39 protein-coding genes, 1 tRNA gene and 3 pseudogenes (1 of these 43 cut by a window edge) are annotated in these 57,671 nt (G+C 74.2%); 19 read left to right on the top strand and 24 right to left on the bottom strand.

Going from position 1 to position 57,671, the window contains the following annotated elements; genetic code table 11:
- From OIM89_RS20990 to OIM89_RS20980, 3 genes and pseudogenes are all read right to left on the bottom strand, one after another.
- Window positions 1–887, bottom strand: partial view of a GTPase gene (locus tag OIM89_RS20990; RefSeq protein ID WP_257204423.1) — the 5' end (the start) only. Its footprint begins 982 nt before the window's first position; 887 of the gene's 1,869 nt are visible here — the first part of the coding sequence; its start codon is at window positions 885–887; its stop codon lies beyond the left edge, outside the window.
- A gap of 7 nt (window positions 888–894) precedes the next feature.
- Complete coding sequence (locus tag OIM89_RS20985) at window positions 895–2,523, bottom strand: dynamin family protein (protein WP_151169475.1); 1,629 nt, start codon at window positions 2,521–2,523, stop codon at window positions 895–897.
- 442 nt (window positions 2,524–2,965) lie between these two features.
- A pseudogene (locus OIM89_RS20980) lies at window positions 2,966–3,454 on the bottom strand (RNA-guided endonuclease InsQ/TnpB family protein); the annotation flags it as partial.
- Between the two features lie 225 nt (window positions 3,455–3,679).
- Between OIM89_RS20980 and OIM89_RS20975 the strand changes: the two are divergent.
- A pseudogene (locus OIM89_RS20975) lies at window positions 3,680–4,117 on the top strand (Secreted glycosyl hydrolase); the annotation flags it as partial.
- Between the two features lie 65 nt (window positions 4,118–4,182).
- Here OIM89_RS20975 and OIM89_RS20970 read toward each other — a convergent pair.
- Window positions 4,183–4,815, bottom strand: coding sequence for a hypothetical protein (locus tag OIM89_RS20970; RefSeq protein WP_030699238.1), 633 nt, complete (start codon window positions 4,813–4,815; stop codon window positions 4,183–4,185).
- 307 nt (window positions 4,816–5,122) lie between these two features.
- Between OIM89_RS20970 and OIM89_RS20965 the strand changes: the two genes are divergently transcribed.
- The 6 genes and pseudogenes from OIM89_RS20965 to OIM89_RS20940 form a co-directional block, all read left to right on the top strand.
- Entirely contained in the window at window positions 5,123–6,337 is a 1,215-nt protein-coding gene (locus tag OIM89_RS20965) for a CapA family protein (RefSeq protein WP_264491518.1), read from the top strand.
- Between the two features lie 268 nt (window positions 6,338–6,605).
- A tRNA-Arg gene (locus tag OIM89_RS20960) sits at window positions 6,606–6,678 on the top strand.
- Between the two features lie 87 nt (window positions 6,679–6,765).
- On the top strand, window positions 6,766–8,571 hold the full coding sequence (locus OIM89_RS20955; RefSeq protein WP_264491517.1) for a TerD family protein: 1,806 nt from the start codon (window positions 6,766–6,768) through the stop codon (window positions 8,569–8,571).
- Window positions 8,572–8,684: 113 nt separating this feature from the next.
- Window positions 8,685–9,518, top strand: coding sequence for a TrmH family RNA methyltransferase (locus tag OIM89_RS20950; protein ID WP_030699235.1), 834 nt, complete (start codon window positions 8,685–8,687; stop codon window positions 9,516–9,518).
- 11 nt (window positions 9,519–9,529) lie between these two features.
- Entirely contained in the window at window positions 9,530–9,889 is a 360-nt protein-coding gene (locus OIM89_RS20945; protein WP_030699234.1) for a hypothetical protein, read from the top strand.
- A 76-nt stretch (window positions 9,890–9,965) separates the two neighbouring features.
- Window positions 9,966–10,160: pseudogene (locus OIM89_RS20940) on the top strand (hypothetical protein); the annotation flags it as partial.
- 37 nt (window positions 10,161–10,197) lie between these two features.
- Here the strand turns inward: OIM89_RS20940 and OIM89_RS20935 are convergent.
- The gene (locus OIM89_RS20935) at window positions 10,198–11,076 is read right to left on the bottom strand and encodes a helix-turn-helix domain-containing protein (RefSeq protein ID WP_195731011.1); all 879 of its coding nucleotides are present in this window, start codon (window positions 11,074–11,076) and stop codon (window positions 10,198–10,200) included.
- The gene (locus OIM89_RS20930) at window positions 11,073–11,963 is read right to left on the bottom strand and encodes a helix-turn-helix domain-containing protein (protein ID WP_030699231.1); all 891 of its coding nucleotides are present in this window, start codon (window positions 11,961–11,963) and stop codon (window positions 11,073–11,075) included. Before OIM89_RS20930 ends, OIM89_RS20935 begins: the two co-directional genes overlap by 4 nt.
- Before the next feature lie 331 nt (window positions 11,964–12,294).
- Here OIM89_RS20930 and OIM89_RS20925 point away from each other — a divergent pair, with 331 nt between their 5' ends.
- The 5 genes from OIM89_RS20925 (at window position 12,295) to OIM89_RS20905 (ending at window position 20,520) form a co-directional block, all read left to right on the top strand.
- Window positions 12,295–12,702, top strand: coding sequence for a peptidoglycan-binding domain-containing protein (locus tag OIM89_RS20925; protein ID WP_030699230.1), 408 nt, complete (start codon window positions 12,295–12,297; stop codon window positions 12,700–12,702).
- A 153-nt stretch (window positions 12,703–12,855) separates the two neighbouring features.
- The gene (locus OIM89_RS20920; protein WP_264491516.1) at window positions 12,856–14,409 is read left to right on the top strand and encodes an alpha/beta hydrolase; all 1,554 of its coding nucleotides are present in this window, start codon (window positions 12,856–12,858) and stop codon (window positions 14,407–14,409) included.
- Window positions 14,410–14,699: 290 nt separating this feature from the next.
- Entirely contained in the window at window positions 14,700–16,844 is a 2,145-nt protein-coding gene (locus OIM89_RS20915; RefSeq protein WP_030697291.1) for a tetratricopeptide repeat protein, read from the top strand.
- Window positions 16,845–16,847: 3 nt separating this feature from the next.
- Window positions 16,848–18,620, top strand: coding sequence for a hypothetical protein (locus OIM89_RS20910; RefSeq protein ID WP_047465157.1), 1,773 nt, complete (start codon window positions 16,848–16,850; stop codon window positions 18,618–18,620).
- A gap of 142 nt (window positions 18,621–18,762) precedes the next feature.
- A complete protein-coding gene (locus OIM89_RS20905; RefSeq protein WP_047465154.1) occupies window positions 18,763–20,520 on the top strand; it encodes an FUSC family protein in 1,758 nt (585 codons plus the stop codon).
- 25 nt (window positions 20,521–20,545) lie between these two features.
- Here OIM89_RS20905 and OIM89_RS20900 read toward each other — a convergent pair whose 3' ends face one another.
- On the bottom strand, window positions 20,546–21,205 hold the full coding sequence (locus tag OIM89_RS20900; RefSeq protein WP_030697288.1) for a GntR family transcriptional regulator: 660 nt from the start codon (window positions 21,203–21,205) through the stop codon (window positions 20,546–20,548).
- Between the two features lie 227 nt (window positions 21,206–21,432).
- Between OIM89_RS20900 and OIM89_RS20895 the strand changes: the two genes are divergently transcribed.
- A complete protein-coding gene (locus OIM89_RS20895; protein ID WP_037665284.1) occupies window positions 21,433–21,825 on the top strand; it encodes a peptidoglycan-binding domain-containing protein in 393 nt (130 codons plus the stop codon).
- Between the two features lie 95 nt (window positions 21,826–21,920).
- On the opposite strand, the gene OIM89_RS20890 is transcribed toward OIM89_RS20895, so the two are convergent.
- Together OIM89_RS20890 and OIM89_RS20885 are read right to left on the bottom strand one after the other, a co-directional pair.
- Window positions 21,921–22,799, bottom strand: coding sequence for an ABC transporter permease (locus OIM89_RS20890; protein WP_030697286.1), 879 nt, complete (start codon window positions 22,797–22,799; stop codon window positions 21,921–21,923).
- Complete coding sequence (locus OIM89_RS20885) at window positions 22,796–25,462, bottom strand: alpha/beta fold hydrolase (RefSeq protein ID WP_030697285.1); 2,667 nt, start codon at window positions 25,460–25,462, stop codon at window positions 22,796–22,798. The genes OIM89_RS20890 and OIM89_RS20885 overlap by 4 nt, the downstream gene beginning before the upstream one ends.
- A gap of 116 nt (window positions 25,463–25,578) precedes the next feature.
- Here OIM89_RS20885 and OIM89_RS20880 point away from each other — a divergent pair, with 116 nt between their 5' ends.
- Window positions 25,579–26,010 (top strand): GNAT family N-acetyltransferase, encoded by a 432-nt coding sequence (locus tag OIM89_RS20880; RefSeq protein WP_030697284.1) that lies wholly within the window; start codon window positions 25,579–25,581, stop codon window positions 26,008–26,010.
- A 23-nt stretch (window positions 26,011–26,033) separates the two neighbouring features.
- Here the strand turns inward: OIM89_RS20880 and OIM89_RS20875 are convergent, their stop codons facing one another.
- The 6 genes from OIM89_RS20875 to iolC all read right to left on the bottom strand — a co-directional run bounded on the left by OIM89_RS20875 (window position 26,034) and on the right by iolC (window position 32,888).
- On the bottom strand, window positions 26,034–26,636 hold the full coding sequence (locus OIM89_RS20875) for a nucleotidyltransferase family protein (RefSeq protein ID WP_047465145.1): 603 nt from the start codon (window positions 26,634–26,636) through the stop codon (window positions 26,034–26,036).
- 70 nt (window positions 26,637–26,706) lie between these two features.
- Entirely contained in the window at window positions 26,707–28,206 is a 1,500-nt protein-coding gene (locus OIM89_RS20870) for a CoA-acylating methylmalonate-semialdehyde dehydrogenase (protein ID WP_175457860.1), read from the bottom strand.
- 14 nt (window positions 28,207–28,220) lie between these two features.
- Window positions 28,221–30,107, bottom strand: coding sequence for a 3D-(3,5/4)-trihydroxycyclohexane-1,2-dione acylhydrolase (decyclizing) (gene iolD, locus OIM89_RS20865; protein WP_195731008.1), 1,887 nt, complete (start codon window positions 30,105–30,107; stop codon window positions 28,221–28,223).
- Window positions 30,104–30,955, bottom strand: coding sequence for a 5-deoxy-glucuronate isomerase (gene iolB, locus OIM89_RS20860; protein ID WP_195731504.1), 852 nt, complete (start codon window positions 30,953–30,955; stop codon window positions 30,104–30,106). The genes iolD and iolB overlap by 4 nt, the downstream gene beginning before the upstream one ends.
- A 5-nt stretch (window positions 30,956–30,960) precedes the next feature.
- Window positions 30,961–31,953 (bottom strand): hypothetical protein, encoded by a 993-nt coding sequence (locus OIM89_RS20855; protein WP_047465137.1) that lies wholly within the window; start codon window positions 31,951–31,953, stop codon window positions 30,961–30,963.
- Window positions 31,950–32,888, bottom strand: coding sequence for a 5-dehydro-2-deoxygluconokinase (gene iolC, locus OIM89_RS20850; RefSeq protein ID WP_195731007.1), 939 nt, complete (start codon window positions 32,886–32,888; stop codon window positions 31,950–31,952). Before iolC ends, OIM89_RS20855 begins: the two co-directional genes overlap by 4 nt.
- A gap of 268 nt (window positions 32,889–33,156) precedes the next feature.
- Between iolC and OIM89_RS20845 the strand changes: the two genes are divergently transcribed.
- Window positions 33,157–34,080 (top strand): sugar phosphate isomerase/epimerase family protein, encoded by a 924-nt coding sequence (locus tag OIM89_RS20845; RefSeq protein WP_030697277.1) that lies wholly within the window; start codon window positions 33,157–33,159, stop codon window positions 34,078–34,080.
- Between the two features lie 412 nt (window positions 34,081–34,492).
- Here the strand turns inward: OIM89_RS20845 and OIM89_RS20840 are convergent, their stop codons facing one another.
- Window positions 34,493–35,575 carry a zinc-dependent alcohol dehydrogenase family protein gene (locus tag OIM89_RS20840; RefSeq protein ID WP_047465134.1) on the bottom strand — a complete coding sequence of 361 codons (1,083 nt, stop codon included), beginning with the start codon at window positions 35,573–35,575 and terminating at the stop codon, window positions 34,493–34,495.
- 271 nt (window positions 35,576–35,846) lie between these two features.
- On the opposite strand from OIM89_RS20840, the gene OIM89_RS20835 reads away from it, so the two are divergent.
- Window positions 35,847–36,149 carry a heavy-metal-associated domain-containing protein gene (locus OIM89_RS20835; RefSeq protein ID WP_030697275.1) on the top strand — a complete coding sequence of 101 codons (303 nt, stop codon included), beginning with the start codon at window positions 35,847–35,849 and terminating at the stop codon, window positions 36,147–36,149.
- A gap of 185 nt (window positions 36,150–36,334) precedes the next feature.
- On the top strand, window positions 36,335–38,554 hold the full coding sequence (locus OIM89_RS20830) for a heavy metal translocating P-type ATPase (protein WP_411292346.1): 2,220 nt from the start codon (window positions 36,335–36,337) through the stop codon (window positions 38,552–38,554).
- Window positions 38,555–39,140: 586 nt separating this feature from the next.
- Here OIM89_RS20830 and OIM89_RS20825 read toward each other — a convergent pair.
- Window positions 39,141–40,430 carry a citrate synthase gene (locus OIM89_RS20825; RefSeq protein WP_003948145.1) on the bottom strand — a complete coding sequence of 430 codons (1,290 nt, stop codon included), beginning with the start codon at window positions 40,428–40,430 and terminating at the stop codon, window positions 39,141–39,143.
- Window positions 40,431–40,628: 198 nt separating this feature from the next.
- Complete coding sequence (locus OIM89_RS20820; RefSeq protein ID WP_030697273.1) at window positions 40,629–42,887, bottom strand: ATP-dependent RecD-like DNA helicase; 2,259 nt, start codon at window positions 42,885–42,887, stop codon at window positions 40,629–40,631.
- A gap of 419 nt (window positions 42,888–43,306) precedes the next feature.
- Here OIM89_RS20820 and OIM89_RS20815 point away from each other — a divergent pair, with 419 nt between their 5' ends.
- Window positions 43,307–45,163, top strand: a complete 1,857-nt coding sequence (locus OIM89_RS20815; protein WP_047465128.1) for a glycoside hydrolase family 3 protein — start codon at window positions 43,307–43,309, stop codon at window positions 45,161–45,163.
- 87 nt (window positions 45,164–45,250) lie between these two features.
- On the opposite strand, the gene OIM89_RS20810 is transcribed toward OIM89_RS20815, so the two are convergent.
- From OIM89_RS20810 to OIM89_RS20785, 6 genes are all read right to left on the bottom strand, one after another.
- Complete coding sequence (locus OIM89_RS20810) at window positions 45,251–46,693, bottom strand: S28 family serine protease (RefSeq protein WP_195731005.1); 1,443 nt, start codon at window positions 46,691–46,693, stop codon at window positions 45,251–45,253.
- A gap of 190 nt (window positions 46,694–46,883) precedes the next feature.
- On the bottom strand, window positions 46,884–50,642 hold the full coding sequence (locus OIM89_RS20805; RefSeq protein WP_030697270.1) for an ABC transporter ATP-binding protein: 3,759 nt from the start codon (window positions 50,640–50,642) through the stop codon (window positions 46,884–46,886).
- Between the two features lie 196 nt (window positions 50,643–50,838).
- Entirely contained in the window at window positions 50,839–51,228 is a 390-nt protein-coding gene (locus OIM89_RS20800; protein ID WP_151169443.1) for a VOC family protein, read from the bottom strand.
- A 96-nt stretch (window positions 51,229–51,324) separates the two neighbouring features.
- Complete coding sequence (locus OIM89_RS20795; protein ID WP_151170454.1) at window positions 51,325–53,022, bottom strand: thiamine pyrophosphate-binding protein; 1,698 nt, start codon at window positions 53,020–53,022, stop codon at window positions 51,325–51,327.
- A gap of 306 nt (window positions 53,023–53,328) precedes the next feature.
- Window positions 53,329–54,300, bottom strand: coding sequence for an agmatinase (gene speB / locus OIM89_RS20790; RefSeq protein ID WP_030697267.1), 972 nt, complete (start codon window positions 54,298–54,300; stop codon window positions 53,329–53,331).
- A 95-nt stretch (window positions 54,301–54,395) separates the two neighbouring features.
- Window positions 54,396–55,928: a sodium:solute symporter gene (locus OIM89_RS20785; protein ID WP_151169441.1), complete on the bottom strand. Its 1,533-nt coding sequence runs from the start codon at window positions 55,926–55,928 to the stop codon at window positions 54,396–54,398.
- Between the two features lie 144 nt (window positions 55,929–56,072).
- On the opposite strand from OIM89_RS20785, the gene OIM89_RS20780 reads away from it, so the two are divergent.
- Window positions 56,073–57,638 (top strand): PucR family transcriptional regulator, encoded by a 1,566-nt coding sequence (locus OIM89_RS20780; RefSeq protein WP_257204194.1) that lies wholly within the window; start codon window positions 56,073–56,075, stop codon window positions 57,636–57,638.
- The last annotated feature ends 33 nt before the right edge of the window (window positions 57,639–57,671 follow it).

The raw sequence follows: 57,671 nt of genomic DNA, 5'->3' as shown, positions 1-57,671 counted from the left end.
GGCTCGCCGTGCTCGCCGAGGGCGATGCCGTCCTCGTCGAGGAGGCGGCGCAGGTCGTCCAGGACCTGGTCGGCGGCGTCCTCGGGGAGCCGGTCGACCTGGTTGAGGACGACGAAGGTGACTTCGGCGTGCCCGGCCATCGGGCGCAGGTACCGCTCGTGGAGGAGGGCGTCGCCGTACTTCTCGGGGTCGACGACCCAGATCACGGCGTCCACGTGGGCGAGGACGCGGTCGACCTGGGCGCGGTGTTCGACGGCGGCCGAGTCGTGGTCGGGCAGGTCGATGAGGACCAGGCCGTCGAGAGGGCCGGGCCCGTCGGGGCCCTGGACGGGGCGGCGGCGCAGGCGGCCGGGGATCTCCAGGCGGTCGAGGAGTCCGGCGGCGCCGTCGGTCCAGCTGCACGCCAGGGCGGCGGAGGTGGTGGGGCGGCGGACGCCGGTGTCGGAGATGGTCACTCCGGCGAGGGTGTTGAAGAGCGTGGACTTGCCGCTTCCGGTGGCTCCGGCGAGGGCGACGACGGTGTGCCTGCGGGAGAGGCGGCGGCGGGCGGCCGCGTCGTCGAGAACCCGGCCGGCCTCGGCGAGGGTGGCGGCGTCGACGCGCGGCCGGGAGAGCCCGGTCAGTTCGCGCAGGGCGTCGAGGCGGGCCGTGAGGTCGTCGTCGGCGCCGTCCGGGCCGGAGGCGGGCGTGCCGGTGTGGGGTGCGGGGAGGAGGGGCACCACCGGCTGTCCGCCCGCGGTGGCGGAGGCGGCCGCGGCGCGGCGGGCGATGAGCCCGTCGTCCCAGGCCCCGGAGCCCGCGTCCGGCCCGGTCCCGGTGGTGCCCTCGCCCTCCCGCGCCTCCTCCGCTTCCCTGGTCTGCTGGGTGTGGTCGGTGGTGCTGGTCACCCTCGCGTCACCTCTCCTTCTGAAGGGCCGACAGGGCGGCGATGAGTTCGGCCTGCGGCTCGGGGTGGACCCCGAGGTTCTCGACGGCGGCCAGGCGCCGGTCGCGTTCGGCGTGCACGGCCCGGTCGAGGTACTCGTCGAGGAGGCGTCCGGCCCGGTCGCGCAGGCGGGTGGCGCCCTGGGCGCCGACGCGTTCGGCGAGTTCCTCGCCGGCCGCCCGGCCCCGGCGGCCGCCGAGCAGCACGGTGCCGAGGAGCCCGGCGACCGTCTCCGGTTCGGGGGCGGTGGCCCGTTCGTGGCCGCGCAGTTCGTCCTCGACGTACTCGTCCATGACGCGTCGCCAGCGCCGTACGGCCATGCCGAGGCGGTGCTCGGCGGCGGCGTGGTCGGGCGGGGCGGCGGCCAGCGGTTCGGCGCGGGCGGCGGGTTCGGCGCGCCACGCCTCGTCGACGGCGGCGTCTGCGGCGGTGACGGCGCACAGCACGAGGGAGACGAGGCCGTCGACGAGGGAGTCGAGGAGTTCGGTGCCGGTGCAGTCGAGGGGGAAGCTGCGCCAGCGGTTGACGGCGTCGCCGGTCAGGACCTCGCCGTCGTCGAGCCGGGCGCGCAGCCGGTCGTACTGGCCCGCGTACGCGTCCTCGACGGCGCCGGCGAGGCGCAGGGCGGCGGCGTACTGGGCGGCCACGGCGGAGGCGAGTTCGGGCATGCGGGCGCGGAGGGAGTCGAGGGCGCCTTCGGCGGTGCGGGAGACGGCGTGCCGGCGGGCGTCGGGGTCCTGGGCGCGGTGGGTGAGCCAGGCGCGGAGCGGGGCGACGGCGGTGGCGGGGAGGAGGCCGCCGCCGCCCGCGGATTCGGGGAGTTCGGGGACGGTGAAGCGGGGGACGTGGCCGAGTCCGGCCTTGGTGAGGAGGGCGGCGTAGTGCCGGGAGACCTCGGCGACGAGCTGGTGGGGGACCCGGTCGAGGACGCTGACGAGGGTGGCGTCGTGTTCCTTGGCGGTGCGCAGGAGGTGCCAGGGGACGGCGTCGGCGTAGCGGGCGGCGGTGGTGACCATGACCCAGATGTCGGCGGCGGTGATGAGTTCGGCGGCGAGCAGGCGGTTGCCGGTGACCAGGGAGTCGATGTCGGGGGCGTCGAGGAGGGCGAGGCCGCGGGGCAGGGTCGGGGCGGTCTCGACGCGCAGGACGGGGGTGTCCGTGCGGCCGGTGTCGTCGTCCTCGTCCAGGTCGGGGCCGGGGCGGCCGCCGTGGTGCCGGGTGGGGTGCGGGATGCGGGCGAGGCCGGGCAGGACGCGGCCGGTGCCGAACCAGTGGTGGTCGTCGGGGTGGCAGACGAGGACCGGGGTGCGGGTGGTGGGGCGCAGCACGCCCGCTTCGCTGACCTGCCGTCCGACCAGGGAGTTGACCAGGGTGGACTTGCCCGCGCCGGTGGAGCCGCCGATGACCGCGAGGAGGGGCGCCTCGGGGGCGCGGAGGCGGGGCAGCAGGTAGTCGTCGAGCTGGGCGAGGAGTTCGTCGCGGTTGACGCGGGCTCGGGGGGCGCCGGGCACGGGTAGCGGGAAGCGCGCGGCGGCGACGCGGTCGCGCAGGGCGGAGAGAGCGTCCAGGAGCTGAGGCCGTACGTCCAAGGTCACCACAAGCGAAGAATGCCCAATTTTGGCGCTGTTTTGAAGCGTATGCGGCTTTTCTGCGTGGCTGTCGCCCGGGAGGCGGGACCAGGGGGCCGGTGAGGTATTAACTCGCGCCAGCTCTGTAGACCGGCGCACCGGCGCACACGTCTCTGTAATTCTCCGATGGCCGAACGCAAGAACCGAGCACCGGCACAGGTGGTGGGGGCCGAGCGGCCCCGCCCGGCAAGGCCCGGCGCGCCCCCGCTCTGCACGAAGGAACCACCCGAGCCACCCTCGGGCGCACCCGCGTCCGAGGCCCCGCGGAGAGGAACACCCCCTGCTGAAGCCCGCCAGCCCCAGACCCCCGGCCTCCCCCGGCCGTCTCCCGAGACCAGGCCGGAGGACGGCGCCCGCCCTGGACACCGCCTCCCTGCTGCTCCTCGGCCTGCCCGCTCTGCCCGCCTCGGCGGCCGGCGGCCGTACCGGCGGCCGGCGGCCGTACCGTTGGGTCCTCGACCAGCAGGGACACGTACCAGCGTCCCGCCGCGTCCTGCGACACGGTCACCGTCGACGGCTGCGCGCCCTCGGGGAGCGGGCGGGACCACACGATGTCCAGCGGCTCCGCCATCTTCGCCGAAGTCAGCTTCCCACCCCGGAACCGGAACGCGCTGGTGGTGTACTCAGCCGACTTCGGCGACCTCTTCCGCGACTTGAACCGCGGACACTTCGCCCGCTTGCCGAAGAAGTTCGTGAACGCCGTCTGGAGGTGCCGCAGAGCCTGTTGCAGCGGGACGGCGGAGACCTCGTTGAGGTAGGCCAGCTCCTCGGTCTTCTTCCAGACGGTCAGCATCGCCGACGTCTGGATGTAGTTCACCCGCTCCTGCCGCGCCCACGCCTCCGTACGCGCGGCAAGAGACAGGTGGTGAACCTTCCGCGCACAACCGAACGTGCGCGACAGCTCAGCCGCCTGCGCATCGGACGGCTAGAAGGGGTACTTGAAAGCCCGCCTCACCGGGGTGGCCTGCACGACGCACACAGTAACGCGCCGGCTCGTGACGAAACGCCGGCGGTTGGAGGATGCGAACCAGTCCGCCCTGGCGGCGAACCGACATTTCCCGCCCTGCTCCGCGAGCTTCGTTCCCTCCCACGGCTGAGACCGGGGTGTCCACGAAGGAGAGCCGCGATGAGCGGCTTCGGGACCGAACCGACCACCATCGAGAACGTCTCCCTGGTCCGCACCGGCGGCCACTTCTGGGGCTCGCAGACCTTCCCCGGCAACTGACTCTTCTCCGCCTCGAAGGTCTTCCAGGGCATCCGGACCAACAACGCCGACATCGTCGACCCCATGTACAGCGGCATCATGTTCCAGACCAACGACGTCGGCGGACAGCCCCAGTTCCCCATCAAGGACACCGTCCTCAGCGACATCTCGATCACCGGCGCGAAGAAGTCCGGTGACGCCTTCGACGCCACGTCCGGCTTCGGCCTCTGAGCCAACGAAATGCCGGAGACGGGGCAGGGCCCGGCCGTCGGCGAGGTCACGATCCACGGCCTCACCATGAACGGCAACCACCACGTGAAGAACGACACCAGCACGTTCACGATCGACATCAACCCGTAGCCGACCGCCCCCTCGGACAGCGCCGGGCCCGCGCCCCCTCGGGGAGCGCGGGCCCGGCCGCGTGCTCAGGAGTTCGCGAACTTCCAGATGAACGGTTCGGCGTCGCTGTCGGCCGCCCACTGGACGGTCAGCTCCTTCGCCCCCTCCGGCACCATGTAGGTGTCGCAGAGGACGTGGCTCTCGCCGGCCTTCCAGTCCTTGACGTCGGTGCTCTTCTCGCAGCCGGAGGCGTCGTCGGCGGCACCGATCAGGATCGTGCCGCGCTGCCCGTCCGCGTAGACCTCGATCTCGCGGCCGACGTCCGGGTAGTCCGCGACCGGGCCGCCGTCCTTCACGGTGAACTCGACGTGCGCCACCGCCGGCACCAGCCCCGCCGCCTTCTTCGGGTCCGAGACCAGCTTCTCGGTGTCCTCGGCCGTACCGACGTCGACCTTCTGCGCGACGATCTCGTACGTGACCTTGGTGCCGTCCTCGTCGAACTCGCTGGTGGCCTTCTCCCCGGCCGCCAGCTCGCCGCCGCCCTTCTCCTCCTCGGGCTGCTCCTCGGCCTTCTCCTTGTCCTGCTCCTTGGAGACGGACCCGCCCTTGTCGGTGGTGGCGGCGCCGTCCCCCTCGTCGGACCCGCCGCACCCGGTGAGGGCCAGCGTCAGCACACCGGCCGAGGCGGCCGCGCGCAGCCACAGCTTCTTCTTCGACACGTACAACTCCCTGATAAGCACACCCCGACCCCCCACACACACCGAGTGACGAGGAGTGAACGTACAGCCAGCACACCCTAGGCGGGCGTGCGCGCCGATATGTCCGGACCGAGCGGAACGGGCACCACTCCTCGACCGAATCCCCCCGCCAGGAAGGGTTGGCCCGGAACGGGCGCACCCCCGGCCGCCCCGCCTCCCGGGTGACTCCGCTGCTCCGTTGTGCCGAGACACCGGCGCTCTGCGCATGGCGCACTGTCGGATCATCACATAAATGGAGGTAATGCCTTCTACCCCCACGGAGCAGGCCATGCCCTCGCCCCACCGCCGGACGCTCCCGCGCCGCACCGCCGCCCTCGCCACGGCGCTCACCCTCGGCGCCCTGGCCGCGGGCTGCGCCGAGCCCGGACCGCCCGCGCCCCGGCCGGGCGCCGCCGCTCCCCCGGCACCCGCGCCCGGGCGGTTCACCCTGGTCGCGACCGGCGACATCCTCGCCCACGACGCGGTGATCCGGCAGGCCGCCGCCGACGCCTCCGGCGTGCCCGACCGGGACGCGGGACCGGACCCCTTCGCACCGGAGAACGACGGACGGTACGACTTCGCCCCGATGCTCGCGGGCGCCCGCGCCGTCACAGACGGCGCCGACCTGGCCGTCTGCCACCTGGAGACCATCGTCGGCGAGGACTACGGGCCGTTCACCGGCTACCCCCTGTTCAAGACGCCCCCGCACATCGCCCGCGCGATCCGCAGCACCGGCTACGACACCTGCTCCACCGCCTCCAACCACGCGATGGACGACGGCGAGGAAGGCGTCCGCAGAACCCTCGACGCCCTCGACCGTGCCGACGTCGCCCACACCGGCACCGCCCGCGCCCCCGAGGACCGCGTCCGCCCCCTCCTGCTGCGCGCCGGGGACGCCCGCGTCGCCCACCTCTCCTACGTCCACTGGACCAACAAGGAGGTCCCGCCCGGCAAGCCCTTCCTCGTCGACCAGCTCGACCCGGAGCAGGTCGTCGCCGACGCCCGGGCCGCCCGCGCCGCCGGCGCCGACGTGGTGATCGCCAGCGTCCACTGGGGCACCGAGTGGCAGGAGGCCCCCGACCGGCAGCAACGCGAGGTCGCCCAGCAGCTCACCGCCTCCCGCAGCCAGGGCCGCCGCGACATCGACCTCATCCTCGGCACCCACGCCCACGTCCCCCAGGCGTACGAGAAGGTCAACGGCACCTGGGTCGTCTACGGCATGGGCGACCAGGTCGCGGGCGAGATGACCGACCCGCGCGGCCAGCTCGGCTCAGCCGCCCGCTTCACCTTCACCGCACCCCGCACAGCCGGCGCCGCCTGGCAGGTGACCTCGGCCGAGTACATCCCCCACCGCATGGCCAACGACCCGCTCCGCCTGGTCAACCTCCCCCGCGCCACCGAACGGCCCGCCCCCGCCCCCGAGGACACCGCCGCCCTGGCCGCCGTCCGCAAGGCCGTACTCAGCCGGGGCGCGGAGCAGGACGGCCTGCGGATGGGACGCTGACACCCCCGGCCACCGCTCCCGATCGCCCCCGTATGACAGGAAAGGTCAGATCTCCAGGTGTCGCAGGTATAACGAGTGCACAACACCCGCCGCACAAGGCGCCAAAAGAACTGCGCGATCGGCACTCACCTGCGATTATCGCTGTGCTTCACCGAACCTCCACATCATGCCACGCGCGTGAAGCAACCGGGCCAGCCCGACCGGAGCCCTATCCTTGTCCCCGGCCGCAGCCCCCGGACCACCCGGTACCGCCGGGCACACCGCACCGGCCCCCGTAGCTCAGTGGATAGAGCAGGCGCCTTCTAAGCGCTTGGCCGCAGGTTCGAGTCCTGCCGGGGGCGCACAGCTTGCTCCACACGCCCCTCCTGTCCAGGAGGGGCTTCTCGTTCCTCAGAGGCTGTTCGGCATACCGGTGGGAGGAGCGCCTCATGGGCGACTACGCGCGCGACTGGGCACTCGTCGATGTGGAGACCTCCGGGCTCATCGCCCGCCGCGACCGGGTGCTGTCCGTCGCGGTGGTGACGGTCGGTCCGGACGGTGAGCGGACCGGGGAGTTCTCCACCCTGCTGAACCCCGGGTGCGACCCGGGCCCGGTGGACATCCACGGACTGACCACCGAGCGGCTGCTCGGCGCCCCGACCTTCGACCTAGTGGCCGAGGAGATGGCGGCGATGCTCCAGGGCCGGGTCCTGGTCGCCCACAACGCCCAGTTCGACTACGACTTCCTCGCCTACGAGTTCGCGCGGGCACGCAGGTGGCTGCCGGTGTCGCAGCGGCTCTGCACGCTGGCGCTGAGCCGCCAGGTGGACCCGCCGACGGAGGACCTGAAGCTGGGGACGCTCGCCGCCCACTACGGCGTACCGCAGCGGCGGGCACACGACGCGCTGGACGACACGCGGGTGCTCGCCGGGGTCCTGCGGGCGTCGCTGCGCGAGGCCGAGCGGCTGGCTCTGCCGTTGCCGCTGGTGACCTGTCCTCCCCGGGCGGAGTCCCAGTTCACCCCGAAGCCGCCCAAGACGCCGTGCGCCTACCGCAACCCCGGCCGGCTGACACCCGGCGGGCCGCTCCGGCAGGGGATGAAGATCGCTGTCAGCGGTGAGACCACCCTGGCCCGGGCGGAGCTGACCGGCCGGGGAGTCGCGGCCGGGCTGAACATGATGACCTGCGTCAGCCACCGCACCAGCGTCCTGGTCACCAACGAACCGGCATCCGACTCGACGAAGGTACGCAGGGCCGACGCCGAAGGCGTTCCCGTGATCGACGAGGACACCTTCCTGAAGCTGCTCGGCGACGTGCGGGCCGGGACGTCGCACCAGGCCCCCGCGCCGAGGCCGTCCGCGTCCGCGCTCCCCGTACCGGCACCCCGCCGTCCGGAGCCGGTGGCTGCCGGTGGGCCGCTCGCCGGGCAGCGGGTACTCGTCCTGGGCGGACCACACGCCGAGGCGGCCGCCGCCCGTACGCGCGTCGTCGAGCGGGGTGGCTCCGCCGCCGTCAACCTGTCGCGCAGCGTCACCGCCGTCGTGGTCCTGGCCGGCGGTGAGCGCGACCGCCGCATGCGGCGCGTCGTGGAGCTGGGGATACCCGTGCGCGACGCGCAGTGGCTCGGCGAGCCCACCGGCACCGGCGCCCTTGCAGCCCTGACCGCCGTGCGGCCGGCCGAGGAGCCGGCGACAGCCGTGCGCTCCCGGACTCCCCTCGTCCTGCCCCGTGGCGGCGTCGTGGATCTGCCCGCGCCGCCCTCCGGCACGCCCGCGCCCACCTGCCACGTCACCGCCGCCTGGGAGCAGCCGGTCCACGGCGAGGTCGATGTCGTCGCCTTCGTGCTCGACGAGGACGAACAGGTCGCCTTCGACGAGGACTTCGTGTTCTACGGCGCTCCCGAGAACCCGGCCGGCACGGTCCGCCTCCTCACCGGCAGCCCCGCCGAACAGACCATCGCCGTCGACCTTGCCTCGCTGCCGCCGTCCGCGCACAAGGTGGTCGTCGCGGCCGCCGTCGACGGGGACCTGGCCTTCGGTGACGTCGGCGCGGTCCAGGTGGCCCTCGCCCCTGGCGGCAGCGCCGCCGCCCCGTCGGCGCGGGCCACCCTCGACGCCGCGACCAGCGAACGCACCCTGCTCCTCGCCGAGCTGTACCGCCGGGGCCCCGTCTGGCGCTTCCGCGCGGTCGGGCAGGGGTACGACCACGGCCTCGCCGCTCTCGCCCGGGGGTACGGGGTCGACGTCGCCGATTGAGCGCTCACCGTGTGCGGAGCGCGGGCGGGGCCCGGGTACGCTTTCGGATTCGCTGGTGCGCCTTCCGCGGAGGTCGGGTTCGCATCCTCGTTGTCGATCATGTGGGAGGGCGGATGCCGTCGGTGCAGCGGGTCACGTCGCGGAATGCCCGGTTCCAGCAGTGGGAGGCCCTGCTCGGGAACCGGAAGAAGCGGAATCAGCTGCGGGAGTTTCTCGTGCAGGGGGTGCGGCCGATCTCGTTGGCCGTGGAGTACGGGTGGCGGGTGCGGGCGTTGTTGTACGACGACAGCCGGAAGCTGTCGGGGTGGGCGCGGGAGCTGCTGGGGGCGGCCGAGGGTGAGCGGGTGGCGCTGGCGCCGGAGTTGATGGCGGAGCTCGGGGAGAAGAGTGGCGGCGCGCCCGAGGTCGTGGCCGTGGTGGAGGTGCCGGCGGACGATCTGGAGCGGATCGAGGCGGGGCCGGAGTTTCTGGGGGTGCTGTTCGACCGGCCGACCAGTCCGGGGAACATCGGGAGCATCATCCGGTCGGCGGACGCGTTCGGGGCGCACGGGATGATCGTGTCCGGGCATGCCGCCGACGTGTACGACCCGAAGAGCGTGCGGGCGACGACCGGGTCGCTGTTCTCCCTGCCGACCGTGCGGGTGCCCTCGCCCGCCGAGGTGATGGCGTGGGTGGAGCGGCGGCGGGCGGCGGGGCTGCCGCTGGTGCTGGTGGCGACCGACGAGAAGGGGGACGCGGACGTCTACGACTTCGACTTCACCCAGCCGGTGCTGCTGCTGGTGGGGAACGAGACCTCGGGTCTGGCGGGGTCGTGGCGGGAACTGTGCGACGTCACGGTGAGCATTCCGATGGCGGGTGCGGCGAGTTCGCTGAACGCGGCCAACGCGGCGACCGCGGTGCTCTACGAGGCGTCCCGGCAGCGGGCCGCCGCCCGGCGGGCCGATTAGACTCGGGTTTCATGTCGAAGACTGACGCACTGCTCGTTGACCTCGCCACGCTGGTGGAGTCCGGGCGCAGCAACCAGATGTCTCTGACGGTGGTCACGGGGGGCACCGTCATCACGGGCCGGCTGGCTCCGGAGGCCGTGTGGCGCGAACGCGTCTCGGAGGTCCTGGCGGACTCGGCGCAGCTGGGCGCGTTCGCCGCCGTCTTCACCGAGGAGCGGCCCGCGGACGGCCCGCCCCGGCACCTGCACTTCCACGTGGCGCGGATTCTCCAGGGCACGGTGGGCATCCCCGAGACCGGCGGAATGTACCGCGTGGCGATCGAGGATGTCAGCGCGTGGACCGTGGGCGACTTCAGTTACTCCGACAACTGACCCGGAGTCCGTCCTTCCAGGCTCGCCAGCAGTGCCAGCGGGGTGGCGCCCGCCCATGCCTGAGGGCTGCGGGCGTGCCCTCGGCGAGCAGCGCACCCGCCACCCCGGCTGCCGGGCCTTCGTCTTCGTCAAGGCCTCCACCGGCATCGGCGCCGGTGTCGTGGTCGACGGCGCCCCGGCCGGGCCGGGCGGCCGGGGGCTGGTGGTGGCGGCGGACGCCGAGACGCACGCGCTGCTGATGGCGATGATCAAGGAGCCCGTCACGCGGTAGTCCGGCAGCGGGGCGGCCGGCCCGCCGACCGCGCGCGTCACCGCCCGAAGCAGTGCCGCTCCCCGCTGCCCGCCCGGACGAGGCAGGCCGTCATCCCCTCGGGGCCGCCCGCGAGCATCGGGGTGGGCAGGTAGTTCTGCGCGTCGAACTTGTCGGCGACCTCGGCGGACTGGCTCTCCTCGTCCGGCCCGGTGATCTCGATGCGGTCACCGATCGCGCCGAACCGGACGCGCACCCAACTGGCCCGGCACGAGGGGCTGTACCGGAGTTCGACCACCGTCTGCCTGCCGAACTCCCGCTCCGCCACCGTCCGCATCCCGCTGCCCTTGAGCCCGCAGCCCTGCGACTGGGAGTCCTTGCCCCGGCACCGCTCGCCCACGCAGCCGGGCCAGAGCCCGGAGTCCTCCGGCTCCTCCCCGGCCCCGCCGAGCAACAGCGCGCCGGCCACCATGGCGGCGGTCGCCAGCGCCCCGGCCCCGGCGAGGGCGACCTTGCGGCGGCGGAAGAAGGGGACGGGCGCGGGCTCGGCCGGGGGTGCGTGGGGCCGCCCGGCGTCCGGGGTGCCGGCGGCGGGCGGCTCCTCGCCCGTGGCGGGCCCGGTCTCCTGGCTCGGCTCCGCAGGCGCGGGCGGAGTGGGCGGCGCGGAAGGCTCGGGACGGGACGGCGGGTGGCGCCGGGAGAGTTCGGCCAGTTCGCGCAGGGCCAGCAGGCGGGCAGGCGGTTCACCGGCGAGGGCGCACAGCTCGGTGACGAGTTCCGGCGGCGGGATCTGGGTGCCGCCGAGGTAGCGCTGCCAGGAGGACTTGCTGGCGGTGGTGCGGGCGGCCAGCCCGGCGAGGCTCAGCCCGGTGGTGGCGCGCAGTCCGGCCAGTTCGCGGGCGAGGTGGGCGCATTCCAGGGGGAGTTCGCCGCTCATCGCCGCAGCGCTTCCCAGGTGTGCGGGCCCATGATCCCGTCGACGACGAGACCTTCCTTGTCCTGGAGCCGCTTGACGGCCCGTTCGGTGGCGGCCCCGTAGGCGCCGTCGATTCCGCCGATGCGGTACCCGCGGTGTTCCAGCAGGCACTGCGCCTCGACCACGTCCCAGGTGGTCGATATCTGCTGGAGCAGGGCGTCCTCGGTGTCGCTGTGCCCGGCGTAGAGGCGGCCCTGGAAGCGGTGGATGTCGCAGTCGTAGGTGCGGTCGGGCTTGAAGGCGAACTCCTCGGCGGCGACCCGGCGGTGCTCCTCCTCACCGGCCCCGGCCGAGCCCCGCCCGGGCAGGACCAGCGTGAGGACGACGGTCAGGACGGCCGCCACGACGACCAGGGCGCCACCGGCGGCCAGCAGGGTACGCCGGGCCGGACGCGCCCGGGCGGGCTCGGCCGGGTCGGCCGGCTCGCCGATGAGAACGGGCGGTACGGAGGCGGGGGTGTCCGGCTCCGCCGGAGTGGGGGCGACAGCAGCAGCTTCGGGGGCGGCCGGCTCGGAGGCGGGCTCCTCCGGCTCCGGCGCGGCACCGGACGTACCCGGTACGGCGGTGTCCTTCGGCTGCGGGCCCGGCCAGGTCTGGGCGGCGAGGGCGTGCAGGGCGAGCATGCGGTCGGGGTCGGCGCCCGCGAGGGCGGCCAGTTCGGTGACGGCGTCGGCCGGCGGGAGCTTGCGGCCGTTGAGATACCGCTCCCAGGAAGAACGGCTGTAACTCGTCCTCGCGGCCAGGGCCGTGAAACTGAGCCCGGTGGCGTCCTTGAGCCTCCGCAGCCGGTCCACCAGCCGTCCGGCCTGCGGATCGAGGTGCTCCGGAAGTACCTTCCACGGCGCCATGCGCTACGTCCTCCCCCACTCGCCCCGGCTCCAGTGGCCCCCAGCGTGCTCCGCCGGGCGGGAAAACTCCCTGGTCAGAGCCTGGGACGACCCAGAATACCGCCAAGTCGCCGGGCCGGGTGGCGGTGATCGGCCACCCCTCGCCAAGCTGAGGGCCGTCACGCAGCGCCGCCCGGCGCTCCCGAGAACTCCTCGGGCCGCGCCCCGGGTGTGCCGCGCGGACCGCACCACCGGCGCCCGCCGGGCCGGCACGGGGGACCGGCCCGGAGGGCGCGGCGGTGGCTTCCGACGGGCCGGGGCGGCCGCCCCGGCCGGACGACAGGGGGATCTCATGCGCAGCCGTCCGTACACCCGCTCCGTCGGCGCCGGGGTGGTCGCCGCCGCCGCTCTGGCCCTGCTCCCGGCCACCCCGGCCACCGCAGCACCGGCGCCCGCCGCGCCCACCGCCGACACCTGCCGCGGCGTCAGCACCGTCGGCCTCTACTGCGGTTACAGCACCAGCAACGCCTTCGCCCAGCGCGGCAGCAAGGGCGCCCACGTCAAGGAGGTCCAGGCGCTCATCAACGAGACCACCATCTGGCCGAAGCAGACCGGCAAGCGGCTGGCCGTCGACGGGGACTTCGGCCCGTCCACCGAGTCGGCCGTCTTCTGGTTCCAGTGGTACTACGGCAGCGAAGCCCTCTCGGACGGCATGGTCGGCCCGAAGACCTGGGAGATGCTGCGCTACGGCAAGCGCTGAGACGGTGGACGTACCGGGCCCCCGGTTCCGCCCGGGGGCCCTCGCCGCGTCGCCACCCGGTCGGCCCAGGCCCGGGGCGCGTCGCCCGGGCCCGCGCGTGGTGATGCCTATCGTCGGGCGGGCTGGGCTTGGCTCTCTCCGGGTGGAGGTGCGGTGGGCGGCGCGCGGTCGCGGGGCGTGCGGATGGTGGCCGGGGTGGTACTCGCCGGCCTCCTGGCAGCCGCCTGCGCCGATGGTGACGTACGGCCGCAGGCTGCGGCCACCGGGACCCCGCCCCGGACCGGCGCGCTGACCTGGGGTACGTGCCCGGAACCGAGCGAGGCCGAGGCGCAGGTCTGGGGCGCTGCCGAGCACCGGCCCGCGTACGCCCGCCACGCGGCCCGGCTGCGCTGCGGCACCCTCACGGTGCCCGTCGACTGGACGGCCCCTCGGGGGCGGCGCCTGGAACTGGCGGTGACGGTCCTCCCCTCCACCGGCGACGGCCCCGCCGAACCCCTCGCCCTGAATCCGGGCGGCCCCGGCGTCTCCGGCCGCCTGATGCCGATCGGCCTCGCCTCCGGCGGCGCCCGCGCCCTCCTGGACCGCTACGACCTGGTCGGCCTCGACGTACGCGGCACCGGCCGCTCCCACCCCGCCACCTGCCCCGCCGCCGATTCCCTGGACCCCGGCCCCCAGCCCGCCGCCCCCACCCACCGCACCGCCCGCGCCTACTGGAACCGCCTCGCCCAGGCCCACGCCACCTGCGCGGAAGCCGACCCGGCCCTGCTCGCCTCCCTGACCACCGCCAACGCCGCCCACGACCTGGACGCCCTGCGCCGCGCCCTGCGCGCCCCCCGCCTCCACTACTACGGCGTCTCCTGGGGCACCAGCCTCGGCGCCACGTACCGCACCCTGTTCCCCACCCACTCCGGCCGCATGCTCCTGGAGTCGGTGATCTCCCCCGACCCGGACCTACGCGGCCTCCTGGACGGAGTGACCCGCGCCCGCGAACAACGCTTCGAACGCTTCACCACCTGGCTGGCGGACCGCTCGGGCCGCTACGGGCTGGGCACCACCGCCGACGGGGTACGGACCCGTCTGCTGGGCCTGCGCGAGCGACTGACGACACGTCCGCTGCGCACCTCCGGCGGGACGTACGGGCGGGTGGAGGCCGACCAGTACCTGGACGCCGAACCGGCCGACCGGGCGGGGGCCGGGGCCGCATTGGCGGCCCTGGCGCGGGGCCGGGCCCCGGCAGGGGGCGGCGACGGGAAACCCCGAGCCGCCACACCGCCCCTGGTGGCCCCCTTCGCAGGCACCGCACTTCTCTGCTCCCAGGTGACCCACGCCGCCTCCTTCACCGAACAGTGGACGGCCTACGGCGAACGCCGCACCGCCTACCCGGCACTGGGCGCGACCCGCCCGATGTTCCCGGGGAGCGGCGAGATCCCGGGGACCAGCACGTGCGCGGGCCTGCCCGCTCCCGAGCGGCCGCCGGTGGAACCGGGCCGGGCGGGCGGGCCCTTGCTGCTGGTGGCCCATCGGGACGAGGTGATCACACCGTTGCCGTGGGCTCGGGCGATGCGGGCGCGGACTGGGGGGTCGTTGTTGGTGGTGCGGGATGGGGAGCACGGGGGGATGGCTGGTGGGGGGTGCGCGGGGCGGGTCGTGGGGTTCTTTGCGGGGGTGGAGGGGGCCAGTGGCAGGGGTGGGGAGTGCGAGCCGTGAGGGGGCGGGGGCGGAGCTGAGGGAGGCCGGGATGAGTTGACCCCGCGGGCGCGGGGAGCACTCCTTGACCTGCGGCTTTACCCGCAGCCTCCACCCATTCCTGCAAGCTTGCCAGATTGCGGCCTATCGCAGGAAAGGCCCATATCGACCTCCTGGTTGCCTCGGCCACGCCCATCCTCCCCCAGACCCCACACCAACGCCCCCCCAATCCCCCAACCCCCACAACTCCCCACCCCCGTCCCCTAGGCTGATCCGCAGCGGCAAACCGGTCTACGGGGAGGGGTTCTGTGGTGGACGGGGACGACGCGGGGGCGGGTGCGGGGGTGTGGAACAGCGTGTCGGGTGGGACCGTGTTCGGGCCCGTGGTGCAGGCGCAGCGGATCGACTCGCTGAACGTCGAGGCTCCGCCGCAGGTATGGCCGCCGCGCCAACTGCCGCCTCCGCTGCCGGGGTTCGTGAACCGGACCAAGGAGCGGCGGACCTTGCGGGAGCTGGCCGAGGCGGCTGTGGGGCAAGGGGTGCGGACGGTGGTGGTGACGGGGTTGGGCGGGGTCGGGAAGACGCAGTTGATCGCGCATTGCGTGCGTAACGACCTGGGCGCCTTCTTTCCTGACGGGCAGGTGTACGTGGACCTCGCCGACGTGCGGCGGGACGGTGCCGTGGATGTGGCGGGGGTGCTCGGGGACTGGCTGCACGCCTTCGGGGTGCCGTACGGGCATCAGCCGGCCGGGCTCGGGGGCCGCGCCGATCTGTTCCGTACGGTCACCACGGGCAAGCGGGTGCTGGTGGTGGTCGACAACGTGCGGCAGGCGCCGGAGATCCGGGCGCTGACCCCCGGGGACGGGCTGCTGGTGGCGACGAGCCGTACCATGCTGCCCGCGTTGCGGATGGACGGCGCGGTGCAGCTGGTCGTCGATCCGCTGGACGAGCGGGAGGCGATCGGCATCGTCCGGGGCTGGCCGGTGGCGCAGGGCGACGGGCCGGCCGCCGCCGAACTGGTGCGGCGGTGCGGCGGGTTGCCGCTGGCGTTGCGGGCGGTCGGCGAGTGGCTGGTGGAGCGGCCCCAGCTGGGACTGGACGACGCGGTGCGCTCGCTGGCGACGAGGCCCGGCGGGCCGTGGGGCGAGACGGCGCGCGGTACGGCGGGGGCGGGTTCGGCCGATGAGGGAACGGTGGACGTGATGGAGCGGGTCTTCGACTCGGTGCTGCGGCAGATGCCCGAGCACACGCGGGCCCTGTACCGCTTCCTGGGCGCACTGCCCGGCGCCACCTTCCCGGCCGCGCTCCCCCGCGCGGCCGGACTCCCCCGGGCCGACGCGGCCCTCGGAGACCTGATGACCAGCCACCTCGTCGTCGCGGTCGGGCCCGGGCGGGACGGCGCGGCTCCGGCCGGTCCGCCGCACCGGTTCCGGATGCACGATCTGGCCCGGGCGCACGCTGCCACGGAGGCGGCGGCGCTGCCCGAGGAGGCGGCCCTGTCCCTGCTCCGTACGGTCACCGACTTCTACGCCGAGGCGGTGGCACACGCCGACCGGTCGATCGGCGGCCGCTTCCGTCTCCAGGGGCCGCCTGCCCGTTCGCTGTCCGAACTCGGCTTCGCCGAGGGGGCGTTCAGCGGTGAGGGGCAGGGGCTCGACTGGCTCGACGCGGAGCGCGGCAACATCCTCGCGGTGCTGCGGGCCGCCGCCCGCGAGGGGCTGCACGACGCGGTGTGGCGGATCTGCGAGTCGCTGTGGCCGCTCTTCCACGAGCGGGCCCGGTACGCGGACTCCCTGGAGGCGCACCCGCTGGGCATCGAGGCGGCCCGCTGGGAGAACCGGCCCGACGCCGAGATCCGCATGCACAACCAGCTGGCCCGCGCCCACGCCGCCCTCGGCGACCTGGACCGGGCGGCGGAGGAACTGCGCGCCGGGGAACCCCTGCTGGCGCTGACCGAGGACCCCCGGCTGCGCGGCATGCTGGCGGAGACCGGCGGCCTGGTGGCGCTCGCCCAGGGCCGTACGGCCGACGCCCGCGACCGGTTCTCCGCGTCGCTCGCCGCCAACACCGAGCGCGGGGACCAGCACGGCATCGTCGTGCAGAGCTACCACCTGGCCGACGCGGTACGGGCCTCGGGCGACCACGCCGAGGCGCGTCGCCTGCTCACCGCGGCGCTGGGGCTGGCCCGGGAGACCGGAGACCTGGCGATGATCCCCAAGTTGACCCTGCTGACGGCGCGGGTGCACGCGGACGCGGGCGAGGTGGCCGAGGCGGTCGCCGCCGCCACGGACGCGGCCGAGCAGGCCGGTGAGCAGGGGCTGACCTCCAAGATCCGGGAGGCGCTGGAGCTGCTGCTGGGGCTCGCCCGGCGTTCCGGGGACACCGTGCTGGCCGAGAGCTGCGAGCGCCGCCTCGCCGAGCTGCGGGGGCCGGGCGACCGGGCCGGAGGTGCGTGATCCGTGGAGTTCCGCCTGCCCTGGCCGACCCGGGCGCGCCGTTCCGGGCGCCCGCTGGCCGGCCGGGAGCGCCGGCCGGGCCGTGACCGCTGGGACACCTGGGAGGCGCCCCGGGCCCACGTCCTGTGCGTGGCGCGGACGCTGACCTCGGCGACCCGGCTGCTGGACGTACTGCCGCTGCTGCGCCGCGAGGACGGCATCGAGACGTACTACACCGTCAACCCCGGGTCGGCCTTCGCGGAGGGGCTGCCCGCCTACTTCACCTCGCTCGGGGTCGGTGACCGTCTGCTGAGCTGGGAGGAGGCGACCCGGCGGCCCTTCGACCTGGCGGTGGCGTGCACCGTCAACAACTCGATGCGGCAGCTCGACGCGCCGCTGGTGGTGCTGCCGCACGGCGCCGGGTACAACCGGCTGGTCACCGAGACCACCGGGGACGCCTCGGCGCCCGCCGGACTCTCCCGCCGGGAACTGACCTGGCGCGGCAAGGTGGTCCCGGCCGCGATCGGGGTCTCCCACTCGGAGCAGCTGGGACGGCTCGCCGGGAGCTGCCCGGAGGCGGTGGAGCGGGCGGCGGTCGTGGGCGACATCTGCCTGGACCGCATCCGCCGCAGCCTGCCGCTGCGCGACCGCTACCGGGCGCTGCTCGGCGCGGTCGACGGCCGCCGCCTGGTGGTCCTCCACTCCACCTGGTCCAGCCACTCCCTGCTCGGCACCCACCCGGAACTGCCGCTGGAGCTGGTCACCTCGCTGCCCGTGGACGAGTACGCGGTCGCCGCCGTCCTGCACCCCAACGTCTGGGCCCGGCACAGCCGGCGCGGGGTGCTGGAGCGGCTGGAGCGGGCGATGGACGCCGGGCTGCTGGTGATCCCGCCCGAGGAGGGGTGGCGGGCGGCGGTCGTCGCCGGGGACTGGGTGGTCGGGGACCACGGCAGCACCTCGCTGTACTCGGCCGCCCTCGACCGGACGGTGCTGCTCGCCGCGACCGGCCTGGACGAGCTGGACGCCGCCTCGCCCACCGCCGGCTTCGCCCGCCGCGCGCCGCGCCTGGACGTCGCCGGGGACCTGTACGCCCAGCTGCTGCGGGCCGATGCCGAGCACGACCCGGAGCTGCTGGCTCCGGTGGTCGACAGCCAGTGGGAGGCGCCGGACAAGTCGACGGTGCTGACCCAGGACCTGCTGTACGGCCTGCTCGCCGACGCCGGGGTGGGGGCGCCGGCCGCGACGCCCGAGCCGGAACCGGTCCCCGACCCGAAACCGCTGGCCCACCGGGCACCGACCGCCTTCGACGTGACCGGCCGGGTCGGCGCGGACGGAGCCGTGGAGATACAGCGGCATCCGCTCGCCCCGCGCCACGCCGTCGAGCCGCGCGGGTTCTACGCGGTGACCGACGAGGAGACTCATCCGCTCTGGCCGCAGAGCGCCGACGTACTGGCCCGGACCCTGGTGGACGCGGCGACACCGCCGACCGTCTGGGCCGAGGAGGCGTTCCGGCGGCTGCCGGGCCTGAGCGTGGTCGGCGCCGCCCTCGACACCGACCGCTGCCTGGTGCGGGTGCGGGACGGCCGGGTGTGGGAGGCCCAGGCCGACCGGCCCTGGGGCGCTGCCCGCGCGCGGCTCGACCCGGTCCTGGTGGCCTGCGCCGTGCACGTGGCGGCGAGCTCGGACGCGGGCACGGCCGGGGGTACGGAGCTGGGGGAGCCCCTGGTGATCCGTACGGGACGGCATCTGTGCCGGGTCTCGTTCCGGGTGGCGCCCGGGGACCCCGGGGAAAGGTGAGCCCCGGAGCTGTTCAGGCGGCTGACATCCGTGGGCAACGCGTTCGGCATCTGTTGCATCTATCCTTGTATGCAACGTCCTCCGGCCGCTGCTGCCCGGAGGTGGAGAGGAAAGGGCCGGCCGAACGCACAGGAGGACGTGGATGAGCGAGCCCACAGCCCTGCGAGCCCGTGCGGGGACGCTGCGCGGGGTGGTGCCCGGGTGGCTCGGGCGCTCGCTGCGCGCCGCCCGCGCGCCCTTCCCGCGCGCCGCCGCCGTGCGGGGTGCGCTCGCGGTCTCGGTGCCGTTGATGGTGGGGCTGCTGACCGGGCACCCGGTGGCGGGCGTCGTCGTGGGGCTCGGCGGACTGTGGGCGGTGGGACAGGACAGCGCCGCCCCCTACAAGGCGCGGGCCCTGCGGATCGCGGCGCTCGGCGGCTCGGCGGCGGCCGGGCTGCTGGCCGGCGCGACGGCGCTCCGGTACGGCGACGCGGTGGTGATCGCGGCGCTGCTGGCGGTGGCGGGGCTGGTGTCGGGGTGGGTGAGCGTCGGCGGGCCGCTCGCCTCGGTGGCCGGGATGCACCTGCTGCTGGGGGCGACCGTCGGCACCGGCATCCCCGTGCCCGGCCCGTGGTGGGCGGGGCCGCTGGAGCTGCTGGGCGGCGCCCTGTTCGCCCTCACGCTGACCTGCCTGCCCTGGCTCTGGCGACGCCACAGCCCGGAGCGGGAGGCGGTCATCGCCGTCTTCGACGCGGCCGAGCGGGCCCTGTCGCGGGCCGGCACCCCGGGGGCGACCGAGGCGCGGGCGCGGATGACGCTGGCCCTCAACACCGCCCAGGACCTGCTGGCCGTGCACAGCTCCCGCAAGCACGCCGAGCGGGAGACCCCCATCGGCGGGCTGATCACGGCCTTCCGGGCGGCGGTGCAGCTGGTCGAGGCGGCCACCGCGCTCATGGTCGAGGGCCGCCCGCTGCCCCCGGCGGTGGTCCGGGTGCCCTCGCTGCTGGCCGCCCGGGTGGTTCCGCCGGTACGCGCCGGACGCCCGGCACCGGAGCCGGCCGGCCACGCCCCTGAGCCGGACCGGGAGCCGGAGCCGCCGTTCACCGCCGACACCCCGGGGCTGCGCGCGCTGGCCGAGGTGTACCGGGCACCGGGCCGCTCGCTGACCCTGCTGCCCGACCCGCCCGCCTACGCCGGGCCACGTCTCGCCGACCGGTTGCGGTTCGCCCTGCTGCTGGGCGGCTGCACGCTGGCGGCGGCGGTCGTGGCGTACCTGCTGCACGGCCCGCGCGGCTACTGGCTGCCGATGACCGTGGCCTTCCTCTACAAGCCGGATCTCGGCCCGGTCTTCGGGCGGGCCCTCAACCGCTGCCTCGGCACGGTGGCCGGGGTGGGCATGGTCGCGGTGGTGGCGTGGCTGGTCACCGACCAGTGGGCGCTGATCCTGGTCGCCGCCGTGTTCGGCGCGGTGATGGCGGCGGGCGTGCGCTACCACTACGCCCTCTCCACCTTCGGCCTGACCGTGATCGTCTTCGTCTTCATCGACTTCCTCGGCGACGACCGGCAGCTCCTGCCCTCCCGGGTCCTGGAGACAGTGATCGCCGCCGCCCTGGTCCTCACCGCGCACTTCCTCACCCGCCCCGACTCCTGGCGGGTGCGGGCCGAGCTGCGCGTCGCCGCCGCCGACCGCGCCTGGCGCCGCTACGACCGGCGCGCCCCGGCCGCCTCCCCCGACGAGCGCCACCAGCTCCGCCGCACCGCCTACCGCCGCCTCGCCGAGGCCCGCCAGGCCCTGGACACGGCAGGCGCCGAACCCCACCGGGACCCCGACCGCTTCCCGGTCCTGGAACGCCGGGTGGCCCGCGCCGAGCAGGGCTGCGACGCGATCACGGCGTACGTGGTGGCGGGCGGGCGACGCTGAGGCGAGGCCCGGCCGGGGCGGGTGGTCAGGCCACCCGGTCCGGCAGGGACAGGCTGTCGCCGTCGGCGCCCGCACGGCGCAGGATGGAGCCGATGTGGCGGTGGAGGAGGTCCTTGGCGCCGGCCGCGTCGCCGTTCTGGAGGGCGCGGGCCAGGGCCAGGTGTTCGGCGGTGTCCTCGGCGACCTCCTGGCGGCCGATGAGGGCGGCGGCGGTGAACCGCTGGTGCTGGTGCCAGAGCGTCTCGAAGAGCCCGGTCACGGTGCGGTTGCCCGCGGCGGCGACCAGCGCGGCGTGGTAGGCGTGCCCGGCGTCGCGGGCCTCGCGCGGGGTGGCGGCGGGCCCGCAGCGCGCGGCCAGGTCGTCACCGACGCGGCGCAGCGCCTCGGGGCCGCGGGCGGCGAGGGTGTCGAGCGCGTAACTCTCCAGCAGCAGCCGGGCCTGCATGATGTCGCGCCCCTCACCGAGCGAGACGGGCACGACGAGGGCACCGCGCTTCGGGTACAGCTCCAGGAAGCCGTCGGAGCGCAGCCTGAGGAACGCCTCGCGGACCGGCGTACGGGAGATGCCCAGCTCGGCGGCGACCTGCCCTTCGGAGAGGAGTTCACCGCTGCCGTAGGTGCCGTCGAGGATGAGTTCCTTCACGTGCTCGTAGGCCCGCTCGGCGGTGGGGGTCGCTTGTGCCATGGGGTCATTATCGGCAGGGGCCCCCGGAGCTCCGGCCAGGCCCCGGCGTGGTCCCGGGCCCGAGGCGCCGTCCTTCGGGACGGAGGTGATCACTCCGCTCGGCGTCCCCGCAGGTCGGGGGGTGGGACGGTCCAGGATCGAAGCTGGGTCGCCCGCGGTCTGTGCCGGCGCGGTGGCGCTGCGTAGCGTCTGCTCCGTCCACAGGTCCACCAGGGAGGGAATCCACCATGTCGTCGTCCGCCGCAGGTCCCCGCAAAATCCTCGCCGTCACCACCGTCGCCGCCGCACTGCTCGCCGGATCGGCTGTCACCTCCACGGCGACCGCAGCCGCCGCGGCGCCGGTCGCGGCGGCCCAGGGGTGTGTGCAGGATCTGTACATCGGCAACTACTGCCGTTTCTACTCGGGCAACGCGATGACCTCGCGCGGCCAGGTGGGCAACCGGGTCAAGGAGATCCAGGCCCTGATCAACGCGGCCACCAGCTACTCGCCGAAGCTCACGGTCGACGGCAACTTCGGCCCGGCGACGGAGAGCGCCGTGCGCTGGTTCCAGTCCCGCAAGGGTCTGGCCGTCGACGGCATCGTCGGCAAGAACACCTGGTCGAAGCTGCGGACCGCCTGACACCACGGCCACCGCACCGCGCACCGTGGAACCGCGGAAGGCAACGGCCGCCCGCTCCGGAGGGAGAGGGCGGCCGTCGCCGGGTGTCCCACCCCTCAGGACACGATGTCCTTCCCCGCGAAGCCCCGGAAGGCCAGCGCGAAGAGGATCAGGGCGTAGCTGACGGAGACCGAGGCGCCCTGGAGCATGCCGGACCAGGCGATGTCGGTCTGGAGGGCGTCGGCCCAGGCGAACTGCCAGTGGGCGGGGAGGAAGGCGCGCCAGTCGCCGAGGGCGGTCACGGCGTCCAGGACGTTGCCGACGATGGTCAGGCCGACCGCGCCGCCGACCGCGCCGAGCGGGGCGTCGGTGCGGGTCGAGAGCCAGAACGCCAGACCGGCGGTGACCAGCTGCGACACGTACACGTACGCCACCACCACGGCCAGCCGGCCCACCGCCTCCCCGGCCGGGAGGGCGCCGCCGGTGGGGATCTGGAGGGGGCCCCAGCCGTAGGCGAGGGTGCCCACCAGCAGGCCGACCAGGGGCAGCAGCACCATCGCGGCGGCGCTGAAGGCCAGGGCGACGACGAGCTTGCTCCACAGCAGGCGGGCCCGGGGTACGGGTGCCGCCAGCAGGTACCGCAGCGAGGACCAGCCCGCCTCGCTCGCCACCGTGTCGCCGCAGAACAGCGCGACCGGGACGACCAGCAGGAACCCGGCCGAGACGAAGAGGCAGACGGCCGCGAAGTTGAGCCCGGAGGCGGTGGCGGTGTCCATCAGGTTGACCCGGCCGCGCCGCTCGGGCTCGCCGCCGATCGCGAAGGCGGCGACCATGACGACCGGCAGCAGGGCCAGGATCGCCGCCATCACCTGGGTACGGCGGCGGCGCAGCTGGCGGACGGCCTCGACGCGCAGCGGCAGGGTCCGGCCGGGCCGGTAGCCGGGGGCGGTCGGGTCGGTGCGGGCGGGGTCGGTGAGGGTGCCGGGGGTGCTCATCCGGTACCTCCGATCAGGGTGAGGAAGGCGTCCTCCAGGCGGCGGTGCGGCATGACCGAGGCCACCGGCACGCCGAGGCGGACGAGTTCGACGACGAGCTGGTCGGCGCCGATGCCGTCGAGCCGGACCAGCAGCCCGTTCTCGGTCGGGTCGACGGCGGCGATGCCGTCCAGCGCCGCGACCTTGTCGGCGAGCGGCGCGTCCACGGGCGCGGCGAGCCCGACGTGCAGGGTGTCGCCGCTGCCGACGATCTCCGCGACCGGCCCGGCCTGCACCAGCTGTCCCTGGTCCATGACGACCAGGTGGGTGCAGGTCTGCTCGACCTCGGCGAGCAGGTGGCTGGAGACGATGACGGTGCGCCCGGCCGCCGCGTACCGGATCATCACCTCGCGCATCTCGCGGATCTGGGGCGGGTCGAGCCCGTTGGTGGGCTCGTCCAGGATCAGCAGGTCGGGCAGGCCCAGCATGGCCTGGGCGATGGCGAGCCGCTGCCGCATGCCCTGCGAGTAGGTGCGGACGGCGCGTTCCAGGGCGCCGCCGAGCCCGGCGATCTCCAGGGCCTGCTCGATGTGGGCGTCCTCGGCCGGGCGGCCGGTGGCCTGCCAGTACAGGTCGAGGTTGGCGCGGCCGCTGAGGTGCGGCAGGAAGCCGGCGCCCTCGACGAAGGCGCCGACGCGGGAGAGGACGGGCGCGCCGGGCCGGATGGCCTGGCCGAAGACGCGGATCTCGCCCTCGTCGGGCCGGATGAGCCCCATCAGCATGCGCAGGGTGGTGGTCTTGCCCGCACCGTTGGGACCGAGCAGGCCGAGCACCTGGCCGCGCTCGACCCCGAAGGAGAGGTCGCGGACGGCGTACCGGTCGGTGGAGCCGGCGTACTTCTTGCTGAGGCCGGTGATCCTGAGCGGTACCTCGGCCAGCTCCGGGTCGGCCGGGGGCGCGCTGGTGCGGCGACGGCCGAGGAGGAGCAGCCCGGCGGCGATCACGGCCGCGCCGAGCGGCAGCGCCCACACCCAGGTGGGCAGCGGGGTCGCGGCGGTGCGGACGGCCGGGGCCGTGGGCACGTTCAGGTCGCCCTCGGCGGCGATCCGGTACGTGGCCGGTTCGGTGGGTGAGGCGTAGCCGAGGTCGGTGGCGGCGAGGACGACGCGCAGCGAGTGGCCCTTGCGGACCTCGTGGTCGATGGCCGGGAGGTTCAGGGTGAGGGTGCGTCCCTGGTCGGCGCCGGTGACCCGGACCGGGGAGACCAGCTGGCCGGGGAGGATCTGGCTGCGGCCGCCGGGGCCGACGTCGTAGACCTTGCCGAAGAGGACGGCGTCCTTCGTGTCGGCGGAGACCTTGACGCGGACCGTCGGGGAGCCGGTGATCCGCAGGTCCTTCTCGACGGGGGCCGAGTCGAACCGGGCGTGCTGGCCGGGGAAGTCGAAGGAGACGCCGATGCCGAGCGAGGAGAGCTGGGCGAGGCTGCTGCCCTGGTCCGCGCTCTCGCCGCCGCCCGGTCCGCCGCCGCCGAGGCCCGGCAGGGTGGAGATGGACGGCGGGACGGCGCCGGCCGGGTTGTCGACCTTCTGCTCGCGGCCCGTCAACGGGATGCGGACCGGGTCGTGGCCGAGGCCGGGGTAGCTGGAGCCGGTGGCGCCGCGCAGTTCGGCGGCGCCGTTGGTGGAGTCGACGCCTCCGGTGCGGGTGACGCGGAAGGCGGGCCCGGTGTCGGCGTTCTTGTCCTGCTTCAGGTACCGGTCGAACCAGCCGGTGACGCGCTGCTCGACGCGGGCCGCCTCGGGGTTGCCGCCGTCGTGGCCGCCGGCCATCCAGTCGACGGCGACGGGCTGCCCGTTCTTCTTCAGCGCCTTGGCGGCCTGGTCGGTGTGGGAGAGGGGGAAGAGCGAGTCCTGCTGGCCCTGGACGAAGAGGGCGGGCACCTTGATGCGGTCGGCGACCGCCTTCGGGGAGCGCGCGGCGAGCAGCTCGGCCGCCTTCGCGTCGGGCTTGCCGGAGACGGCGACGCGGTTGTACATCGCGCACAGCTCGTCCTCGAACCGCTCGCAGCCCCCGCCGGTGGACAGGAACATGCCGGTCCACAGCTTCTTGAAGACCCCGTTCGGGAAGAGCGCCTCGGGCAGGTCCCACCAGGTGATGAGCGGCGCGATGGCGTCCACCCGCTCGTCGTACCCGGCGGTGAGCAGGGAGACGGCGCCGCCGTAGGAGGCACCGGTCATGCCGACGCGCGGGTCGCCCTCGGCGTCGAGCTGCACCTCGGGCCGCTCGGCGAGCCAGTCGATGAGCTTGCGCGCGTCGGCTACCTCGCCCTTCGGGTCGTTGAGCCCGATCTTCCCGGTCGACCTGCCGAAGCCGCGCGCGGTCCAGGTGAGGACGGCGTACCCGCTCTCGGCCAGCTTCTCCGCCTGCTGCTTCAGGTCGGTCTTGCTGCTGCCGAAGCCGTGGGCGAGCATCACGGCGGGCCGGCGCCCCTCACCGCCCGCGGTGAAGTACGAGGTGTCGATCCGCACCCCGTCGCCGGTCCTCAGGATCTGGTCCTGCCGCTTCACCCCGCCGCCGTCCTCGGCCGCCGAGGCGGAGCCCGCCGGAACGAGCAGGGCGGCCAGGACACCCGCCGAGGCGAGGGCTGCCCGCCACCTGGGCGGTCCGTGCTTGTTGAGACGCATGGACCCACGGTACGGGCGCCCGAAGGGTGCTCCGTGCCCCCTCCAGGGGGACCCTGACGTGCTGCGCGAGGCGTATACCCACGTCCCGCGTACCGCATCCGTGGTAGGCCCTACCCATGACGCAGCCCTCGCCCCCGCCGGACATCCGCCCAGCTCGCAGCGTTGCCGAACTCCTCGCCGCCAGCCCCCTGTTCGACGCTCCGGTTCACCCCTCCCACGCCCTCGACTTCCTCGGACGTGAGGGGCATCACCTCTTCCTCGCGTACGCCGACGGCGAACCTGTCGGCTTCATCTCCGGCGTGGAGACCACCCACCCCGACAAAGGCCCCGAAATGCTCCTCTACGAACTGGGGGTCGCACCCGCACACCGCCGCCTCGGCATCGGGCGGGCGCTGATCGAGGCTCTGGCCGAGGTGGCCCGGGAACGGGGGTGTCGGGGCATGTGGGTCGGGGTGGAGCCGGGGAACAGGGCGGCGCTGGCTGCCTATCGGTCGGCGGGGGCGGTGAACGAGGGGCGGTTCGCGATGCTGGGGTGGGAGTTGGAGTGAGGGGGCGGTGGGCACGGGCGCCGTCAGTCCGCCTCCGGCCACCCCAGCACCCGCAGCTCCGGCCACTCCCCCCGCCACCGCTCCGCCTTCGCCTCGTACACCTCACGCGGAGCCAGGACCGGATTCGGCCGGAGGACCAGGTTGAAGACGTCCGCCAAGCCGTGCGGGGCGTAGACGCGCCAGTGGTCGTCCGGTTCGAGGCGGATGCCGAGGCAGCAGGTCGTGGCGGCGAAGGTGTCGATGGCGGCCTCGGTGGAGGGGTGGGGTGGGCAGGGGGTGCCGAATTTCGCCTCGTACCAGAGGTGGACGCGGGCCTGGTTGCGGAGTTCGACCTCGGCGGGGAGGTCGGCGAAGAGGGTGCGGGCGGTGCGGATGGCGCGGTCCTCGGCCTCGTAGGAGAGGTCGGTGGGGTCGTAGTAGAAGAGGTCGTAGTCCTTGATGCCCTGTTCGGGCGGGCGGCCGGTGGTGACGTTCCAGATGGTCTGGAAGAGGCAGCCGGCGGTGAGGTACCAGCCGGGGAGGGCGAGGGTGGCGGCGCGGTCGAGGACGGTGAGGAGGGTGGGGTTGTGGGACAAGGTGGTGCGGAGGGCGGGGAGTTGTCCGTCCAGGGGCAGTCGGCTGATCATCCCGTGGGTGTAGCACGCCCCCGGTGCTCGCGGGAGAGCGCCGGGGGCGTGCGGGGAGGTGGGGCGGGCGTCAGTGGTTGCGCGGGAAGCCCAGGTCGACGCCGGTGGGGGCGTCGGCGGGGTCGGGCCAGCGGGTGGTGACGACCTTGCCCCGGGTGTAGAAGTGGGTGCCGTCGTTGCCGTAGATGTGGTGGTCGCCGAAGAGGGAGTCCTTCCAGCCGCCGAAGGAGTGGTAGCCGACGGGGACCGGGATCGGGACGTTGACGCCGACCATGCCGGCCTCGACCTCCAGCTGGAAGCGGCGGGCGGCGCCTCCGTCGCGGGTGAAGACGGCGGTGCCGTTGCCGTACGGGGAGGCGTTGATGAGGGCCAGGCCCTCCTCGTAGGTCTCGGCGCGCAGGACGCACAGGACCGGGCCGAAGATCTCGTCGCGGTAGGCGTCGGAGTCGGTGGAGACCTTGTCGAGGAGGGAGAGGCCGATCCAGTGCCCCTTCTCGTACCCCTCGACGGTGAAGCCGGTGCCGTCGAGGACCACGTCGGCGCCCTGGGCGGCGGCGCCCGCCACGTAGCCGGCGACCTTGTCGCGGTGGGCGGCGGTGATGAGCGGGCCCATCTCGGAGGCGGGGTCGTGGCCGGGGCCGATGGTGATCTTCTCGGCCCGCTCCTTGATCTTGGCGACCAGTTCGTCACCGATCGCGCCGACGGCGACGACGGCGGAGACCGCCATGCACCGCTCGCCCGCCGAGCCGTACGCGGCGGAGACGGCGGCGTCGGCGGCGGCGTCGAGGTCGGCGTCGGGCAGGACCAGCATGTGGTTCTTGGCGCCGCCGAGGGCCTGGACGCGCTTGCCGTTCGCGGAGGCGGTGGCGTGGATGTGGCGGGCGATCGGGGTGGAGCCGACGAAGGAGACGGCGGCGACGTCCGGGTGCTCCAGGAGGCGGTCGACGGCCGGCTTGTCGCCGTTGACGACGTTGAGGACGCCGTCGGGCAGTCCGGCCTCGCTGAACAGCTCGGCGAGCCGGAGGGCGGCCGAGGGGTCCTTCTCGCTGGGCTTGAGGACGAAGGTGTTGCCGCAGGCGATGGCGAGCGGGAACATCCACATCGGCACCATGGCCGGGAAGTTGAACGGCGTGATGCCGGCGACCACGCCGAGCGGCTGGCGGATCGAGGCGACGTCGACGCGGCTGGCGACCTGGGTGGACAGCTCACCCTTGAGCTGCACGGTGATGCCGCAGGCCAGGTCGACGATCTCCAGGCCGCGGGCGACCTCGCCGAGGGCGTCGTCGTGGACCTTGCCGTGCTCGGCGGTGATGAGCCGGGCGATCTCCTCGCGGTGCTGGTCGAGGAGGGCGCGGAACGAGAAGAGGACGGTGGTGCGCTGGGCGAGCGAGGAGGTGCCCCAGCTCGCGTAGGCGGCCTTGGCGGCGGCGACGGCGGCGTCCACCTCGTCGGCGGAGGCGAGCGCGACCTGGGTGGTGACCTCGCCGGTGGCGGGGTCGGTGACGGGGCCGAAGCTGCCCGAGGCGCCGTCGACGGCCTGGCCGCCGATCCAGTGGTGGACGGTCTTCATACGGGGTCGCTCCTTCACAGATGGCGGCGCCGGGCTGCGACGTTCCGGTCGTACTCCTGCCGGGCCCGGTTCGCTGCCTCGCGGTGCGCGGTCCGGGCCACGGGAACATCCCACCACGCCTGTGCGGGCGTCGGGCTGGACACTGTGTCGGGCGTTTCGGTCCGCACGTAGACACCCGTGGGGACGGTGGCGGCCCGTACCTCGGCGAGGGCCTCGCGCAGCTCCGCGACGGTGTCGGCGCGGAGCATGCGGACGCCGAGGGAGGCGGCGTTGGCGGCGAGGTCGAGCGGCAGCGGCTCCCCGTCGAGGAGGCCGCCGGGGCCGGGCATCCGGTAGCCGGTGCCGAAGCCCTCGGCGCCGACGGCGCGGGAGAGGCCGCCGATGGAGGCGTACCCGTGGTTGTCGACGAGGACGAGCTTGAGCGGCAGTGACTCCTGGACGGCGGTGACCAGTTCGGTCGGGTTCATCAGGTACGTGCCGTCGCCGACCAGGGCCCAGACGGGGCGGTCCGGGTCGGCGAGGAGGATGCCGAGGGTGCCGGGGATCTCGTAGCCCATGCAGGAGTAGCCGTACTCGACGTGGTACTGGTCCGCCGAGCGGGCCCGCCAGAGGCGGTGCAGGTCGCCGGGGAGGGAGCCGGCGGCGTTGACGAGGATGTCCTCGCCGGTGACCAGGGCGTCGAGGGCGCCGAGCAGCTGGGTCTGGGTGGGGCGGGCCGTGGGGTCGGGGGCGGCGTAGGCGGCGGCGACGCGGGCCTCCCAGCCGGCTTTGGCGGCGGTGTACGCGGTGATGTGGGCGTCCGGCAGGCGGTGGCCCTCGACGAGCCCGGTGAGGGCGGTGAGCCCTTCGCGGGCGTCGCCGACCACGGCGTGCGCGGCGAGTTTGTGGGCGTCGGCGGGGTCGAGGTTGAGGTGGGCGAAGCGGACGCCGTCGGCGGCGAAGAGGGTGCCGGAGGCGGTGGTGAAGTCGGTGAGGCGGGTGCCGACGGCGAGGACGAGGTCGGCGGTGCGGGCCAGGTCGTCGGCGGTGGCGGTGCCGGTGTGGCCGAGCGCGCCGACGTCCTGGGGGTGGTCGTGGGGCAGGGCGCCCTTGCCGGCCTGGGTGGCGGCGACCGGGATGCCGGTGGCGCGGGCGAAGGCGTCGAGCGCCGCCTCGGCTCCCGCGTACTTGACGCCGCCGCCCGCCACGACGAGGGGGCGGCGGGCCCGGCGGAGCAGGGCGGCGGCCTCGGTGAGGGAGGCGGTGTCGGGGGCGGGGCGGCGGATGTGCCAGGTCCGCTCGGCGAAGAACTCCTCGGGCCAGTCGTACGCCTCGGCCTGTACGTCCTGCGGCAGGGCGAGGGTGACGGCGCCGGTGGCGGCCGGGTCGGTGAGGACGCGCATCGCGGTGAGGGCGGCGGGGATCAGCGCCTCGGGCCGGGTGACGCGGTCGAAGTGGCGGGAGACGGGCCGCAGGCAGTCGTTGACGGTGATGTCGCCCGCGTAGGCCACTTCGAGCTGCTGGAGGACGGGGTCGGCGGGGCGGGTGGCGAAGGTGTCGCCGGGGAGGAGCAGGACGGGCAGGCGGTTGACGGTGGCCAGGGCGGCGCCGGTGACGAGGTTGGTGGCGCCCGGCCCGATGGAGGTGGTGACGGCGTGGGTGGCGAGGCGGCGGCTCTGGCGGGCGAAGCCGGTGGCGGCGTGCACCATGGCCTGCTCACTGCGGCCCTGGTGGAAGCGGAGGCCGCCGGTCCCCTCGGGCCGTTCGGCGGTGTGCTCGGCGAGGGCCTGGCCGAGCCCGGCGACGTTGCCGTGGCCGAAGATGGCCCAGACGGCCGGGATCAGCCGCTGCCGCTCGCCGTCGCGCTCGCTGTACTGGACGGAGAGGAAGCGGATCAGTGCCTGGGCGGTGGTGAGCCTCACCGGTAGCCCTCCGCGTGGTCGGGGTGGAAGGTGATGTGCCAGTCCCGTCCGGGGCCGGGCCCGGCCATGACGTTGAGGTAGTAGAGCGGGTGGCCGGGCGGGGCGACGGACGGGCCGTGCCAGCCGTCGGGCACGAGGACCGCTTCCCCGTCCCGCACCTCGGCGAGGAGGTCCGCGCCGCCGGGCCGGGAGGGCGCCACGCGGTGGAAGGCCGGGGTGGGCCCGTCCAGCGCGAACCAGTAGATCTCCTCCAGCTCGCTCTCCTCCCCCGGCCGGTGCTCGTCGTGCTTGTGCGGCGGGTACGAGGACCAGTGGCCGGGCGGGGTGACGACCTCGACGGCGATGAGGCGGTCGCAGGCGAAGGTGTGGGCGGCGGCGAAGTTCCGCACCTGCCGCGCGCGCGTCCCGCTGCCCCGCTCCTCGACGGGTACCTCCGGCGCCGGGCCTCGGCGGGCGGGGAGTCGGCGCCCGCACCTCGCTCCTGCCAGAGCGAACCGGCCGGCGGCGCCGGAGGTGATCTCTACGCGCGCGTCCCGGGGGACGTACGCGAAGTCGGTGGGCCCGGCGAAGACGTCCGGGCGCCCGTCGAGGGTGAACTCGCGCTCCTCGTCGCCCTGTTGCCCCCCGTCGGGCCGCACCCGGACCGTACCGCCCCCGGAGAGCGGAAGCACGATCCATTCGGCGCCGCCGGTGGCGAAGGCGTGCGTGTCGCCGGAGGCCAGTTCGAGGATGTGCAGGGCGGTGTGGCGCAGCCCCTGGGCGGGCCCGGCGGTGAGCCGGTACGGGCTGCCGGGGTGCGCGGTGGCGCCGGGCCGCAGGTGGAGCGGGTGCGGGTCGGTGGGGGGCATCGTCGTCATGGCTCATCACCTACCCCGCGCGGGGCGGGCAGCCCGCGCGACGGGCCGGGCAGGGCGCGGGTTCCCTCGTGCCGGGCCTCCCCGTGGACGAGGGCGGCGGCGGTGTCGACGGCGGCGGCCACGTCCCCGTCGGGCGGGTAGAGCAGGGCGCGGCCGGCGACGAGGCCGCGCACCGTGGGCAGCGCGAGGGCGCTCCGCCACCGCTCGTAGGTGGCGTCCCCGCCGCGCGCCGCACCGACCGGCCCGCCGAGCAGCACCACGGGCAGCGTGGTGGCGGCCGTGACCCGCGCCATGTCGTCGGGGTCCTCGGTGACGGGCACCTTGAGCCAGGTGTACGCGGAGGTCCCGCCGAGGCCGGAGGCGACGGCGAGCGAGGTGGTGACGGCGGCGGCCCCGAGGTCGGTACGGAGTTCACCGCCGACCCGGCGGCAGAGGAAGGGTTCCACGAAGACCGGCAGGTGCAGCGCGGCCATGGCGTCGACGGCGCGGGCCGCCGTGTGCAGGGTGGTGAGCGAGCCGGGGTCGTCGTAGTCGAGGCGGAGCAGCAGCTTCCCGGCGTCGTAGCGGGAGCGGGCCAGATCCTCCGGGCGGAACCCGGTGAAGCGGTCGTCGAGTTCGAAGGCGGCCCCGGCCAGGCCGCCCCGGTTCATCGAGCCGATGACGGCCTTGCCCTCCAGCGCCCCGAGCAGCAGCAGGTCGTCCAGGACGTCGGCGCTGGCGAGGACGCCGTCGACGCCCGGGCGGGAGAGGCCGAGCCGCAGCCGGGCGAGGAGTCCGGCGCGGTCGGCCATGGCGCGGTCGCCGCGTCCCGCGCCGAGGGCGCCCCGCGCCGGGTGGTCGGCGGCGAGGATCAGCAGCCGCCCGTCACGGCCCAGCAGCGGGCGGCGGACCCGGCGGGCGGCGGCCTCGGCGACCGCTTCGGGCCGGTGGGCGCGCAGCCGGGCGAGGGCGGCCGGGTCGACGGCGTGCGCGGCATGGGCGGGGTTCATTCCGCACCGCCGAGGAGGGCTTCGATCTCGTCGGCGCGGGGCATCGCGGAGGAGCAGGCGAGGCGGCCCGCGACGAGGGCCCCGGCGGCGTTGGCGTACCGGACGCTGTCCGCCAGCGGCCACCCGGCGAGCAGTCCGTGGCAGAGGGCGCCACCGAAGGCGTCCCCGGCGCCGAGGCCGTTGACCACCTCGACGGGGACGGGCGGGGCGGTGACGCGGGTGCCGTCGCGGTGGGCGGCGAGGACGCCGTCCGGCCCCTGTTTGACCACGGCGAGGGTGACTCCGGCGGCGAGCAGGGCGTCGGCCGCGGCCTCCGGCTCGCGCTCTCCGGTGGCCTGTTCGCACTCGGCGAGGTTGCCGACGGCGACGGTGGCGTGGGCGAGGGCGGCGGCGTAGTGGGCGCGGGCCTCCGGGCGTTCGGCCTCGTCCCAGAGCACGGGGCGCCAGTCGAGGTCGAGGACGGTGTGGGCGGCCCGGCCCCGGTGGGCGAGGGCGGCGAGGGTGGCGGTACGGCTCGGCTCGGCGCTCAGCCCGGTACCGGTGGCCCACAGGACGCGGGCCGCCCCGATCGCGTCGAGGTCGAGGGCGTCGGCGGTGATCCTCAGATCAGGGGCCTCGGGCCGCCGGTAGAAGTACAGCGGGAAGTCGTCGGGCGGGAAGATCTCGCAGAAGGTGACGGGCGTGGGCAGTCCCGGCACGGCCGGCACCCATCGCGCGTCGACGCCGAACTTCTCCAGCTCGGCCCGCAGATAGTCGCCGAACGGGTCCTCCCCGGTCCGGCTGACCAGGGCGGTACGCCGCCCCAGCCGCGCCGCCGCGACCACCACGTTGGCGGGCGACCCGCCGAGGAACTTCCCGAAGGTCTCCACCTCGGCCAGCGGCACCCCGGTCCTGAGCGGGTAGAGGTCGACGCCGAGCCGCCCGAGAGCGATCACGTCGTACGCCGCCTCACCCGGCGGCTGCCCGGGTGGCCGCTGCCCACTCCCGCGTCCCGGCTGTGCGCCCGTCACGGTCTCCCCCTCGCTGCGTCGTTGCGGCGGTGGTGCTCCCCGTGGTGCCGGTACGGACCCGGGGCGTGCCCAGGTCTAGTCGGCGGCACGGAACCCTGTCAACATTTTGTCCGGACATTCGGACGAACCCTCACGCCCGGAGATCGGGCAGGCTTGACCCGGACGGCGACCGGAACCGGAAGGCGGACATCTGATGGACCGTACGAACGAGCCCGCGCCCCCGGCCTCCCGGCTGCGGATCGGCTCGGCACCCGACTCGTGGGGCGTCTGGTTCCCCGAGGACCCGCACCAGGTGGGCTGGGACCGCTTCCTGGACGAGGTGGCCGAGGCCGGGTACCAGTGGATCGAACTGGGCCCGTACGGCTACCTCCCCACCGACCCGGTACGGCTGCGGGACGAGACGGCGCGGCGCGGGCTGGGCGTGTCGGCGGGGACCGTCTTCACCGGGCTGCACCGGGGTGAGGCGGTCTGGGAGGAGACGTGGGCGCACGTGGCGAAGGTCGCGGAACTGACCCGGGCGGCGGGCGCCGGCTACCTGGTGGCGATCCCCGCGTTCTGGCGCGACGACAAGACCGGCCAGGTCCTGGAGGACCGCGAGCTGACCCCCGCCGCCTGGCGCGACCTCTCCCGGCTGACGGAGCGTCTGGCCCGCCGGGTCCGCGAGGAGTACGGGCTGCGCACCGTGGTCCACCCGCACGCCGACACCCACGTCGACACCGAGGAACACGTGGTCCGCCTCCTCGACACCACCGACCCGGACCTGGTCGAACTCTGCCTGGACACCGGCCACTACGCCTACTGCGGCGGCGACAGCGTCCGCCTCGTCGAGACCTACGGCGAACGCCTCGGCTACCTCCACCTCAAACAGGTCGACCCCGAGGTCCTGGCCCGGGTCCGCGCCGAGGACCTGCCGTTCGGCCCCGCCGTGGCCCAGGGCGTCATGTGCGAGCCCCCGCTCGGCGTGCCCGCCCTCGCACCGGTACTGGCGGCCACCCGCCCCCTCGGCATCGACCTCTTCGCCATCGTCGAGCAGGACATGTACCCGTGCCCGCCGGACCGCCCGCTCCCGGTGGCCCGGCGCACGCGGGCGCTGCTGGAGTCGTACCTGAACGGCTGAACGGGCCCGGGATGTCCCGGTCCCGCCACACCCGTGTCACGGTCGCTCCACACGCCTGCCCGCGCTCCCGGGCGCGCGCGGCCCGCCGCTCCGACACGATCCGCCAGTGGGTGGCGGGGCGGGCCCGCAACAGGGGGAAATAGGCGGGGCCGCTCCGGGGCCACCCCGGGAAGGCTCAGCCGGGCGCCGATTCCGCCCCGGCGGACCAAACCCGGCCCGGCCCAACAACCTCTGCCCGGCCCGGCCGACCAATCTCAGCCCGGCCGGCGCTTGAGGCCATCTTTGACCGGCACCCGGCACCCGGCACCCGGCGGCCGCCGAGCCGTCCCACCTTTCCCGCCCCGAGGGCGAGGCGGGGTGGCCTCAAACGCCGGCCGGGCTGAGATCGGCGGGCCTGGGGGCCGGAACCCCGCTACCCCCAAGGCTCGATCACCGTGATCCCCGGCACCCCAGGTGCCGACAGCGCCGCCAGCGCGTCCGGCGCCTCGGCAAGCGGCCGCACAGCCGTGACCAGGAGGTCGGGCCGAAGGGTCCCGTCGGCCACCTGGGCGAGCAGCCCGGGATAGGCATGCGCGGCCATGCCATGGCTGCCGAGGATTTCCAGCTCGTGGGCGATGACCCGCTCCATCGGGATCACGGGCCGCCCCGTGGCGGAAGGCAACAGCCCTACCTGGACATGGCGGCCCCGCCGCCGCAGCCCCTCGACGGAGGCGACGCACGTACCCGGCGACCCGAGCGCGTCGAGGGAGAGGTGGGCCCCGCCGCCGGTGAGCTCCCGGACGGCAGCCGCGACCTCACCCCCGGCCCCGGCCCGCACCGCCCCGTCGACGGGAACCACGCCCACCCGGGCGTCCAGGCAGACCTCGGCGCCGAACCGCCGGGCGAGTTCCAGCGCGTCGGGTGAGACGTCGACGGCGAGGACGCGGGCCCCGGCGGCGGCCGCGATCATCACGGCGGAGAGCCCGACCCCGCCGCAGCCGTGGACGGCGACCCATTCGCCGGGGGCGACCCGGCCCTGGACGGTGACGGCCCGGTGGGCGGTGGCGAAACGGCAGCCGAGGCCCGCGGCGGTGGGGTGGGCGAGGCCGTCGGGGAGGGCGACGAGGTTGGTGTCGGCGTGGTCGAGGGCGACGTACTCGGCGAAGGAGCCGTGGCGGGTGAAGCCGGGCTGGGTCTGGTTCTCGCAGACCTGGTGGTCGCCCTGGGCGCAGGCCGCGCAGCTGCCGCAGGCGCAGACGAAGGGGACGGTGACCCGGTCCCCGGCCCGGAAGCGGGTGACGCGGGCGCCGGTGGCGGCGACGGTGCCGGAGAGTTCGTGGCCGGGGACGTGGGGCAGCGCGATGTCCGGGTCGTGGCCCTGCCAGCCGTGCCAGTCGCTGCGGCAGACGCCGGTGGCCTCGACGCGGACGACCACCCCGTCGGGTGAGGGCGCGGGGTCGGGCAGTTCCCGTACCTCGGGGCGCTCGCCGAACCGTTCGAAGACCACTGCGCGCATCGGATCACCCTTCGTCCTGGCGGCCCGGGGGCGGGCCGCGCGGCTCACTGTGCCGCCCCGGAGGTGGATTCATACCCCCTAGGGGTATAGTCTGGCTGTACGGCCCGCCTTCCCGGGCGCACCTCTGACCTCGCCCGCCCGGGAAGCCCCGTAGCGCACGCCCGCCCCACCGGCGCCGCGCGCACCACCGCTGCACCATCCTGGACATCACGACCATCAGCACCATCACGACCGGACCCGCCCGAACGGGACGGCCCCTCAGGAGGACACCATGACCAGCGACACCCAGGCCCAGACGCAGACCTCCGGCTCCTGCTGCTCCGGCTCCGCCGCCTCCTCCGGCGGCTGCGCCGACACCGGCGCCGTCACCACGGTCTACGCGGTCACCGGCATGACCTGCGGCCACTGCGAGGGCGCCGTCTCCGAGGAGCTCTCCGCGCTGCCCGGCGTCTCCTCCGTGAAGGCCGAGGCCGCCACCGGCAAGGTCACCGTCACCTCCGCCGCCCCGCTCGACGAGGAGGCCGTCCGCGCCGCCGTCGACGAGGCCGGGTACGAGCTGACCGGCCGCGCCTGACCCCGGCGCACCCCGCCCCGCCCGGCACGTGACCCGGGCGGGGCCGCACCATGGAAGGACCGGGTCCGCCCGTACCCCCAGCCCGTACCCCTCGTAGCGGAGACCGCCAGACCATGACCACCAGTACCGCGCCCGAGCGGCCGGCACCATCCGCGACCACCGAGGTCGAGCTGAGCGTCGGCGGGATGACCTGCGCCTCGTGCGCGGCCCGGGTGGAGAAGAAGCTCAACCGGATGCCGGGCGTCACCGCCACCGTCAACTACGCCACCGAGAAGGCGAAGATCGCCTACGAGCCGGGCGAGGAGCTGGGCGTCGACGACCTGATCGCCACGGTGGTCAGGACCGGTTACACCGCCGAGGAGATCCGCCCGCCGGAGCCCGAGCCGGCCGCGGACACCCCGGAGGGCGGCGCGGGGGCTTCCGGCGCGCCCGGCGACGCCGAGACCGAGGCGCTGCGGCAGCGGTTCACCGTCTCCGCGGTGCTCGCGGCGCCGGTGATCCTGCTGTCGATGGTCCCGGCGTTCCAGTTCGACCACTGGCAGTGGCTCTGCCTGACGCTGACCGCGCCGGTGGTGGTCTGGGGCGGCCTGCCCTTCCACCGGGCCGCCTGGACCAATCTGCGGCACGGCGCGACCACCATGGACACCCTCGTCTCGGTCGGCACCCTCGCCGCCTTCGGCTGGTCGCTCTGGGCGCTCTTCCTCGGCCACGCCGGGATGTCCGGGATGCGGCACGGCTTCGACCTGACCGCCTCCCGCGCCGACGCCTCCTCGATGATCTACCTGGAGGTGGCGGCGGGCGTCGTCACCTTCCTGCTGCTCGGCCGCTGGCTGGAGGCGCGCGCCAAGCGCAGGGCGGGCGCCGCGCTGCGCGCCCTGCTGGAGCTGGGGGCGCGCGAGGCCACCGTGGTACGGGACGGGCGTGAGGTACGGGTCCCGGTGGCGCGGCTGGTGGTCGGCGACCGGTTCACGGTCCGGCCCGGCGAGACCATCGCCACCGACGGCCGGGTCCTGGAGGGCCGCTCGGCGGTCGACACCTCCCTGCTGACCGGCGAGTCGGTGCCGGTCGACGTGGCCCCCGGCGACCAGGTCACCGGCGCCACCGTCAACACCGGCGGCCGCCTCACCGTGGAGGCCACCCGCATCGGCGCCGACACCCAGCTGGCCCGGATGGCCCGCCTGGTCGAGCAGGCCCAGAACGGCAAGGCGGCCGTGCAGCGGCTGGCCGACCGGGTCTCGGCGGTCTTCGTGCCGGTCGTGCTGGTCCTCGCCCTGGGCACGCTGGTGGGCTGGCTGCTCGCCACGGACGACACCACGGCCGCCTTCACCGCCGCCGTGGCGGTCCTGATCATCGCCTGCCCGTGCGCGCTGGGCCTGGCCACGCCCACCGCCCTGCTGGTCGGCACCGGGCGCGGCGCGCAGCTCGGCATCCTCATCCGGGGCCCCGAGGTCCTGGAGAACACCCGCCGCGTCGACACCGTCGTCCTCGACAAGACCGGCACCCTCACCACCGGCCGCATGGAACTGACCGAGCTCCTGCCCGCCCCCGGCACCGACGCGACCGAGCTGCTGCGCCTCGCGGGCGCCCTGGAGCACGCCTCCGAGCACCCCATCGCCCGCGCCCTGGCGCGTGCCGCCGAGGAACGCCACGGGCCGCTCCCGCCCGTCTCCGGCTTCGCCAGTACGTCCGGACTGGGCGTCCGCGGCACCGTAGAGGGGCGCCAGGTGGCCGCCGGCCGCCCCCAGCTCCTCGCCGAGGCCGGGATGCCGGTCCCCGAGGAGCTGGAACGGGCCCTGGCGGACGCCGAGGCCCGCGGGCGGACCGTGGTGGCGGTCGGCTGGGACGGGGCCGTACGCGGGCTGCTGACGCTCGCCGACGCCCTGCGGGAGACCAGCGCCGAGGCGGTCCGGGAGCTGCGCGCGCTCGGCCTCACGCCCGTCCTGCTCACCGGCGACAACCAGGCCGTGGCCGCCGAGGCGGCCCGCGCGGTCGGCATCGACCGGGTGGTGGCCGGGGTGCTCCCCGAGGGCAAGGTCGCGGAGGTCGAGCGGCTGCGCGCGGAAGGCCGTACGGTGGCGATGGTGGGCGACGGCGTCAACGACGCGGCCGCGCTGGCCACCGCCGACCTGGGGCTCGCCATGGGCACCGGGACGGACGCGGCGATCGAGGCCGGGGATCTCACCCTCGTCCGCGGGGACCTGCGGGCGGCGGCCGACGCGATCCGGCTCTCCCGGCGCACGCTGGCCACCATCAAGGGCAACCTCTGCTGGGCCTTCGGCTACAACGTGGCGGCGCTTCCGCTGGCCGCCGCGGGACTGCTGAACCCGATGATCGCGGGGGCCGCGATGGCCTTCTCCTCGGTCTTCGTCGTTACCAACAGTCTTCGCCTCAAGTCCTTCACATAGTTGACGCACTACCCTTACTCTTGGACCCCGAACCCTGGGGCTCTCGCAGCAGTATTCAGGTCGTGCGAGAGACGCAGATCACACTCCCCGCAACGTAACCATGTGGGGGGCTCGTGAGTCTAAGAAGGCGATACCGGAAATGTCTTGGGGGACGTTTCCGGAATCGGGAGGACGTCTTGGGGGACGTCCTTCGACCGTGTAGGCCGGGGCACGTGCACCGGGGAGCTTTGAGCGGCCCTCCCGTACGTACGTGTCCTGGCAGACCGCACAGACGCCCGGCCGGATCCCGTGGGGGGAATCCGCTCGGGACACAGGAAAGCGCCCCGAGCATCGGCCCGTGGGGGGACTGGTGCCGGGGCGCTTTCTACTTGGCCGACCCGGCCGGCTCCGCCAGCACCATGAGAACTCGCCCGAGCCCGGCAGAACCCAGCCCGGCCGGCGCTTGAGGCCATCTCTGGCAGCGGCCCGGGACGGCCGCGCCCGCCGGATGAGGCAAGCCGAAAGCCCGCCCCTCCCCCGCCGCACAGCGGGGAAAGAACGGGCCAAGCGGGGCGTACCCCTGAGAATCCCGAGGCGACAGCCCCGGTCAGCGGGCCTCGACCGGGACGAAGTCGCGCAGGACCTCGCCGGTGTAGATCTGGCGCGGACGCCCGATACGCGATCCGGGCTCCTTGATCATCTCGGTCCACTGGGCGATCCAGCCCGGGAGACGGCCCAGCGCGAAGAGCACGGTGAACATCTCGGTCGGGAAGCCCATGGCGCGGTAGATCAGCCCGGTGTAGAAGTCCACGTTCGGGTAGAGGTTCCGCGAGACGAAGTAGTCGTCGGAGAGCGCGTGCTCCTCCAGCTTGAGCGCGATGTCCAGCAGCTCGTCGGACTTGCCGAGCGCGGAGAGGACGTCGTGCGCCGCCGCCTTGATGATCTTCGCCCGGGGGTCGAAGCTCTTGTAGACGCGGTGGCCGAAGCCCATCAGCCGGACGCCGTCCTCCTTGTTCTTCACCTTGCGGATGAAGGAGTCGACGTCGCCGCCGTCGGCCTTGATGCCTTCCAGCATCTCCAGCACCGACTGGTTGGCGCCGCCGTGCAGCGGGCCCCACAGCGCGGAGATGCCGGCCGAGATGGAGGCGAACATGTTGGCCTGCGAGGAGCCGACCAGGCGCACGGTCGACGTGGAGCAGTTCTGCTCGTGGTCGGCGTGCAGGATGAAGAGCTTGTCGAGCGCCGAGACGACGACCGGGTCGAGCTCGTACTCCTGGGCGGGGACCGAGAAGGTCATCCGCAGGAAGTTCTCGACGTAGCCCAGGTCGTTGCGCGGGTAGACGAAGGGCTGGCCGATCGACTTCTTGTAGGCGTAGGCCGCGATCGTCGGCAGCTTGGCCAGCAGGCGGATCGTCGAGAGGTGGCGCTGCTCCTCGTCGAACGGGTTGTGGCTGTCCTGGTAGAAGGTCGACAGCGCGCTGACCACGGACGACAGCATCGCCATCGGGTGCGCGTCGCGCGGGAAGCCGTCGAAGAACCGCTTCACGTCCTCGTGGAGGAGGGTGTGCTGCGTGATCTCGTTCTTGAAGCCCGCCAGCTCGTCGACGGTCGGCAGCTCACCGTTGATCAGCAGGTACGCCACCTCGGTGAAGGTGGAGTTCTCCGCCAGCTGCTCGATCGGGTACCCGCGATAGCGGAGAATGCCCTGCTCGCCGTCGAGATAGGTGATCCCGGATTTGTACGCCGCGGTGTTGCCATAGCCGCTGTCGAGGGTCACCAGACCCGTCTGGGCGCGAAGCTTCCCGATGTCGAAGCCCTTGTCGCCGACGGTGGAGTCGATCACCGGGTAGGTGTGCTCACTGTCGCCGAACCGCAGTACTACAGAGTTGTCGCTCACGTCTTTCCCTCACCGACGTAGTGCCTCATCTTCGAGGTGCCCTGACTGTCTCTACCATCCCCCATTTGGCTCAGGAGAGTGCACTCGGGGTCGACCCTTCGGCCCTTTGGCGGCACTCAGTGCCGCCAACCTGTTCATCCTGCCCCTCTCTCCCCGGTTCCGGAAGGGCTGCGTGACGTATCCCACCGATTTGATCGATCATTTCTGGGGGAACGGCCGGCCGGGCGTCCCGGAGAGCAGCCGGTGGTCGAGCGCGGTGCACCTCCTGCCTGCGGAGACGGTACGCACCGCCTGCCCGATCGCCTTCCGCGACCCGACCAGGACGACCAGCTTCTTGGCCCGGGTGACGGCGGTGTAGAGCAGGTTCCGCTGAAGCATCATCCAGGCGCTGGTGGTCACCGGCACCACCACCGCGGGGTACTCGCTGCCCTGCGAGCGGTGGATGGTCACGGCGTAGGCGTGCGCCAGCTCGTCCAGCTCGTCGAAGTCGTACGGGACCTCCTCGTCCTCGTCGGTGAGCACGGTCAGCCGCTGCTCCTCGGCGTTGAGGGCGGTGACGACGCCGACGGTTCCGTTGAAGACGCCGTTGAGCCCTTTCTCATAATTGTTACGGATCTGGGTGACTTTGTCCCCGACGCGGAAGACGCGGCCGCCGAACCGCTTCTCGGGGAGGTCGGGCCGGGCCGGGGTGATGGCCTGCTGGAGGAGGCCGTTCAGGGTGCCCGCGCCGGCCGGGCCGCGGTGCATGGGCGCGAGGACCTGGATGTCGCGGCGCGGGTCGAGGCCGAAGCGGGCCGGGACGCGGCGGGCGGCGACGTCGACGGTGAGGCGGCCGACCTCCTCGGTGTCGTCCTCCACGAAGAGGAAGAAGTCGTCGAGGCCCTGGGTGAGCGGCGGGGTGCCGGCGTTGATGCGGTGGGCGTTGGTGACGACCCCGGAGCGCTGGGCCTGGCGGAAGATCCTGGTCAGGCGGACGGAGGGGATCGGTCCGCCCTCGGCGAGCAGGTCGCGCAGGACCTCGCCGGCGCCGACGCTGGGCAGCTGGTCCACGTCACCGACGAAGAGCAGGTGAGCGCCGGGCGCCACCGCCTTGACCAGCTTGTTGGCGAGCAGCACGTCCAGCATGGAAGCCTCGTCGACCACCACGAGGTCGGCGTCGAGCGGCCGCTCCCGGTCGTACGCCGCGTCGCCGCCGGGGCGCAGCTCCAGCAGCCGGTGGACGGTGGAGGCTTCGGCTCCGGTCAGCTCGGCGAGCCGCTTGGCGGCCCGGCCGGTGGGGGCGGCGAGCACCACCTTGGCTCCCTTGGCCCGGGCCAGTTCGACCACCGACCGCACGGTGAACGACTTGCCGCAGCCGGGCCCGCCGGTCAGCACGGCCGCCTTCTCGGTGAGGGCGAGCCGGACCGCGTCCCGCTGCTCGGGGGCGAGCTCGGTACCGGTACGGCGGGCCAGCCAGCCGAGCGCCTTCTCCCAGTCGACGCCCTGGAAGGCGGGCATCCGGTCGTCCGGAGCGCGCAGCAGCCGCAACAGCTGGGCGGCGAGGGAGACTTCGGCCCGGTGGAAGGGGACCAGGTAGACGGCGGTGACCGGCTCGCCGTCAGGCCCCGGCACCTTCTCCCGGACCACGCCCTCCTCGTCGGCGGCGAGTTCCCCGAGGCAGTCGATGACCAGGCCGGTGTCGACCTGGAGCAGCTTGACGGCGTCCGCGATGAGCCGGTCCTCGGGGAGGTAGACGTGGCCCTGGTCGCTGGACTGGGAGAGGGCGTACTGGAGTCCGGCCTTGACCCGGTCCGGGCTGTCGTGCGGGATGCCGACGGCCTGGGCGATCCGGTCGGCGGTGAGGAAGCCGATGCCCCAGACGTCGGCGGCGAGCCGGTAGGGCTGGTTGCGCACGACGGAGATGGAGGCGTCCCCGTACTTCTTGTAGATGCGCACGGCGATGGAGGTGGTGACCCCGACCCCCTGGAGGAAGACCATCACCTCCTTGATCGCCTTCTGCTCCTCCCAGGCCGCCGCGATCATCTTCGTCCGCTTGGGCCCGAGCCCCGGCACCTCCACCAGCCGCTTGGCGTCGGTCTCGATGACGTCCAGGGTGTCGACCCCGAAGTGCTCGGTGATCCGGTCGGCGATCCGCGGCCCGATGCCCTTGATCAGCCCGGACCCCAGGTAGCGGCGGATGCCCTGCACCGTGGCGGGCAGCACCGTCGTGTAGTTCTCCACGGTGAACTGCTTGCCGTACTGCGGATGCGACCCCCACCGCCCCTCCATCCGCAACGACTCCCCCGGCTGCGCCCCCAACAGCGCCCCGACCACGGTGAGCAGATCCCCGCCACCCCGCCCGGTGTCCACCCGGGCCACGGTGTAGCCGTTCTCCTCGTTGGCATAGGTGATCCGTTCGAGGACGGCTTCGAGGACGGCGAGGGCGGGGCGGGGCCCGTTCTGGGGAGTGCTGGGCATGGCCTCGACGTTACGCCGAACGGGGCGCGGCGGGCGGGCCCGGAAAGTTTTCACAACTCGTCGTGATCCCCGTACAACCCCGCGCGGGGGTCGTCTGTCTTACGTGGCATCAGGACTTCTGGGGGAATTTCCCGGGGGGGGATTCAGGGAGTTCTGATCTGGAGGGGGGACCTCCGGGGGGAGACACGAGGGGCCTGGTCCGTGGACCGGGCCCCTCGAATGTCGTGCGGGGGCTGCCCCAGGCGAGGCAAAGGCGGACAAGCGGCGCGGGCCGGGTTCGCAACACGCGCCCCACCTCTTGACTGGCAGAAATCTTCGGGCTATCCGTGATTCCTGGCAGTTTCCTTCAGGGGCTGCCCGTCGAGGCGGCACGGGCAGCGCGCACCCGCCCGGCGCCCCTCCCACCGGAAGGAGCGCACGTGCACCACCGATCCCCCGGCACCTCCCGCCGCGCCGTGCTCGCGGCGGGCGCGGGAGCCGCCGCCGCGGCCACCGTCAGCACCTCGGCCTCCGCCGCCGTCGGCCCCCAGGGCGAGGCGGGCGCCGTGCGGCCCGCCGCGCGCAGGCCCACCCGCGAACAGCTCCGGAAGCTGCTCTCCCGGATGAGCCTGGAGGAGAAGGTCGGCCAGCTCTTCGTGATGCGGGTCTACGGCCACACCGCGACCGACCCGGACCCGGCGGACGTCGACGCCAACCTCAAGGAGCTGGGTGTCCGCGACGCCGCCGAGCTGATCTCGACGTACCACGTCGGCGGCATCATCTACTTCACCTGGGCGCGCAACACCCGCGACCCGCACCAGATCGCCGAACTGTCCAACGGCATCCAGCGCGCCTCGCTGGGGCGGAGAAACGGTTTGCCGGTGCTGGTCTCCACCGACCAGGAGCACGGCATCGTCTGCCGGGTCGGCGCTCCGGCCACCCTGCTGCCGGGGGCGATGGCGCTGGGCGCGGGCGGCAGCCGCACCGACACGCGGCGGGCCGCGCACATCGCCGGGGCCGAGCTGGCCGCCCTCGGCATCCTCCAGAACTACGCGCCGGACGCCGACGTCAACGTCAACCCGGCCAACCCGGTGATCGGCGTCCGCTCCTTCAGCTCCGACCCCGAGGTGGTGGCCGACCTGGTGGCCGCGCAGGTGAAGGGGTACCAGGGGGCCGGGGTCGCCTCCTGCGCCAAGCACTTCCCGGGCCACGGCGACACCACCACCGACAGCCACGAGGCGCTGCCGACCATCCACCACACCCGCGAGGAGTGGGAGCGGCTGGACGCGCCGCCGTTCCGGGCGGCGATCGCGGCGGGCATCGACTCGATCATGACCGCCCACATCGTGGTGCCCTCCCTCGACCCGGCCGAGGACCCGGCGACGCTCTCCCGCCCGATCCTCACCGGCATCCTCCGCGAGGAGCTGGGGTACGACGGGGTGGTGGTCACCGACTCGCTCGGGATGGAGGGGGTGCGCACCAAGTACGGCGACGACCGGGTGCCGGTGCTGGCGCTGCTCGCCGGGGTCGACCAGCTGCTCAACCCGCCGAGCATCAAGGTGGCGTACGACGCGGTGCTGGCGGCGGTGCGCGAGGGCGAGCTGACCGAGGAGCGGATCGACACCTCGGTGCTGCGCATCCTCGAACTGAAGGCCAAGCGCGGCCTGTTCGAGGACCCGTACGTGACCCGGCGGGAGGTCGACCGGACGGTGGGCATCCGCCCGCACCTGGCTGAGGCCGACCGGATCGCCGAGCGCACCACGACGCTGCTGGCCCACGAGAACGGGCTGCTCCCGCTGAGCCGCCGCACCCACCGGGACCTCCTGGTCGTCGGCGCCGACCCGGCCTCCCCCTCGGGCACCACGGGGCCGCCCACCACCACGCTCACCGAGGAGCTGACCGGGCTCGGCTTCCGGGTGACCACGCTGTCGACCGGGACGGCGCCCGGCCAAGCGGTCATCGACGCGGCGGTGGCGGCGGCCGGGGGCAAGGACGCGGTGGTCGTCGGGACGTACAACGTGGCGGCGGGCAGCGCGCAGCAGAAGCTGGTGCGGGCGCTGGCGGCGACCGGGGTGCCGGTGGTGGCGCTGGCCATTCGCAACCCGTACGACGTGGCGCACCTGCCCGAGGCGGACGCGGTGCTCGCCACCTACTCCTGGACCGACGTGGAGCTGCGGGCGGCGGTGCGGGTGCTGGCCGGCCGGGCGCGGCCGCGCGGGAAGCTGCCGGTGCCGGTGCAGCGGGCCGACGACCCGTCGAAGGAGCTGCTGCCGGTCGGGTTCGGGCTGCGGTACTGACGGGCGGACGGAACGACGAAGCGCCGCCCGCACCCCGAGGTTCACGGGGTGCGGGCGGCGCCTTCCGGTACGGCGGACGGGGTCGGGTCAGAGCCTGCCGCCCCGGTACTTCTGGAGCAGCTTCTCGTCGAGGGAGTCGAGGGTCTTGTCGTAGGCGGCCAGCGGCGCGGCGGACTCGGGGTCGGCCTGGGCGGTGGCCGGGGCGACCCCGGCCCACTGCTGGATGCGGGCGGTGGCGCGGGCGCTCTCGTCGGGGACGAGCCCGGCGACGTTGGCGCCGTGGTTGGCGCCGGGCGCGGTCAGCACGTAGGAGTCGCGGGCACCGGACCCGAGGCGGAACGGCTCGGCGCTCCACGGGTCGTTCTCGCCGTAGACGAACATCATGCGCTGGGCGTGGTGGCGGACCCAGGTGTCGACGTCGCGCATGGCGTGCTTCTCGAACCGCATGGGGATGGAGCGCGGCACGAACTCGCGGGGTGCCTGGTAGCCGTAGCGGCTGAGGTCGGCGAGGTGTGGCTGGGCGATGCCGGGCGAGCCGAGCTGGGTGCCCGCCTGGTAGTAGTACGGCGTGTACGGGGCGAGGCCCTGGTCTGTGTAGAAGGACCAGCCGGAGATCTCGTCGACGTAGGCGAAGAGTTCGGCGTCACCGGCGGTGCGGGCCTCGGGGACGTTCGCGCAGTCGGCCTCGTCGGCGTACTGCCAGAAGCCCCAGGCCAGGTCCATGACGACGGCCTCGAAGGCCTTGTCGAGGCTGCCGACCGTGGTGAAGGTGGCGCCCGCCTTCTCGGCCAGCTCCCGGTACTGCTCGCTGAGGGGCTCGCGGCGCAGCAGGGCCTCGCGCTGGACGGCGTGCAGGGCGTCGCGGCACTCGGCGGTGCCGACCTGCTCCAGGAAGCGGTCGTAGGCGGAGTCCTCGCTGTCGACCACGTCGTTGGGGGCGACGTAGGCGACGACGGCGTCCATGTCGCGCGGGTAGAACCGCTCGTAGTAGGTGGCGGTCATGCCGCCCTTGGAGCCGCCGGTGGCCAGCCACTTCTTGCCGTAGACGGGCTTGAGGGCCTGGAAGAGGCGGTGCTGGTCGCTGGCGGCCTGCCAGATCGTCAGCTTCGACCAGTCGGCCGGTTCGGGGCGCGAGGGGGTGAAGTAACGGTACTCCAGGGAGATCTGGTTGCCGTCGATGATCCGGGTGGGCTCGCTGCGGCCGGGGGTGGTGGAGACGCCGTAGCCGGAGGTGTGGAAGACGGTGGGGCGCGAGGTGTCCTTGTGCAGCACGGTGAACCGCTGCTCGAAGGTGCCCCGCTTCGGGTGCCGGTGGTCGACCGGCTGGGTGTAGGTGAGGACGAAGTACCGGTACCCCTCGTACGGCTTCTCCTCGACCAGTTCGACGCCCTTGACGGCGAGCAGCCGCTGAAGGATGTCCCGGCCGCCGTCGCGTGCCGGGTCCTGGCCCGCCATCGCGGTACCGGCCTGGGCCGTGACGGCCCCCGCCAGGACCACGAGCGACAGCAACCAGCGCAACACCGTGCGCATGAGCCCTCCCCTGTTCCTCTCGTCACTCCGGGCGCGTCCCGGCCCGCCGGAACTTAGCGGAGTGACGCCCGGTCCACCAGACGGCCTGCTCCTGGGGGTGACGGGGTGCCGGCCGGGGGAAGGCGAACAGCGCGGCGCCCCCTGCCCCGGAAGGGGGCAGGGGGCGCGAGGTGCGGCGGCCCGACGGGGGTCAGGCGGCGGGGGCTCCGACGAAGGCGTCCCAGAGCTCGGCGTAGGCCCCGTTCTTGGCGAGGAGTTCGTCGTGGGTGCCGACCTCGGCGACCTTGCCGTGGTCCATGACGACGACGCGGTCGGCGCGGGCGGCGGTGGTCAGGCGGTGGGCGACGACCAGGGTGGTGCGGCGGCCGGCGACCCGCTCGGTGGCCCGGTTGACCAGGGCTTCCGTGGCGAGGTCGAGGGCGGCGGTCGCCTCGTCCAGGAGCAGGATGTCCGGGTCGACCAGCTCGGCGCGGGCCAGGGCGATCAGCTGGCGCTGGCCGGCCGAGAGGTTGCGGCCGCGTTCGGCGACGGTGTGCAGGTAGCCCCCGTCCAGCCGGGCGATCATGTCGTGCGCGCCGACCGCGCGGGCCGCCGCCTCCACCTCGGCGTCGCTCGCCTCGGGCCGCCCGTAGGCGATGGCGTCCCGGACGGTGCCCTCGAAGAGGTACGCCTCCTGCGGGACGACGCCGAGCCGGTGCCGGTAGGCCGTCAGGTCCAGGTCGCGCAGGTCGGTGCCGTCCACGGTGACCCGGCCGCTGGTCGGGTCGTAGAACCGGGCGACCAGCTTGACCAGCGTCGACTTGCCGGCGCCGGTCTCGCCGACGAAGGCGACCGTCTCGCCGGGCTCGATCCTCAGGTCGACGCCGGTCAGCGCCTCCTCGGCCTGGCCCCCGCCCTCGGCCGGACGGTAGGCGAAACCGGTGGACTCGAAAGCGATCTCGCCGCGCAGCGAGAGCACGTCGAGCGGTTCGGCGGCCCGCCCGGTGGACGGTTTCTCGCGGAGCAGCTGCTGGATGCGGCCGAGCGAGACGGTGGCCTGCTGGTAGCCGTCGAAGACCTGCGAGAGCTGCTGGACCGGGGCGAAGAACAGGTCGATGTAGAGCAGGTACGCCACCAGCGCGCCCGTGGTGAGCGTGCCGGCCTCGATCCGGCCGGCGCCGACGATGAGGACGGCGGCGGCCGCCACCGAGGCGAGCAGCTGCACGAAGGGGAAGTAGACCGAGATCAGCCACTGGCCCTTGAGCCGCGCCAGCCGGTAGCTGTCGCTGTGCTCGGTGAACCGCCGGGTGGTGGTGGGCTCGCGCCGGAACGCCTGCACGATCCGCAGCCCGGCGACGTTCTCCTGGAGATCGGCGTTGACCCCCGAGACCCGCTCGCGGGCCAGCTCGTACGCCTTGACGCTGCGCTTGCGGAAGAAGTACGTGCCGACGATCAGGACGGGCAGGGTCGCGAAGACGACCAGCGCCAGCTGGAGGTCGATGGCGAGGAGCACGCCCATGATGCCGAAGAAGGTGACGACCGAGACGAAGGCGGTGACCAGGCCGGTCTGGAGGAAGGTGGAGAGCGCGTCGACGTCGGTGGTCATCCGGGTCATGATCCGGCCGGTCAGCTCGCGCTCGTAGAAGTCCAGGCCGAGCCGCTGGAGCTGGGCGAAGATCTTCAGCCGCAGCGCGTACAGGACCCGCTCGCCGGTACGTCCGGTCTTGCGGATCTCGACGGTCTGCGCGGCCCACTGGGCGATCACGGCGAGCAGGGCGAGCCCGGCGGCGGTCCACACGGCGCCCAGCGCGAGCTGGTTGACGCCCTCGTCGATGCCGTGCCGGATCAGCACCGGAAGCAGCAGGCCGAGCCCGGCGTCGGCGGCGACGAAGAGGAAGGCGACGGCGAGCGGCTTGCCGAAGCCGCGCAGCAGCCGCCTCAGGCCGTACGACTCCTCCGGGGTGACGGCGCGGGCCTCGTCCACCCGGGGTTTCTCGTCGGCCGGCGGCAGCGCCTCGACCTGGGCGAGGAGTTCGGGGGTGGCGGGCATCCCGGCGAGGGCGGCGGCCGGGTCGCGGGCCTCCTTGTCGCGGACCCACAGGGCCGGGGTGATGCCGCGTTCGGCGTCGAACTCGGCTTCCAGCTCGTCCCGCAGCTCGTCGGTGAGCATCTCCTCCTCGGGCAGGACGGAGAGCGGGGGCTGCTGCGGGGTGTGGCCGGGCGAGGTGCCGCCGAGGGCTTCGGGGTCGGTGAGCAGGCGGCGGTAGAGCGGCGAGGTGCGCTCCAGCTCCGCGTGGGTGCCGACGGCGGCGACGCGGCCCTCGTCGAGGACGGCGATGCGGTCGGCGAGGTTCAGGGTGGAGCGGCGGTGGGCGATGAGCAGCGTGGTGCGGCCCGCCATGACCTCGGCGAGGGTCTCGTGGATCTCGTGCTCGACGCGGGCGTCGACGGCCGAGGTGGCGTCGTCCAGGACGAGCAGCCGGGGGTCGGTGAGCAGGGCGCGGGCCAGGGCCAGGCGCTGGCGCTGGCCGCCGGAGAGGGTCAGGCCGTGCTCGCCGACGGCCGTGTCGTAGCCGTCGGGCAGCTCGTCGATGAAGCGGTCGGCGCGGGCGGCCCGGGCGGCGGCGGTGATCTGCTCGTCGGTGGCGTCGGGGCGGCCGTAGGCGAGGTTGGCGCGGATGGTGTCGGAGAAGAGGAAGCTGTCCTCGGGGACCAGGCCGATGGCGGCGCGCAGCGAGTCGAGGGTCAGTTCGCGCACGTCGCGGCCGCCGACGAGGACGGCGCCCGCGCGCACGTCGTAGTAGCGGGGCAGGAGGGTGGAGACGGTGGACTTGCCGCTGCCGGAGGCGCCGACCAGGGCCAGGGTCTCGCCCTCGCGGATCTCCATGCTGAAGCCGTCGAGGACGGGCCGCCCGTCGCCGTACCCGAAGGTGACGGAGTCGAACTCGACGGTGGCGGGGGCGTCGGCGGGCAGCTCGCGGGTGCCGTCGGTGAGGGTGGGCTCGGTGTCGATCAGCTCCAGGACGCGTTCGGCGCCGGCCCGGGCCTGCTGGCCGACGGTGAGGACCATGGCGAGCATCCGCACCGGGCCGACCAGCTGCGCGAGGTAGGTGGAGAAGGCGACGAAGGTGCCGAGCGTGATCTGCCCGCGCACCGCCAGCCAGCCGCCGAGGGCGAGCATGGCGACCTGGCCGAGCATGGGGACGGCCTGGAGGGCGGGGGTGTAGCGGGCGTTGAGCTTGACGGTGCGCAGGCGGCCGGCGAAGAGGCGGCGGCTGACCTCGCGGACCTTGCCGGTCTCCTGGTCCTCCTGGCCGAACCCCTTGACGACGCGGACGCCGGAGACGGCCCCGTCGACCACCCCGGCGACGGCGGCCGCCTGCCCCTGGGCGTACCAGGTGGCGGGGTGGAGCCGGGTGCGGCTGCGGCGGGCGATCCACCACAGGGCGGGGGCGACGGCGACGACGACCAGGGTCAGCGGCAGCGAGAGCCAGGCCATGATCGCCAGGGACATGAGGAAGAGCAGGACGTTGCCGATGGTCATCGGCAGCATGAAGAGCAGGCCCTGGATGAGCTGGAGGTCGCTGGTGGCGCGGCCGACGACCTGGCCGGTCGAGAGTTCGTCCTGCCGTCTGCCGTCGAGCCTGGTGATGGTGGAGAACATGTCGGTCCGCAGCTCGTGCTGGACGTCCAGGGCGAGCCGCCCGCCGTAGTAGCGGCGGATGTACGTCAGCCCGTAGACGACCAGGGCGGCCACGACCAGCAGGCCGGTCCAGACGGCCAGCGAGCGGCTGCCGCCGATCACGTCGTCGATGACGATCTTGGTGATCAGCGGCACCAGGGCCATGACGCCCATCCCGGCGAGCGAGGCGCCGAGCGAGAGGATCACGTCCTTGGGGTGCCGCCAGGCGTACGCGGTGAGCCGCTTGGCCCAGCCCCGGTTCTCGATCGCCGCCTCCGGCCCGGCCACCGGGGTACGCCCCGGTTCCCCCTGCTCCTGCCGGTCCTGCCGCGCGCCCGCCACCCCGTGGTCCTTCCGTCGTCCGGTCTCCTGCCACTACCGCCAGCGCCAACGTCCGGAGCGGGGGATTTCATCCCGCCGCAACAAACCGGGTGGGGCGCACGGGTGTGCGAAGGGAGCCAGGAGGGCGCGCGGGCGGCGGCCCTCAGCGGTGGCCGAGGACGTTGACGACGCGGCCGTCCGGGTCGCGGACGAAGAAGCGGCGGACGCCCCACTCCTCGTCGCGGACGGGAAAGAGCAGGTCGGCGCCGGCCGCCCGCAGCTCCTCGTACGCGGCGTCCACGTCGTCGACCTCGATGCTCAGGTCGGGGACGACCGGGCCGGTCAGGTCCTCGGTCATCAGGCTGAGCTGGGCCGGGGCGGTGCCGCTGTCGGTACTGGTACCTGTACCGGTGCCAGTGCCAGTGCCAGTGCCGGTCAGGGTGGTGATCCAGCCCATGTCCATCGCGGGGGTGAGGCCGAGGCGGGCGTAGAACGCGCCGCACGCCTCGGGGTCCTCGGTCCGCAGGTTGGGGACGACCCGCCGTACGTGCATGATCGGCTCCTCACGCCGTGGCCGCGCGGCGGGCCGGGCGGCTCCCGGCCGGAGTGCCCCGCGACGGGAGCACTCCAGCACGGAAGGGCGCGTACGTCACGCCTCGCCGCTCTCCTCATGGGTCGCGGCGAACATCCGCAGGTGGACCGGGAGGACGACCACGGACGGGCCGGGGGCGGCCAGCGCCTTGGCGAGGTCCGTGGCCAGGTGGTCCACCGAGGTGGTGGTGGCCGGGATGTGGAAGGCGGCGGCGAGGGCCGCGTAGTCCGGGCGGCTCAGCTCGGTGGCGGTGGTGGTGCCGAAGGCGTCGTGCATGTACTCGCGGAGGATGCCGTAGCCGCCGTCGTCCACGATGAGCCAGGTGACGTTCAGGTCGTGCTGGCGGGCGGTGGCCAGCTCCGCGATCGAGTACAGGGCGCCGCCGTCGCCGGAGACGGCGAGGACCGGGCGGGTCGGGTCGGCCACGGCGGCGCCGAGCGCGGCCGGGTAGGCGTAGCCGAGGCCGCCCGCGCCCTGGGCGGAGTGGAAGGCGCCCTGGCGGGGGTCGAAGGCTGACCAGGCCCAGTAGGCGAGGATGGTCATGTCCCAGAAGCTGGGCGAGGTGTCGGGCAGCGCCTCGCGAACGGCGGCCAGGACACGCTGCTCGGTGTCGAGGCCCTGGCCGTCGATCCGGTCGCGGATCGCGGCGAGGGTGGCGGCGACGCGGTCCGGGGCGCCGGTGTCCGTGCGCTCCGGGACGGTCTCCAGCAGGGCGGTGAGCGCGAGGCGGGCGTCGGCGTGGATGCCGAGGGCCGGGTAGTTGGCCTCCAGCTTGCCGAGGTCGGCGTCGATCTGGATGATCCGGCCGCGCGGGGTGAACGTCCCGTAGTGCGAGGACAGCTCGCCGAGGCCCGAGCCGACGACGAGGACCACGTCGGCCTCCTCCAGGAAGGCTGTGGTGTGCCGGTCCTCCATCCACGACCGGAGCGAGAGCGGGTGGTCCCAGGCGAAGGCCCCCTTGCCGCCGAAGGTGGTGACCACCGGGGCCTGGAGCCGCTCGGCCAGCGCGGTCAGCTTGCCGGCCGCGTCGGCGCGGACCACGCCGCCACCCGCGATGATCACCGGCCGCTCGGCACGGCCGAGCCAGTCGGCGGCCACCGCCGTCAGCTCGGGCCGCGGCGCCGGCTCCTCCGGGAACGCGTCCGGGGCCGTGACCTGCGGCAAGGTCGTCTCCGCGCTGAGGATGTCGGCGGGGATCTCCACCCACACCGGGCCGTGCGGCGCGGTCAGGGCGCTCTGCCACGCCTCGGCGATCGCGGTCGGGATCTGTGAGGCGGTACGCACCGTGTGCACGGACTTCACCACGTCCCGGAACGACGCCTGCTGGTCCCGCAGCTCGTGCAGGTACCCGTGGCGCCCGCCGCCGAGCCCCGCCACCGGGATCTGGCTGGAGATCGCCAGCACCGGCGCGCTGGCGGCGGCCGCCTCCTGGAGCGCGGCCAGCGAGGTGAGGGCCCCCGGGCCGGTGGAGAGCAGCAGCGGGGCCGCCTCGCCGCTCACCCGGCCGTACGCGTCGGCGGCGAACCCGGCGTTGTTCTCGACCCGCAGGCCCACGTACGCCATCGGGGCGCGGCGCAGCGCGTCGAACATGCCCAGCGCGTGCTGGCCCGGCAGGCCGAACACGGTGGTGGCGCCCAGCCCGTGCAGGGTCTCCATGACCAGGTCACCGCCGGTGCGGCCGGGCGGAGGGGACAGGGCTGCCGCCGTCTGGGCGGGGGTCGGGATCAGCTCGGGGCCGTGGTGGTCGTGGGTCATGGTGCGGGTGGCCTCGTGTCGGGTCGGTGGGGTTTTGGCCATGGTGTCACTTGGCTTGTCGTGGGGGTGGGGTGCCTTGGTGGGGGTTGGCCCGGCCTGCGGCCTGGGGACTGGGCGGCCTCAAGCGCCGGCCGGGCTGAGACTGGCTGAGCGCTCAGCCACACGACAGCCTGGCCGGCGCTTGAGGCCACTGAGCCTGGCCGGCGCTTGAGGCCAAAACAGCCCGGCCGGCGTCTGAGGCCGCCCCAGGCCGGAGGCCGGGCAGAGCTCAGGCCGGGCAAGGGCCCCGCCCCCGAGCCCCGGCCGTCAGGCCGAGATCTGGCGCGCCATGATCGTGGTGAGCTCGTACGCCGTGTGGCTGGCGGCCACCGCCGTGATCTCGGCGTGGTCGTAGGCGGGCGCGACCTCGACCAGGTCGGCCGAGACGAGCCGGCACGAGGCGAGCCCCCGGATGATCTCCAGCAGCTCCCGCGAGGTGAGCCCCCCGGCCTCCGGCGTCCCGGTCCCGGGCGCATGCGCGGGGTCGAGGACGTCGATGTCCACGGAGATGTAGAGCGGCCGGTCCCCGATCCGCTGCCGCAGCTGGTCGGTGATCTCGTCGACCCCGCGCCGCATCACGTCGGCGCTGGTCACGATCCCGAAGCCGAGCTTCTCGTCGTCGTCGAGGTCCTGCTTGCCGTAGAGCGGGCCGCGCGTGCCGACGTGGGAGAGGGCGGAGGTGTCGAGGATGCCCTCCTCGACGGCCCGCCGGAACGGCGTCCCGTGTGTGTACTCGGCCCCGAAGTAGGTGTCCCAGGTGTCGAGGTGGGCGTCGAAGTGGAGCAGGGCCACGGGCCCGTGCACCTTGGCGACCGAGCGGAGCAGCGGCAGGGCGATGGTGTGGTCGCCGCCCAGCGTCATGAGGCGGGCGCCGGTGGCCAGCAGGTCGTCGGCGGCGGCCTCGACGGTCTCGACGGCCTCCTCGATGTGGAAGGGGTTGGCCGCGATGTCACCGGCGTCGGCGACCTGGGCGAGGGCGAACGGGGAGGCGTCCTGCGCCGGGTTATAGGGCCGCAGCAGCCGGGACGCCTCGCGGATGGCGTTGCCGCCGAAGCGGGCGCCGGGCCGGTAGGAGACACCGGTGTCGAAGGGGACGCCGACCACGGCGATGTCGGCGGAGCCGACCTCGTCCAGCCGCGGCAGCCGCGCGAAGGTGGCGGGCCCGGCGAAGCGCGGGACGCGCGAGGAGTCGACGGGGCCGCGCGGCTCGGGACGGGACGTGGAGGCGGATGCGGTCATGGGTGCGGGTGTCCTTCCGTGGGCCCCGGTCGGGGGCGGGTGCGGGTGCGGGTGCGGGTCGCCCGGGTACGGGCGGTCGGCGCGGCGGCGCGGGGTCAGCGTCCGTCGCCGGTTCCAGGATGCGCCCCGGCGTGCGCGGCGGGGACAGCGTCGGCTCCCTCGGCCGCCGGGGCGTACGCGCTCTCGGGCGCGCCCCGCCCGGCAAGACGTTCGCGCCAGGTGGCGAGGACGGCCGGGTCGGTGGGCGGAGTGAGGAGGGAGACGACCACGTACGCGGCGAGGGAGGCGAGCAGGCCGTAGTAGATGGGCTGGTCGGCGAGGATGCCGTAGTGCCACATCAGGGCGGAGACGGTGAGGCCGCCGACGGCGACGGAGGTGAGCGCGCCCTGCACGGTGCCGCGCTTCCACAGCAGGCCGCCGAGGATCGGGATGAGCAGCCCGCCGACGAGGAGGTTGTAGGCGACGGTGAGCGCCTGGACCACGTCGTTGAGGGCGATGGCGATGACGACCACGGCGGCGCCCATGATCAGGATGAAGAGGCGGTTGCCGCGCACCTCGTCGTGGGCGCCCGCGTCGGGCGCGGGCTGCCCGCCCCGGGCGGCGGCGCGCAGCCGGGACCAGATGTCGTTGTTGGCGACGGTGGCGCAGGCGATGAGGGCGCCGGAGGAGGTCGACATCACGGCGGCGAGCGCGGCGGCCAGCACCAGGCCCCGGACGCCGACGGGCAGTTCGTGGGTGACGATGGTGGCGAAGGCGTCGTCGGCGCTGGCGAGGTTGGGGTAGATGACCTTGGCGGCGGTGCCGATGACGGCGCCGGCTACCGCGTAGACCAGGCAGTACGTACCGGCGACGGTGCCGCCCCAGCGGGCCGTGCGGTCGTCGCGGGCGGTGAAGACCCGCTGCCAGATGTCCTGCCCGATGAGCATGCCGAAGGTGTAGATCAGCACGTACGTGAAGATCGTCTCGCCGCCGATGCCGAGCGGCTCGAAGTAGGTGGTGGGCAGCTCGTCCCGGAGCGCCCCGAAGCCGCCGGCCTTGACGACGGCGATGGGCAGCAGCAGGAGCAGCACCCCGATCGTCTTGACGACGAACTGCACCATGTCGGTGAGGGTGATCGACCACATCCCGCCGAGCGTCGAGTACGCGACGACGATGCCGCCGCCCAGCACGATGGCGAGGGTGCGGGGCACGTCGAGGAGGACGTCGAAGATGGTGGCGTAGGCGATGGTCGAGGTGACGGCGAGCATCAGCGTGTACGCCCACATCACCAGCCCCGTGATGAGCCCGGCCCGGCCGCCGTACCGCAGGTCGAGCATCTCGGAGACGGTGTACACCTTCAGCCGGGAGATGCGCGCGGAGAAGAAGAGGGAGAGGGCGAGCAGGCCGAAGCCGATGGTGAGGACCATCCAGGCGCCGGAGAGGCCGTGCTTGTAGCCCAGGCCGACGCCGCCGATGGTGGAGGCGCCGCCGAGGACGATGGCGGCCATGGTGCCGGAGTAGAGGAACGGGCCGAGGCGCCGCCCGGCGACCAGGAAGTCGCTCTTGGAGCGGGCCCGGCGCATCCCCCACCAGCCCATGGCGAGCATGCCGGCCAGGTAGAGAAAGATGACCGCGTAGTCGACTGCCACGGGGGGCTCCGTTCGTCCGGATGCGGAGGAGGGGGAGGAAGGGAAGAGGGGGCGGGCGTGGCTCGACCCTAGGTGGCCCCCGGGCCCGGCTGAAGTGTAGGTTTCATCCCTCTTCGGCCCTCTCGCTGGATGGATCGTCCACCCATGAGCACCACCCCTCCGCCCGGCTCCTCGGCCGCCTCCCCGGCCGGTCCCGCGTCCGCCGTCCTCCCGCCGACCCCGCCGGTCCGCCTCTCCGCACTGCTCGGCCGCGCCGATCTCGGCCTCGGGCTGCGACAGGTGGGCGGGCCGCCGGTGGACGAGGGGGACGGGGAGCGGCTGGTGCAGTGGGTGCACACCTCGGAGATGGAGGACCCGTACCCGTACCTGCTCGGCGGCGAGCTGCTGCTCAGCGCGGGGCTGCACCTGCCGGAGGCGGCGGGGGCGGGCGCCTACCTCGACGCGTACGTGGGCCGGATCGTGGCGGCGGGCGGTGCGGCGCTCGGCTTCGGGGTGGCGCCGGTGCACGAGGCGGTGCCGCGCGGCCTGGTCGCCGCCTGTGACCGCTGGGGGCTGCCGCTGATCGAGGTGCCGTCGGCGACCCCGTTCAGCGCGGTGGCGCGCGCGGTGTGGCGGCTGATGGCCGAGTCCCGGCACGCGGGGCTGCGCCGCGCCGCCGAGGCCCAGCGCGGCCTGGCCACGGCGGCCGCCGGACCCGATCCGGTCCGCGCCGTGCTGACCCGCCTCGCCGCGCTCCTCGACGGGTACGCGGTGCTGCTCGGCCCCACCGGCGAGATCCTCGTCCCCGGCGGCCGGGGCGCCCCGCCGGAGCCGGCCCGTGCCCTGCTCGGCGGCCTCGCCACCAAGATCCGCCCGGGCCCTGCCACCCGTCCCGCCCCTGCCTCGGCCACGGAGACGGCGGGCCGCGACCGCATCGCGGTGTACGCGCTGACCGGCACCGGCGGCCACGCCCTGGGCACGGTCTGCCCGGCGGGCACCGAGGGCGAACAGGCCCTCGCCCAGATCGCCGTCGTCCTCCTCTCCCTCCTCACCGCCGACCAGCCCGGCGCCTCCTGGGCGGGCCGCACCTCGGCGCTGGTGGCGCTCCTGCTCGGCGACGCGCCCGCCACGGTCGCCGCCTCCCTCTCCACCGGCCCGTGGACGGTGGTCCGCGCCCGCCGCTCCCCGCACGGCGGCCCGGTCGACGCCCTGGCCGCCTCCGGACTCGGCACGGCCCTGGGCTCCCCCCTGGTCGGCACGGGACCCGACGCCGACACGGTCCGCGTCCTGCTCCCCGCCGGCACCGAGCCCACCCCGCAACGCGGCTGGACCCTGGGCGCCGCCACCGCCGCCGGAGACCCGCCGGACCTCCCCGCCGCCGACGCCCGCGCGGCCCGCGCCCTGGCCCGCGCCCGCGCCACCCACCGCCCCCTGGTCCGCGACCGGGCGGACGCCGCCCAGGGCCTTGCCGCACTGGTCGACCCGGCCGACGCCGAGGCGTACGCCCGCGAACTGTTGGCCCCGCTCGACGGCGCCCCGGAACTCGCCGAAACCCTCCGCGTCTGGCTCTCCCTCCACGGCAGCTGGGACCGGACCGCCACCGCCCTGACCGTCCACCGCAACACCGTCCGCGGCCGCATCGCCCGCTGCGCCCGCCTCCTCGCCACCGACCTGGACGACGCGGACGTCCGGATGGAGCTGTGGTTCGCGCTGGGGCGGGGTGGGGAGTGAGGGGTGCCGGTGTACGGCGTCCTCGATGCGGAA

The organism is Streptomyces sp. BI87, assembly GCF_025957665.1.
Taxonomy (GTDB): Bacteria; Actinomycetota; Actinomycetes; order Streptomycetales; family Streptomycetaceae; genus Streptomyces; species Streptomyces albidoflavus.
Note: the sequence above shows the minus strand (reverse complement) of the source record. Positions and strands in the feature narration are given on the sequence as shown.

What these genes read in the sequence shown, in the direction of transcription:
- OIM89_RS20965 (WP_264491518.1), top strand. Translation starts at nt 5,123, where the DNA reads ATGCCCTCGCCCCACCGCCGGACGCTCCCGCGCCGCACCGCCGCCCTC.
- OIM89_RS20955 (WP_264491517.1), top strand. Translation starts at nt 6,766, where the DNA reads ATGGGCGACTACGCGCGCGACTGGGCACTCGTCGATGTGGAGACCTCC.
- OIM89_RS20950 (WP_030699235.1), top strand. Translation starts at nt 8,685, where the DNA reads ATGCCGTCGGTGCAGCGGGTCACGTCGCGGAATGCCCGGTTCCAGCAG.
- OIM89_RS20945 (WP_030699234.1), top strand. Translation starts at nt 9,530, where the DNA reads ATGTCGAAGACTGACGCACTGCTCGTTGACCTCGCCACGCTGGTGGAG.
- OIM89_RS20935 (WP_195731011.1), bottom strand. Translation starts at nt 11,076, where the DNA reads ATGAGCGGCGAACTCCCCCTGGAATGCGCCCACCTCGCCCGCGAACTG.
- OIM89_RS20930 (WP_030699231.1), bottom strand. Translation starts at nt 11,963, where the DNA reads ATGGCGCCGTGGAAGGTACTTCCGGAGCACCTCGATCCGCAGGCCGGA.
- OIM89_RS20925 (WP_030699230.1), top strand. Translation starts at nt 12,295, where the DNA reads ATGCGCAGCCGTCCGTACACCCGCTCCGTCGGCGCCGGGGTGGTCGCC.
- OIM89_RS20905 (WP_047465154.1), top strand. Translation starts at nt 18,763, where the DNA reads ATGAGCGAGCCCACAGCCCTGCGAGCCCGTGCGGGGACGCTGCGCGGG.
- OIM89_RS20900 (WP_030697288.1), bottom strand. Translation starts at nt 21,205, where the DNA reads ATGGCACAAGCGACCCCCACCGCCGAGCGGGCCTACGAGCACGTGAAG.
- OIM89_RS20895 (WP_037665284.1), top strand. Translation starts at nt 21,433, where the DNA reads ATGTCGTCGTCCGCCGCAGGTCCCCGCAAAATCCTCGCCGTCACCACC.
- OIM89_RS20890 (WP_030697286.1), bottom strand. Translation starts at nt 22,799, where the DNA reads ATGAGCACCCCCGGCACCCTCACCGACCCCGCCCGCACCGACCCGACC.
- OIM89_RS20885 (WP_030697285.1), bottom strand. Translation starts at nt 25,462, where the DNA reads ATGCGTCTCAACAAGCACGGACCGCCCAGGTGGCGGGCAGCCCTCGCC.
- OIM89_RS20880 (WP_030697284.1), top strand. Translation starts at nt 25,579, where the DNA reads ATGACGCAGCCCTCGCCCCCGCCGGACATCCGCCCAGCTCGCAGCGTT.
- OIM89_RS20875 (WP_047465145.1), bottom strand. Translation starts at nt 26,636, where the DNA reads ATGATCAGCCGACTGCCCCTGGACGGACAACTCCCCGCCCTCCGCACC.
- OIM89_RS20870 (WP_175457860.1), bottom strand. Translation starts at nt 28,206, where the DNA reads ATGAAGACCGTCCACCACTGGATCGGCGGCCAGGCCGTCGACGGCGCC.
- iolB (WP_195731504.1), bottom strand. Translation starts at nt 30,955, where the DNA reads ATGCCCCCCACCGACCCGCACCCGCTCCACCTGCGGCCCGGCGCCACC.
- OIM89_RS20855 (WP_047465137.1), bottom strand. Translation starts at nt 31,953, where the DNA reads ATGAACCCCGCCCATGCCGCGCACGCCGTCGACCCGGCCGCCCTCGCC.
- OIM89_RS20845 (WP_030697277.1), top strand. Translation starts at nt 33,157, where the DNA reads ATGGACCGTACGAACGAGCCCGCGCCCCCGGCCTCCCGGCTGCGGATC.
- OIM89_RS20840 (WP_047465134.1), bottom strand. Translation starts at nt 35,575, where the DNA reads ATGCGCGCAGTGGTCTTCGAACGGTTCGGCGAGCGCCCCGAGGTACGG.
- OIM89_RS20835 (WP_030697275.1), top strand. Translation starts at nt 35,847, where the DNA reads ATGACCAGCGACACCCAGGCCCAGACGCAGACCTCCGGCTCCTGCTGC.
- OIM89_RS20830 (WP_411292346.1), top strand. Translation starts at nt 36,335, where the DNA reads ATGACCTGCGCCTCGTGCGCGGCCCGGGTGGAGAAGAAGCTCAACCGG.
- OIM89_RS20820 (WP_030697273.1), bottom strand. Translation starts at nt 42,887, where the DNA reads ATGCCCAGCACTCCCCAGAACGGGCCCCGCCCCGCCCTCGCCGTCCTC.
- OIM89_RS20810 (WP_195731005.1), bottom strand. Translation starts at nt 46,693, where the DNA reads ATGCGCACGGTGTTGCGCTGGTTGCTGTCGCTCGTGGTCCTGGCGGGG.
- OIM89_RS20800 (WP_151169443.1), bottom strand. Translation starts at nt 51,228, where the DNA reads ATGCACGTACGGCGGGTCGTCCCCAACCTGCGGACCGAGGACCCCGAG.
- OIM89_RS20795 (WP_151170454.1), bottom strand. Translation starts at nt 53,022, where the DNA reads ATGACCCACGACCACCACGGCCCCGAGCTGATCCCGACCCCCGCCCAG.
- speB (WP_030697267.1), bottom strand. Translation starts at nt 54,300, where the DNA reads ATGACCGCATCCGCCTCCACGTCCCGTCCCGAGCCGCGCGGCCCCGTC.
- OIM89_RS20780 (WP_257204194.1), top strand. Translation starts at nt 56,073, where the DNA reads ATGAGCACCACCCCTCCGCCCGGCTCCTCGGCCGCCTCCCCGGCCGGT.